We start from the raw sequence: 57,671 nt of genomic DNA on the forward strand, positions 1-57,671 counted from the left end.
AGGGGGTGAAGTTTGGGTTTGTTGTAAACGGATCGCATCGTTGGACAAACTGGTTGCAAGGCGCTTTTAAAAAAGCTGCCGATAATCAAATGATGGTGAATGTACATGACGATTGGCGGCCAACAGGGGAACAACGTACATGGCCTAATCTCATGACATCAGAAGGTATAAGAGGAAATGAAGAAATGCCGGACGCTACCAGCAATACCGTTCTTCCTTTTACGAGGATGATTGCTGGTGCAGGAGACTATACCATTTGCTATTACGACTCCCGGATCAAAACCTCACATGCACATCAGTTAGCATTGGCAGTGGTCTATTATAGCCCTTTGCAAACTTTGTATTGGTATGATACACCTGATAAATACCAGGGAGAGCCCGAAATAGAATTTTTTGACAAGGTGCCTACTACATGGGACGAAACCAAAGTTCTGGGGGGAAGACCAGGAGAGTACGTCAGTACTGCAAGGAGGAATGGAGAGGACTGGTTTTTGGGAACAATCACGAACAATGAGAAAAGAACTGTAAAGGTATCGCTTGATTTCTTGCCAAAAGGAAAGAAATACACGGCCACCATTTACGCTGATGATCCCTCAGTACAGACCAGAACCAAAGTTGGCGTAACCGAAATGAGTGTTACCAATAAGACAGTACTGGATGTGAAATTAGCTGCCTCTGGAGGGCATGCGATGTGGATAAGACTTAAGGAATAATAGAATATACATAGATGAATAACGAGGAAAGTAACATTGTTGTCGCAGGTGCTGATGTTGGTGGTTCGCATATTACAGTCGCTTTAGTAGGCTTAACAGGCAAATGCTTAATAGAAGATACATCGGTAAGAAAGTATGTAAATAGTAAAGGGGACGCCAAAGAGATTTTAGAAAGCTGGCTGTTTGTTCTTAGGGCCGTTCTAGAAAAAGGGGGTGGTATGATAAATAAGCTTGCTTTTTCTATGCCAGGTCCCTTTGATTATGAGAACGGGATCTCCTATATAAAAGGGCTGGACAAATATGAAGCTATTTACGGCCTTAATGTTAGGGAATATTTAGCTGCTCAGCTGAAGCTGGAGCCTGGAAATATTATTTTTAGAAATGATGCAGAGGCCTTCCTGCATGGCGAGGTTTTTTGCGGGGCCGGCAGAAATATGGGTAAAGTTGTAGGCTTGACCTTAGGAACTGGCTTTGGGTCTGCTATAAGTAATAAAGGAGTAACTCAGGATCTTAACTTGGGGAGTGAACCGTTTAAGGATAGCATAGCTGATGATTACTTTACCACCCGCTGGTTTATTAAAAGATTCCATGAACTTAACGGTATTCAGGTTGATAATGTGAAGGAGATGGTGGATCTGATAGAATACGATGGCTTGAATAGCAGCATATTTGACGAGTACTGCAACAACCTGGCTCTTTTTATGGTGCCATTTTTACTCAAGGAACAACCTGAGGCAATCATCCTTGGAGGGAACATTGCAAAGGCTAGCCATCTGTTTTTAGATAAATTAAAAAGCTGTCTGCGAAACTTTGATCTGGAACCTGTATTTAAGATAGCAGAATTAAACGAGGATGCTGCCTTAATTGGTGCGGCAGCTTCTTTTGAGCCCGTTTTATTATAATGTCATTATAACTGTAATTATTTTACGAAATAGAATGGACCACACAGCAAAGTTCACCGAAAGAAAGTTTATCCTTACCTTAATATTCGTTGTTTCTTTATTCGCATTATGGGGATTGGCATTATCCATGAGTGATGTCTTAAACAAGCATTTTCAAAATGTATTAAATATTTCTAAATCCCAATCAGGGCTCATACAATTTTCTGTTTTTGGCGCTTACTTCATTATGAGTATTCCTGCCGGGATGTTTATGAAAAAATTTGGCTATAAAAGTGGAGTACTGCTGGGACTCAGCTTGTTTGCAGCGGGTACATTCTTATTTGTACCGGCAGCTAATACAGAATCATTCGGCTTTTTCAGGATCGCCTTATTCATCTTAGGCTGTGGGATGGCTACCCTCGAAACAGTAGCCCATCCTTTTGTGGCTTCTTTGGGTGATCAGAGAACATCGGATCAAAGGATAAACTTTGCACAATCTTTTAATGCTGTTGGATCCATTATTGGCCCATTATTAGGTTCGTATTTTTTATTAAGAGCAACGCACGGCGGTGCTGATAATAACCTTGATTCTGTAAAGGATCTTTATCTGTGTATCGGTCTGTTTATTGTTGTATTGGCGGTTTCTTTTTCATTTGTTAAAGTCCCGGCATTGATTGACCCCCATGTGGCGCCTACTACAGAAAATCTGGAAGCTGTAAATATTGACGCTGCCCCCGGTAAAAAGCTTTTCGCACATAAGCATTTCGCCTGGGCTGTAGTATCACAGTTTTTCAATGTAGCAGCGCAGGCTGGAACCTGGGCATACTTCATCAATTATGGTGTGGACGTTATGGGTTTTACAGATTCGAAAGCTGCAAATTATCTGGTGCTTTTCATGGTATTCATGATGATTGGGCGGTTTACAGGGACGTTTTTAATGAAATTTATCGCGCCAAATAGGTTACTGGCCATTTTTGCATTAGGCAGTATAATGTCTTGTATTTTTGTTGCCCAGGGCTTAGGATGGTTTTCTTATATTGCACTACTCATGATCAACTTCTTCTTTAGTATCATGTTCCCTACCATTTTTAGTTTAGGATTGAAGAACCTGGGGCACCATACCCAACAAGCTTCTTCATTTATATCTATGGGAGTAGTTGGAGGTGCATTTTTTCCATTGATCATGGGATCTGTTGCCAATCACGATGTTGCTCAGGCATATTATTTACCCATTGTTTGCTACGTAGTGATTTTCCTGTTTGGTGCTAAATTTTATAAAGTGAAGAGGTAAGCGAAGGTTTAATTAACTATTGTCTGAGCATGTGCAAAATGAAGTTACCTGTTTTTCTAACCTTCCTGGTATTGTTGAAGGTTTCAGGAGTAAAGGCTCAAAAGAATAAATACGATTTCTCGCTGCTAGACAAAAAGATACAGGGCTGGGTCGATTCAGGTTATTACAATGGAACATCCGTTATAGTCGCCCACGACAATAGGATCGTCCATGAAAAATATTATGGCTCATATCAGCCGGAAACGGTAGCCTACATAGCATCTGCCGGTAAATGGCTGGCTGCTGCAGCTATAGCTGCGGTAGTGGACGAAGGGAAGTTATCCTGGGATGATAAAGTAAACAAATGGTTACCCGAGTTTGCGGACAGCAAGGGAGAAGCAACCTTACGACAACTTTTTTCACATACTGCAGGGTACCCGGATTATCAACCCAAAGGAGAGAGGCCGGATAACTACCAGTCTTTGGAAGAATCAGTAAAACATATAGTCCGCTTACCGGCCGACACAGTTCCGGGTACGAAATTTAAATACGGCGGTTTGGCCATGCAGGTGGCAGGCCGGATGGCGGAACTGGCAACCGGCAGGAAATGGGATGAATTATTCCATGAAAAGATAGCAAAGCCTTTAGAAATGAGGCATACTGCTTTTACTCCGGTTGATGAAACGCCCGGTCATAATCCCATGCTTGGTGGCGGGGCTAGAACGAGTTTGAAAGACTATTTCAATTTCCTGCAAATGTTTGCCAATAATGGTGTTTTTAAAGGGAAGAAAGTGCTTTCCCGGCGAGCCATTAATGAAATCTCTTCCAATCAGGTGTTAGATGCAAAGATCAATGCGAAGGAATTCCCCGAAGCGGTGAGGGCATCCTATCATCATGGGATATACGGTTTGGGAATGTGGCTGGAAGAAACAGATCAGGCTGGAAATGCGCTCTTGCTAAGTAGTCCAAGCTGGGCAGGTGCTTATCCATGGATAGATAGAACAACTAATAGCTACGGTTTTCTGTTAGCTAGAATCAAAGAAAATAAGAATGGTTTTAATGCATTTTATGCTAGTCCGGTATTGCCGTACCTGGTTAGAGATATCTTAGGTAAGAGTGGACGTAAAAATGTAAAAACAGGCTACGTAGAGGTTGAGAAAGATACCAGGTTATATTATGAAATAAGCGGTAAAGGGGAGCCCTTAATATTACTGCATGGTCATTCCTTCGACCATCAAATGTGGGATCCGCAGATTGAAGCTCTGGCTTCGAAATATCAGGTCATTCGGTACGATTTGCGGGGATACGGGCGCTCGGCTATGCCAAAAGAAGGCAAAGAATTTTTACATGCGGAGGATCTGCGAAAATTGATGGATGCCTTAAAAATAAAAAAAGCACATATTGTCGGACTGTCCTTAGGTGGCTTTGTCGGTACCGATTTTGTGGCACTTTACCAGGACAGAATTCTTTCTGCAACAATGGCTAGCGGCGATATTTTTGAGGTGCCCGGTCCAGACGAGCCCTGGACGGCAGCATCGTTAGCAAAAAGACGTTTAGAAATTAAACAATATCAAAAAGAAGGCATATTCCAGAATAAAAAGAAATGGTATAACGCATTAACCACGCGCAATGGTGAGCCGCTGTATGCTATCAGGAAACCTGTTTGGGAAGCCATTTATAAATGGGACGCCTGGCAGCCACTTCATGTAGAGCCGAGATTGGTTTTGGGCAGAAATGTTAAAGAAAAGCTGAGAAATATAGATGTGCAGGTACCGGTAATGGTCCTAACCGGAGATGCTGACTTAAATCTTAAAAATAAATTACTTGCTTTAATTCCAACAGCTCGCCAGGTAATAATTAAAAATGCGGGGCACATGAGCAATCTGGAGAATCCGGAAGGATTTAATCAAGCCCTGCTACGCTTTCTGAGCGATAAATAATATTTGAACTTAATCGATTGCAATGAGACTAATCTGTTTGCTAATATTCTTTTTTCCTTTATGTACGACCGCACAGGAAGTTTCTATTCCTCTGCCCAAGAATCTGCCATCGGGGCATCCAAGGTTATTAACTGTTCCTGGCCGGAAAACAGTCGTACAAGCACAGATAGAAAAGGAAGACTGGGCAAGGGATGTTTTAAAAGGTATTAAAAACAGGATAGATCCCTATGTAGAGAAGACCCGGGCGCAGCCGGATTGGCTTTATTCCCGTTTGATGATGTACTGGAAAAGTAAAGCCACGCAGGTTTATATCAGGGGTGGAGTTTATTCTCATGCTGATGGGGAAGCTCCGGTCGCTACCGTGCGTTTCGGAAGTTCCAGAGGCCAGGCCAGTGTATATAACCGCCCCAAGTTAGAGGATATAGTGCCGTATATGGACGATACCAAAGGCGTTTATTTTCATAATACCAAAAAAGCAGGTAATCCATTGGAATGGGGCGAACAAGCTAATGCTTCCGGCATAGAAAGCATCAATGAGCAAATTATGGGTCTGGGCAAAGATGCGGCTTTTATGTACTGGTTAACAGATGAGATGAAGTATGCTAAATTTGCTTACGATCTGTTCGATACCTACATGATGGGAATGTACTACCGGACAGAACCTATAGACCTGAACAATAGCCATGCGCAAACGCTGGTAGGACTTTCAACATTTGAAGTTATACAGGAAAGAATTTTGAATGAATTATCCTATCTATACGACTTCCTTTATGGATATATTCGTAAGAATTCTCCAGGCAAGATAGATAAATACGAAGCCACCTTTAAAAAATGGATTGATATCACCATTAAAAACGGTGTGCCGCAAAATAACTGGAATTTACACCAGGCGAAATTTATCTTGAAGGTAGCTATGGTGCTGGAAGATAATAAGCACTATGCTGATGGTAAAGGTCGAGAGTATTATATTGATTATATACTGAACAAGACTTCCGCCCGGCAATGGTCATTAACCAAATTCATGGAGTATGGTTATGATAAAAAAAACGGTATCTGGTCAGAAAGCCCGGGATATGCGCAGGGTGTTACCAAGGATTTAACCAATTTTATCAGGGATTATGACAATACTTTTAACCAAAGTTTACTGCCTTACACGCCTGTAATGAAAAAGGCTGTACAGGTATTACCACAATATTTATTTCCGAATGGCCTGATCACAGCTTTTGGAGACTCACATTACGGTCCTCTTTATACCGAGAGTTTTAGTGATATGATCAGATTGTCGCAAAAGTACAAAGACAGATCTGATGAAGAGCTTTTTACCAAAATGTACCGGGTTTTCGAGCCCGGACTGGAAAAACAAAACGACCAAAAGAAACTGGCTCCACAGATCTATTCTTTCTTTACAACCAAACCTTTGGTTTTAGACAAAAAGATTCCGGCCGGTAATTTAAAAGATTATATCACTCCCACTTTTTATGCACCTAATGTGAGCTGGTTTGTACAGCGTAATCAGTATGAAGATAAAAAGAACGGATTAATGATCTCACAGGTTGCATCCTTAGGGAACCATGCACACGCGAATGGGGTTTCTATAGAGCTATATGGAAAGGGATATGTGCTTGGTGCAGAATCAGGAAGGGGTTCTTCTTATTTTCAACCTCCTTATCTGGAGTATTATTCCCAGTTCCCTGCGCACAATACAGTGATGGTAGACGGTATTTCCAAATACCCGGAAATGTTCAGTAACCATGCTTTCGACCTGTTGAGCAGCTATCCTGAATCCGGGAAAATTAAAGGCTTTTATCCTGAGATTACTTATTCTGATGTTTACTTTTTAGAACCAGAAAGCAGAAGTGATCAAAACCGGTTTCTAAGTATTGTGCAGAATGGCCAGGGCTCTGGCTATTACGTAGATATTTTTCGTTCCAGAAAACAGCGTCAAGGCGATAAGTTCCACGATTATTTTTATCACAATTTAGGGCAGGAACTCTCTTTGAAATACCTGGACGGAAAAGCTTTGGATTTAAAGCCAACTGAAGAAATGGCTTTTGCTGGAGGACATTTGTTTGCGCTGGATTATATGTGGGATAAAAGATCTGTAAAAACCTCTAAAGATTACGAAGCTGTCTGGAAAATGCGGATGCCAACCGGTAACCATGTGTATATGAATATGTGGATGAAAGGTTATCCTGGCAGGGAAATCTTTTCCATCAAGTCTCCGCCTCCAGTTTCTAACTTCAGGGAAAATCATGGCATACCCTATGATGTAGATAAAGAACCATTTTTAACGATAGCAGCCAGACAATACGGAGAGGCCTGGACAAAACCTTTTGTAGCTATCTATGAGCCATCTAAGGAACAAACGGGCAGGACAGTTACATCTATCCGGTCACTTGATATCAGTGGTGCTTCCTCAGACTTCGTAGGCCTGGAAGTTGTAAACAGATCAGGGCGAAAAGACTTCATCTTCTCGTCAGCAAAAGAAGAAACGCTACAATATGAAAACATTAAGGTCAACGCTACTTATGCTGTTGTGAGCAAAGATGGAGATAATTTCAGGTTGTTTCTGGGAAACGGTAAGCTATTAAGTGCTTATGGCTTTACTTTGCAGGCTGAGAAACCTACGAATGTAGTATTGACCTACGAAAAAGGTGAATATTATTTCGTGAGTGAAGCACCTGTACTGGTAAAAACACCTAAAGGTGAAACCTTAAAAATGAATAGATCTGACTACACAAATGTTAAGTTTTAGAAACTATGAAACTAGAACTTAGCATTAGTAAATCAGGGTGTGTGAAGATTACTGTAGTCTTCTTATTGATGTTTTCTACAAGCTTAGCCTATACTCAGGCTGTATGGCAGTGGAGCGTCCCTATGCGGGATGAAAGCGAGAATATCATAAACGAATATGATAATGCATTTTTGTGGATTCCGGAGAAGTGTAAGCGATTGAAGGCGTTGATATTGGTTCAGCATAACATGATAGAAGAAGGGATACTTGAGAACCCCGGCTTTAGGAAACAGATGGCTGAGTTGGGAATCGCCCAGGTTTGGACAAGTAATAACTTTTCTATCAATTATGCCCAGCCGGAACAAGCAAATAAGGCTTTGCAGTATATGCTGGATGAGCTGGCTTCAAAATCAGGGTACGAAGAGTTGAAAAATATTCCTGTTATCCCCATGGGACATTCGGCGATGGCTACCTATCCATGGAATTTTGCTTTAGCCAACCCGGAGCGAACATTGGCGATAATTTCATTGAAAGGAGATGCGCCTTCTACTAACCTTACAGGTTACGGAAAAGCTAACGTAGACTGGAGTAATAAAAATATTGATGGTATTCCGGGGCTTATGGTCATGGGAGAGTATGAATGGATGCTGGATAGAATAACTCCGGGTTATAGGTACGTAGAGCAACACCCTGATTCGCCTATTACCTGGTATGCAGATGCAGGTAAAAGCCATTTCGATTCTTCTGATCAGCTAATAGGCTTGTTGAACTTGTTTATAAAAAAAGCAATGAAACAAAGGCTGCTCAAAGGAGCCTCAACTTTAAAACCCATTGATGTAAAAAAGGGCTGGTTAATGGAAAGCTGGAAAAAGGATAATTCCTCTCCAAAATATTCTGCTGAAAAATTTGAAAGCTTTAAAGGAGAACGTAATACTGCATCCTGGTGCTTTGATAAAGAATTGGTGAAATATATCGAAAGTGTTTACACCAGGCATCGTGGCAAAGAACAACAATATTTAGGGTTTACTCAACAAGATCTTGTAGCAAGTCCCAAAAAAACACATGCCAACTATCATCTGCAATGGCACCCCCTGTCGGATGGAATAACATTCACGATAAAGAGTTTTTTTGCAGATAGCTCGAGGTTAAAATCGGCTATGGGCCATGCTTCGTCTCCCATTAATATCGACCGAATCTGCGGCCCTGTAAGGAAAATAAACGATACTACGTTTCAAGTGTCTCACACGAGGATTGGGTTAAATAATCCTAAACGGTCGAAAGATATCTGGTTGATTGCATCAAACTGTGGAGACGAGCGCTACAAAAGTGTGGTACAACAGGCTCAGTTGACGATCCCGGAAAATAGAAGTGGTAAATCACAAACTATAGCATTTCGTGCTATTGAAGATCAAAGAAAGCATATCTCCAAATTAAGTTTACAGGCTGTTTCGGATGCTGGCTTAAAGGTATCTTTCTATGTAAAAGAAGGTCCCGCTTACGTAGAAAATAGTGAGCTAATATTTACCAGAATACCTCGGTCTGCCAGGTTTCCTGTAAAAGTAACTGTTGTTGCCTGGCAAATGGGCCTAAACAGTACCGACCGCAAAATACAATCGGCAACTCCCGTAGAACAGAGTTTTTATATCTTGAAATAAGCCAGAAGCTAAGACTAACTATTATGCCATTCGATATGAAAAAACTATCAATTTTATGTTTATTAATGTTTGGGTTTACCGTATCTCAAGCCCGTCCTATAAAGATATCCAGTCTGGCTGAATTGAATAAATATGCCCAGGAGGATAATCAGAAAATTGTGCTGAAACCCGGTACTTATCACCTCGAAGATTATCTTAATGCGGATTCTATAACGGCTAAACTGAACAGGAAAGACTTTCAGTATTTCACCTTTAGGGGAAATAATAATTCCTTCACATTAAAAGGTGTAAAACTGGTTATCAATACCCGGTTACGGGAGAAATTAAAATTTCCCATCCATACCAATGAAATCATAGTAAAGGGTGATAATAATGTTTTGGAGGGCTTAGAGATTGTAGAAACAGAGAATGGACTTTCGCCAGGTGGCGCGGTTCTTGAAATTGCCGGCAAAGGCAATACCATTAAGGACTTCAGTATCTTAGTAACAGGCTCTTTTCCTTATGGTTACGGAGATCTTTTTGGCAAGGGAGGACCAGACGTGATAAGGCACAAAAAACAGAGTGGATTTCTGGTAACCGGAAGCTTTACCAGGGTTTACAATGTAACATTGAAAATGAGAGCTTATGGACATGGTTTCTTTATTCAAAAAGATGCAGGCAATGTACATTTTGAGAATTGTTATGTGGAAGGTGAACTGAGAAAGACCGACGATGTATTGAAAGAAACTTCCGGACCTGCTTTCGACGTCCAGTTTAGAACCTGGACGGCTAACAGGGAGGGGAAATACATTGTTACTCCCGGCTATATGAAATCACTATGTGAGGATGGTTTTAGAACCTACGGCCAGAATAAGAATGTCACTTTTAAAAATTGCACAGCTAAAAATACCAGAGGTGGTTTTGAATTGAGAACCAATGGGGGCGTGGTGCTGGAAAACTGTACCACAATCGGCACCGAAAGGGCGTATTGGGTAGGGAATAATGCGGTTATTAGAAAATCGAGAGGAGATGCTAATTACGGGCCTCTATTATTTGTAGAGGGAAGCAATGTAGATGTAGAATTGGAAGTCTTGCCTGATGAATCAGACAGAATTGTACATGCTTTGGCAACTATACAAGGGACTAACAATAATGTAATCTTATTAGCAAAACAAGAACGCAAACAGCAATTGCCAATTTTGGTAGGGTACACACATCCGGAACATGGCGAATCCATGTCGCCTTATGGTCAGGCTCCGGCTGTTAACTTACAGCTTGTTAATGACACTGCTATGCCGGTAGTTATTGGGAAAGCCAGCACTGATAGTCGTATTTTGACAAAAGGAGAAGTAAGGGAAAATCTAGGCACTAAAGTGTCTGTCGCTCAAAAAACACCATGACAATAATTGAAAAGGTATTAGTTGCGATTTTTATCCTTACATTTTTTGGCAAGGTGCAAGCGCAAAACAAAGTGGAATTAACCATTGATGCATCTAAAGTAGAAAAAAAGATAGATAAGAAACTTTATGGTGTTTTGCTGGAACATTTATACCATTCTGTGAGCAATGGGCTATGGGGAGAAACCGTATGGAACAGGAGCTTTGAAGAACTGATGGCTATTGGTGATTGGAGTGTAGATAATAACGGGAAAGTCAGACTAGCTGCATTAGGCAAACAAAGAGGCCGTTTTCATATTGCCAAAGGTAAGAATTATGAGTTGTCATTGGAGTTTAGAAAAACTGCCGGCAATGGAGCTGTCTTGTTAGGGTTAAGAGATCAGTATAGAGACTTAATGCAAACGAATAGCATCTATCTTCATTTCGGTGCCAATAACAATTCTAATCATCTTCTTGAAACCAGCAAAGGCTGGATATGGCATACCCCGAGAGCAATAACAACTATTGAAGACAAAGTTAAGGGCAATCTATCATTAAATAGGTGGAATAGATTAAGGGTACGAGTTTCGGATAAACATTTAGCTGTCTGGCTAAATCAGCAAAAAATATTTGATAAAGAAATAGAAAATCCGCCATTAGATGGAGCGGTGAGGTTAGCAGGAGAGGATACAGATGTAGAGTTCAGGGATATAAAAATTTTAAGTCTGAAGGATCAAAAACCGTTAAAGACTACATTGGCATTGGCCAGGCATTGGACATTAGCGGGTGAAGCCAGGCTTTCACTTATAAATGAGGATGCCCTTAATCACAATGTAGCCGTCAACGTTGTTTCGGAAGTTAAAGGAGGTGGAATGGTGCAATCTGACAACTACAATGTTTTAATCAATGACCTTTTAAGAGGTTCTGTGTTTTTGAAAGGCGAGGTGAAGGCAATTAAAGTACAGCTATTGAATGGGGCGGATGTAATTGCGGAGCAGGTAATTGCCGGTATTAAAAAGGGATGGAATGAATATCCAATTGTTCTGAAGCCAGAAGAAGATTGCGCTTCTGCAAGTTTTAGAATTTTATCAGAGGGCGAAGGCAATTGGTATATTGATCAGATTAGCTTAATGCATCAATCATCAATTGATAACGATGGATTCCGCCGGGACATTTTTGAGGTAAATAAGAGTTTGCAACCTACTTTGGTTCGCTGGCCGGGAGGCAGTTTTGTAGAACTGTACGATTTTGAGAATGGATTGGGTAAACAGCATGAGCGGAAGGGCATTTTGCGATGGGATGACTTTGATCCGCTAAGTTTTGGAACAGATGAGTTTATAAAATATTGCCAGAAGGTAGGTGCAGAGCCTCAGATTGTATTGCCAATTGGTTACCATAATTATGATGGTTACGCCCCGGATAGAAACGGAAAAACCGATTGGTTGAGAAAGGCCCAGGATTGGTTGGAATATTGCAATGGTAGTATTAATACGCCATGGGGAGCAAAAAGGGCTGCGAATGGACATCCAGAGTCGTATAATGTGAAATACTGGGAGATAGATAACGAGGTATGGAAAATGGACCCCAAACTGTATGCAGAGTTGGTGAGACTGTATTCTATGACACTTAAAAGGCAAGACCCTAACGTTAAAATCATTGCTTGTGGAAGCGGTCGCCTGGGGAAGGAGGGCGTGGGATTGGATTCTGTGATTATTCACAAGGTAGCAGAATATGTGGATTACATCAGTCCGCATCATTATATGGATCTGGCAAAATACGGAAATGATGGCGTGGAGGCGTATGGTAAATATTTAGACCAGCTGGCAAAATGGATTGCCAGGTCAAAAAATCCTGAAATGAAAATATATGTATCAGAGTGGAATCTGGATAAAACAGATATGCGGACTGGACTTTTTGCTGGTGGATTTCTAAACAGATTAGAGCGTACAGAAGGTGTAGAGATGGCAGCTCCGGCACTGTTGATGCGGCATACTTCTGCACCTGGCTGGGATAATGCTTTTATTAATTTTGATCATTCATCTTACTTCCTTGCGCCTAATTATTTGGTGATGGAACTTTGGAGAAGCCATTTTGCACCTAATAGAATACAGGTAAGTGGTGATCCCAAAGAACTTAACGTAATAGCAACTAAATCGGAAAATGGAAGGGAACTGTATTTCAAGGTTGTCAATCCAGGTAGCCATGACTACCAGCTGATATTAAATACGACTAACCTAACATACAAGGATGTTCGGTTTAAGGTAGTAACATCAGACAGTTTAACGGCTGGTAACGATATGAAGGTTAGGGACAGAATAAAAGTGAAAGAAGAGAGTGTGCCAGGTTTAAAGAATACCATAAAGTTAACTGTTCCTAAATGGTCTGCTGGAGTTATTGAAATGAAATAGATAGTCACTATTATAACCTGGATATCTTAAGAGTTTACAGAAGCGGGAGCTATCGGGTAAAGAATCATAATTATGCAAAGGCGCGAATTTTTTAAAGGATCTTTGATTGTTTCCGCAGGCGTTATGCTTTCTGCGAAAAGGTCGAATGCTGGTTGGTTTACATCTGGTAAATCGGGAGTGGAGCATCTAGATGAAATAGAAAGAAACTTTGTTACCCCTCCTGGCGAAGCCCGTCCATGGGTTTTCTGGCAATGGATGAACGGTAATATCACTAAAGAAGGTATAACCCTCGATTTGGAAGCAATGGCAAGGATGGGGATTGGTGGAGCAATATCTTTTAATAATGCAACAGGGATACCCAAAGGTCCTGTAGATTATGCGAGTTCTGAATGGGTTGACCTCGTCGAACATGCGGCAAAAGAGACCGAAAGGCTGGGTCTAAAACTAGTGTTGCATAACGGCCCTGGATATTCTGTAACGGGAGGCCCATGGGTCAGTCCGGAAATGAGCATGCAGCAGCTGGTATGGACAGAAACCAGATTACATAGTAAAGGAAAAAAGATAACCATTTCCTTACCAAAACCTTACGCTAAAGAACATTACTACCGGGATGCTTTTGTAATTGCTTATCCTTCTCTGCCCGTAGAAAAGCACTTGATGAAAGATGCTCTGAAAGCTATAAGGGCGAATGATGAATTAATAGATATTAACATCATTACAGATAGAAATCCTGAAACTAAGATCAGGCTGGAGAAAACTGATCAATCGCCGTCAACTTTAGTTTTTGAGTTTAAGCAAGCTTTTGAGGCGAGAGCTGTTAGCCTTTTAAGGAAAGCTGAAATACCAAAAGACCTGTTTGACGGCCCGAGAGATTATCCGCCGGTTTTCAAAATAGAAGTCTCAAACGATGGCATAAACTATCAGCAAATCGCCACATTAAATTGTCCGGCTTTAAGAGAGATGGATGCCCCTGCGGCCCAAAGCTTTAACGCGATTAAAGCAAAATTCTTCAGGTTAAGTACATTTAATCCAACATGGGTCTCTCATGTAGAGTTTCATTCAGGGCCAAGAATTTCACAGTGGCCCGCCAAAACAAATTATAGTGCAACGGCAGGAGCCGAACAAACTACTACTCTGACGGATGATCTAATTATCCGGCCGGAGAATGTAATCGATATCAGTGCTTATGTAAACAAGGAGGGTGTTCTGTCTTGGAAAGCGCCAAAAGGTAATTGGACCATTTTAAGAATTGGCCATACTACAACAGGTGAAGAACCCGCTGCGCATCCCGATTCGGGAAAGGGATTGGAGATTGATAAGTTTAACAGGGAAGCTCTGGATTTACACTTCGATAAGTTCCTTGGAAAAGTTGTGGACAGACTAAAACCTTATTCTTCATTTTCAGGTGTCGCCACAGATAGCTGGGAGGCCGGTAAACAAAACTGGACGGCTAAGCTTCCGGAGGAATTTAAACAGGGCAGAAAGTATGATATTTTGAACTGGATGCCCGCGTTGACTGGCCGGATCGTAAAAAGTCTCGAGGAAACAGAGAGATTTTTATGGGATTTCAGAAGAACGCATGCTGACTTGCTGGCAAAAAATTATACCGCATACTATGCTGAAAGAATGCATGAAAAGGGATTGCAATACTACGCCGAACCCTATGGAGACGGTACATTCGATAGCCTGGAAATTGGTCAGCATCTTGATGTACCGATGTCTGAGTTTTGGACGAGGTATATTTATGGAAGTGACATGACTTCCAAGCAGGCAGCATCTCTGGCACATGTTTATGGAAAGCCTGTTGTTGCTGCCGAGGCTTTTACAGGCATGCCCTTAACCTCTAAATGGGGTGAGTATCCTTACTCTTTAAAGGCAGAAGGCGACTGGTTTTTCACCTTAGGAATAAACAGGCTCACCTTGCATACTTTTGTTCATCAGCCTTATACAACGGGTTTTCCGGGGATGACTATGGGCCCCTTTGGTACACATTTCGATAGAAACAATACATGGACTGAGCAGGCGCATGGCTGGCTAAAATATACTACAAGAGCACAGTATGTACTACAGCAAGGCTTGTCTGTGATCGATGTTTGTTATTACAAAGGCGATAATCCAGCGTCTGGTATCCCGGATGTTTATCCACAGATGCCGAAAGGCTATAAGGCAGACGTAATCGGATCAGATGCCCTTAATCGCTTCAATATAAAAGAAAATAAAATTGTGCTTCCGGATGGAATGCAATACAGGTTGTTGATTTTACCGGCCTTAAATGAAATACTTCCAACCACACTTAAAAGAATTAACGAGCTGGTTGAGGATGGGATGATCTTAATGGTGGAAAACAAGATCAGGAGATCATTTGGGAGGACCTTTACGGATGAAGAAGTTATTGAACAATCTGAGAAACTTCTAGGAAACCTGGATGGTGTTAATGTCAAAGAAAGACAATTAGGGAAGGGAATAATTTATCAGGGGATTGATATTAAAGAGATTTTGCAGAGGCATAAAATTCCGGAAGATTTTTCTTTTACTGCAAATAACCAGGATGCTACTATTCATTACTGTCATAAGATAATAGCACACAGCGATGTTTACTTTGTCAGTAACCACAAAAGGAAGAAAGAAGAAACCTTGTTATCTTTCCGGACTATAAACAAGCAACCCTACATATGGGACGCTGAGACAGGAAAGCAAACAAGAATTAATTTTTATAATCAACAAAATGGAAGAACTACTATTCCTTTCGAGTTTCAGCCAGCAAGTTCGGTCTTTATTGTTTTTAAAGACGAATTAGCTGAAAGGAAGATTGTTTCTATTTTAAAAGACAACAAAGAAATAAAAAGTCTGAAGGCTTATGAGGTTTCAGATATTCAAAAATACCAATCGGTAATCAACAATTTTACGTTGACCTTTTGGGCTAAGCCGGACACCTTCGCACACTCCAATAAAAGTATGGTTTTCCATGCCCCGGAAGGAGAAAAAGTTTTTGGGAAAGGTCATACTGCGGTAGCCATGTCAATTGGGCAGAATATCGTAAGAGTGTATGAAAGAAGCAGTGGAGGGAACAAGGAAGTTTTAGTCTTTGAAACGGCTATTCAAGGTTATACCCACTTTGCATTGGTTTATAAAAACGCCGTTCCTTACCTGTACATTAATGGGACTTTAGTTAAGCAGGGCAGGAAATCCGAGTTTATTGTTCACCCTGGTATAGAAACTCCGCCTAAAGACGAACAGTTTACAAGCTATTTCGAAGGGAACTTGTCCCCAATTCAGCTTGTTGACGCTGTCCGGGATGCCAGTGCTATAAATGAAGATTATAAAGAAGGGTTACCTGCTGTAAACTTAATTGCAGATATTCAAATTCTAGATCACCAGAGGGCTTTATTCAGTTCCAACGGGAAGTACACTATTAATTATACTAATGAGAAACCTAAACATATTGTTATATCTAAGGCAAAGTTTATCGCTATTTCCGACGCTTGGGCTGTTACTTTTCCGCCAGATTCAGGAGTTAAGAAGGAAATAAAACTCCCCCAACTAAAGTCTCTTCATTTACATGATAATTTCGATGTTAAGCACTTTTCGGGAACCTGTGTTTATACCCGTGATATTCAAATAGACAAAGCAGTTTTAAGTCCGGACTTAAGAGTTTTGCTAGATTTAGGAAGGGTTGAAGTTATTGCCAGCATAAAAGTAAATGGCAAGCTAGTGCAGCTTTTGTGGAAAGAGCCCTTTGTTGCTGATCTAACTGAATGCCTCAAATCCGGTAGCAATTCATTATCGGTGGAAGTTACTACCTTGTGGCCAAACAGGTTGGTGGGAGATGAACATTTAGCAGCAGAGAATACTTATAGCGAACACCGTTTCATTTTGAGATTACCTGACTGGTATGTGAATAATAAACCGAAACCCGGCGAAAGAAAAGCATTCTCCGTTTGGAAGAATTTTAGTAAAACAGATCCGCTTCTAGCATCTGGTTTATTAGGACCGGCAAAACTAATTATAGCTGAATTAAAAGATATATAAGATATGACTTTTAAATTAATACTTTCCTTGTTTGGTATTCTTGCAGTTACTTCATGCGCTGTTAACAAGCCTGTGAAAACTGAAGTTTCAGACCAAACCTTTGGCTATCAATCCAAGGTTTGGCTTGCCGATCAGGGTGATGGAACCTATAAAAATCCCATCCTTTATGCAGATTATTCTGATCCTGATGCAATTCGTGTTGGGGATGATTATTACATGACCTCTTCCAGCTTCAACTGCATACCGGGTTTACCGATTCTACATTCCAGAGATCTGGTAAACTGGACTTTAGTCAATCATGCTCTAAAAGTTCAGCCGCCTGAATCTATATACGACTCTCCGCAACATGGAAAAGGCGTTTGGGCGCCCAGTATCATTTATCACAAAGGGGAACTCAGAATTTATTATGCCGACCCCGATTATGGGGTGTACATGGTAAAAACAAAAGATCCCAAGGGAGAATGGGAGAAACCGGTTTTAGTAATGCCTGGAAAGGGAATTATAGATCCCAGCTCATTTTGGGATACTGATGGTAAAGCATATTTAGCCGCAGGCTGGGCCGGAAGCAGGGCAGGTATAAACAGCTTATTGACTGTTTTTCCAATGAATACTGAAGGCACGCGAGTTATCGGAGAGGGTAAACATATTTTCGACGGACACGAGAATCACCATACTGTAGAAGGGCCAAAGTTTTATAAACGTAATGGCTATTACTACATATTTGCACCCGCAGGTGGTGTAGCCACAGGCTGGCAGCTGGTATTACGATCTAGAAATATTTATGGTCCTTATGAGGAAAAGGTAGTGATGGACCAGGGCGGCACAGCCATTAACGGGCCTCACCAGGGTGCGTTAGTGCAAACACAAACTGGAGAAGATTGGTTCCTGCATTTTCAGGATAAGGTGGCTTATGGCAGAATTGTTCATCTTCAGCCTGTAAAGTGGTTAAACAATTGGCCAGTGATTGGCGAGGACAACGATGGTGATGGAAAGGGGGAACCGGTAGCAAGTTTTAAAAAACCTAACGTTGGAGAGATTCATCCCATAAATACCCCGCAGGAAAGTGATGAATTTAATGATGATGAGCTGGGTTTACAATGGCAATGGCATGCAAATAAAAAGATTCAATGGAGTGCACAAATTCCGGGTACTGGCTTCCTGCGTCTATTTTCTTATCCGCTTCCGAAAGATGCAGTAAATCTATGGCCTGTTCCTAACCTTTTATTACAGAAATTACCGGCTCCATCATTTACAACCACAACTAAAGTGAAATATACAGTGGAATGGGATGTTTGGCAAGGAAAAAAAGCAGGGCTTTTGGTTATGGGAAATGACTACGCATACCTCGCTATCGAAAAGGATGAAAAAGGTTATTTTCTGAATCAGGTAATTTGTAATGGAGCTGCAGAGCAAACTAAGGAAAAATCAATTGGAATACACAGATTAAAATCCAATACTGCTTATCTTAGATTAACCGTCAAAGAACCCGGACTAGTTCAATTCAGCTTTAGTGAAGATGGAGACAGTTTTACCGCTATTGGGAATGTTTTTCAAGCTCAACCTGACAAATGGATAGGTGCTAAACTTGGCTTGTTTAGTATCTCCGAATCCGGTATTCGCATTGGCGGGTATGCCGATTTTGACTGGTTTAGGGTTCATAATTAAATAAATTATGAGGTTTTTAAGAAAATAAACTGCAAATTTAGCGTTCCTAAACAGGTTTACTAAAGGTTTATGAAGAAGAAAACCACCATTGGTGATATTGCCCAGCAACTTGGTATTTCGAAAACAACAGTTTCATTTGTTTTAAATGGCAAGGCCAGAGAAAAGCATATAAGCGAAAGCCTGGAAAAGAAGATCCTTGATCATATAACGAAAGTAGGTTATCAACCTAATCAGTTTGCCCAGGGCTTAAGAAGTGGCAAAACCAAGATCATCGGGATGATGGTGGAGGATATTTCGGATCCTTTCTTCTCGTCTGTAGCCCGCCTTATAGAGGAAAATGCCTATAGCAGAGGTTATAAGATAATTTATTGCAGTACAGAAAACGACACTCAAAAAACTAAGGACCTTATTCAAATATATCGTACCCGGCAAGTTGATGGCTATATCATCGCTCCTCCGCCTGGAATAGAAAAAGAAATTAATGATCTGATTGACGATAAATTACCCGTTGTGTTATTTGACAGAACTATTCCCGGAGTAGAAACCAGTAATGTTGTGGTAAATAATTACGAGGCTGCAAACGATGCCATATTGCATTTTATCCAAAATGGTTACAGGAACATCGGAATGGTAACCTTAAATTCAGATCAGGTTCAAATGCAGGAAAGACAGGAAGGGTACATTGATGCGCTTAAAAGAATAAAAGCAGAACCTGTAATCAAAAAAATAATATACCACGACGATAAAGAAAATAGCATAAGGGAAATCCAGAGTTTTCTGACTGAAAATAAACAATTGGATGCCGTGTTTTTCGCAACAAACTATATTGCAGATAATGGACTAGAGTCAATCAGAAACCTTAAATTAATTATTCCTAATGATATCGGGGTTATCGTATTTGATGACCATAATTTGTACCGGTTGTTTACGCCTTCCATTACTGCCATATCACAACCTATCAGGGAAATCTCAGAGAATTCGATTAATTTGATGCTTGAGATGCTGGAAGATGACTATGACTTTTCTTCCGTAAAAAGTGTTCTCCTGAAAAGCTCACTTATTGTAAGGGAATCTTCTCTGGCAAAGGGCTAAGATTCGAACGTTTTCTCTCACGAAATCATAGTTTCCGATCGACAAAACACTTCATTTGTGGATAAAATCCATTCTAAATAATTTAGTTGTTATGAGTGGATTGACTTCAGATTCAATCGCTTTTCATATAGTAGTCCAGAATTCCCTAAACATTAGTGGATTTTAAGACATTCTTCCCATAAATTTCGACATTCATGCCAGTGTTGCCTTATCAACAACAATAGTTTTGATCTGAGTTATTGCTACTACGTTGATAGATGATTAAAAACATGAAAGAAATTTCTTATTTACTTTTTGCAACCGCTTTAATTTTTACATGTTGCGAGTCGAAGGCATTGAATAGAACCGCTGGTTTAAATCCTGTCGATAGCGCCAAGATTTCTGGCCCTGATCTTTTTAAAGGAGCTATTTCAGAACCACTAATACCGGGGATATTTACTGCCGACCCATCAGTTCATGTGTTTGAGGGGAAACTCTTTATATATCCTTCACACGATATAGATGCAGGTACAACTGAGAATGATAATGGAGATCATTTTGCGATGAAAGATTATCATGTCTTTTCCATGGATGAAGTTGGCGGTGTTGTTAAAGATCACGGAATTGCTCTTGATGTCCAAGATATTCCCTGGGCTGGAAGGCAGTTATGGGCTCCGGATGTAGCTTTCAGGAATGGCAAGTACTACTTATATTTCCCGCTAAAAGATAAGAATGACATTTTCAGGATAGGCGTTGCGATAAGCGATAAACCGCAAGGCCCTTTTAAGGCTCAGCCAGAGCCGATAAAAGGAAGCTTTAGTATAGATCCTGCGGCTTTTACCGATAATGACGGTAGTTCATATCTGTATTTTGGCGGAATTTGGGGAGGTCAGCTTCAGCAATGGGAAAATGGAGAATTTAATGCTAAGGGCTCCAAATTTGAAGGACCACAGGATCAGCCCGCTTTAGCTCCTAAAATAGCAAAGCTAAAACCTAACATGCTTCAGTTTGCGGAAGTTCCTAAAGACATAATTATTTTAGACGAAAACGGAAAGATAATCCAAGGTGGCGATCATGACAAACGGTTCTTTGAAGCTGCCTGGGTACATAAATACAAGGATAAATATTATTTTTCTTACTCAACCGGAGATACACACCTCATCTGTTATGCAACCGGCTCCAGTCCATACGGCCCGTTCACTTATCAGGGAATAATATTGAACCCTGTCGTGGGCTGGACCACTCACCACTCCATCGTAGAATTCAAAGAGAAATGGTATCTGTTTTACCATGATACCCAGCTTTCAAACGGAAAAACTCATTTGAGAAATGTAAAAGTTACTGAGCTTAAATATGATAATGAAGGTAAGATCATCACTATTGACCCGTATTCCTCGAAATAGCTGCTCAGGAATGGTTCGGAAAATCTGAAGACAAAGTGAACTAAGCTAATCAAGAAACCAATTAAGCATGAGAAGAATTTTATTGTGGGTTTGTTTGTCCATGTGGGGCATCTCTTATTCAACTGCACAAGAGTTACCGGTGGTCATAGAAGCTGAATACGGAAATGCAGGCAGTGATTGGGAGTTTAAAACGAGTGCCGGACTTACCTCTGTATTTCCTAAAACTGATCGTATAGCGGATAATTACCCGGCAAGTGTTGCTAAAGTGATCACTTTTACGGTTACTTTTCCTAAGGCCGGAACTTACCATCTTTATGCAAAGCTGAGAACTGGTGGAGCAAATGATGATAGCTTTTTTTACGCGAAGAGCTTCGGGTCTAGGAATCCCGGAACTGACAACAACGAATGGGTAACCTGCAATGGGCTCGCCAGTGTCGGTTATATTTACCTGGAGCCTCCTATTGTGGTTGAGGGGGCCGGCAATGGGAGCTCGGAGATATGGAAGTGGATTAACTTATCACGGTTTAATGGCGGCGAGATTCCTGTTTCTTTTACTGTCAATGAAAATAATCTTACACAGACCTTTCAGATCGGTTCCAGGGAGAACGGGTTTGAGATCGACAAAATTGCCTTCGGTTTGTCTGGTAAATACTTTACTGTAGAAAACCTGGATAAGGGACAAGCGGGAGCGGACACTAAACCTGAGCCGGTTATACCAACATCGTCGCCAATAGCAAGCGGAGCATCTAAGTATATAGGGCAGGTTTATAGCGGGTCTGAGTCTCAAACCCCTTACTTCGCCAATTATTGGAACCAGGTTGCGCCGGGAAACGGCGGCAAATGGGGCACTATAGAAAGTACGAGGGATGTTATGAACTGGTCCGAATGTGATAAGGGTCTAAAGCTGGCTACTGATAACGGCTTTCCGTTCAGGTTCCATGTTTTAGTATGGGGCAGACAACAGCCCGCATGGGTCGCCAGCCTTCCCCCGGCAGAGCAACTGGAAGAATTGAAGGAGTGGTTCCAGGCTGTTGCAGCAAGATATCCCAATCTTGAAATGGTCGAGGTTGTGAATGAGCCTACTAACGCGCCCCCGACTACGGGAGGTGCTGATTATGGGAATTATAAAGAAGCTTTGGGTGGCGACGGTGTGACAGGATGGGACTGGGTGTTAAATGCATTCCGTCTAGCCAGGCAATACTTTCCCGCCACAACCAAATTAATGATCAATGAATACCATCTGGAAAATCAAAGTTCTACCCGATCTGAATTTATCAAAATAGTGAATCTGCTAAAGGCCGAAAACCTGGTAGATGCTATTGGAACGCAGGGGCATTCTTTTTCATTACAGGGTTCGGCTGCTTCGATAAAAACAGCATTAGACCAACTGGGAGCAACTGATATTCCTATTTACGTGACGGAGATGGATCTTGACGGCATAAATACTGCTACGGGAGAGTTGGATGATCTGGTGCAACTGAATAACTACAAACGCGTGTTTCCGGTGTATTGGAATCATCCTAAGGTGAAAGGAATAACATTTCATGGCTGGCGCGTTGGCCAATGGCGAACCAATCAGGGGGCATTTTTGATTTATAGTGATAATACCGAAAGACCTGCTCTGCAATGGCTGCGATCGTATGTGGCATCCACTCTGCCTGTAACTCTTGTATCATTTACAGGAAGAGCCGACGTCGGAACTAATACATTAACGTGGCAAACCACTTCAGAATCCATTAGTTCTCATTTTGAAGTCATGAGATCGCATGACGGTTCTAATTTTACTTCACTTGCAAAGCTTGTCACGGGGGGCTCATCCAGGTCACTTAAGAGTTATTATTATGTTGATCGGGAACCGATGCCCGGACCTGTTTATTATCAGCTTAAACAGGTTGATCTTAATGGGAAATCAGTGTTTTTCGGTCCAGTGGTTATAAAAAACTCCACTTTCTACAATGACGTAAAAATAGTTCCTTCTGATGAAGCACTTTCTGTTAGGTATAGTTCCGGCAAATCTCAGCAAGCTTCGTTTGTTATTAATGATGTTTCGGGAAGAAAGATCGCTCAAATTAAGTGTCTTTTAAACATCGGAAGTAATGAAATATCCATTCCTTTGTCTCTTGCACCCGGTATTTACCTTCTTGGCATTTCAACTGATGAATACAGTTTATCGAAGAAGTTTATTAAATAATTCGCAAGTTTTATTGAAGTCAATTAATTAATATTACCAAACATATCAGTAAGCCAATATGCATAGCTTTTTTGCCTGGATCATTTCATTTGGAATGATCTGTAACATAGCCACAGCACAAATACTGTTAAAAAATCCTGTTCTCCCCGGCTTTTATCCCGATCCAAGTATTTGCAAGGCAGGTGAAGATTATTACCTGGTAAATTCTACTTTCTCTTATTTTCCCGGGATCCCTGTCTTTCATAGTAAAGATCTTAAAAATTGGAAGCAGATCGGAAATGTGATAGAGCGTAGCTCCCAAATGGATTTTATGGGTGAACGGATCACTCGCGGCTTGTTTGCCCCCTCTATAAGTTTTCACAATGGAACTTATTATGTTGCATGTACCGATATAGATAACGGTGGTAATTTTATTGTAACTGCTAAAAACCCGGCCGGACCATGGAGCAATCCGGTTTACCTTAAGGAAGTACGGGGGATTGACCCCTCCTTGTTTTTTGATGGAGGTAAAGCCTATATTGTTTACAACAGTGAAGCACCGGCAAGGAAGCCCTTATATGAAGGGCACAGAACTGTCAGGGTATACGAACTGGATATGCTTAATTTAAAAGTGAGAGGTGAGGAAACGATACTCGTTAATGGTGGTGCGGACATTAGCAAAAAGCCGGTTTGGATTGAGGGCCCGCATTTGTATAAAAGAAAGAATTTTTATTACCTGATGGCGGCCGAAGGTGGTACAGGTGTAAACCATTCGGAAGTTATTTTCAGAAGTAAAGATATAAGAGGCCCGTTTATGCCTTACGATAAAAATCCTATACTCACTCAAAGACATCTTGATCCGAAAAGGAAAGATCCGATAACTTCTGTTGGTCATGCCGATCTGATAGAAGGCCCTGATGGAAGTACCTTCGCTGTTTTTTTAGGAGCTCGCCCATATGATGGAGACTTTTATAACACAGGCAGGGAAACGTTTATTGCGCCAGTGGCTTGGCTGGATGACTGGCCTGTGATCAATTATGGAAATGAAGAGGTTCAGTACTCGTACAAAGCTGGCTGGAAAGAATTTCCAAATAAAGACATAAATCCCCTGAGTGGTAATTTCAGCACAACTTACCATTTTGAGAGTTATCTTGATCCTCAGTTCTTATTTCTACGTACCCGGGATACTTCCTGGTACAGTTTCGAAAAGGAAAACGGAGGTCTGACGATTAAACTTCTTCCTGAAACAGTAATGGGATTGGGGAATCCTGCTTTTATTGGAAGAAGGCAGCAGCATTTAACATCTTCGGGTTCTGTAGAAATGGAATTTGCGACAAAAATGGAGAACGAAAAATCTGGTTTGATCATTCTTCAAAGTGAGGAGCATTTCTATTACCTCTGCAAGTCGTTTAAGCAGGGGAAAGATGTTGTCCAACTTTTTAAGAGCACGCCAAAATCAAAGGAAATGGAATTGATAAGTGAACGGGAGCTAGGTAAGAAAGATGCTAAAATATACCTGAAGATCGCTGCCAGCAAAGACTCTTATTCATTCTGGTATAGTTTGAAAAGAAATAAATGGACCTTATTGAAAGAGGGACTCGACGCCAGGTTCTTAAGTACGAAAACAGCGGGTGGTTTTGTTGGCTCTTTGTTTGGTATGTATGTCACTTCAAGTGCTAAGCCTTCTGGTAACTCCGCGGTTTATAAGTGGTTTTCGTATAGCGGCAGTGATGAAACGTACCAGGTTTTGGGCTCGAAGAGATGAGCAGCGATCTTTCAAATATTCATATTCTAATCATTCTGCTCATAAAATCCACCTTGATCGACATTTGTTCCATGATACGCAACATCAATCGCATTCATAAAGTAGGGCGAACTCTACTTTTGATCAATCAATTTTAATCTGAAACTTCAATACAGACAGAAAGCCAGTTGAATGATGAATAAAAGGCTTTAATCTTTTTTCGGAAATTGTTTCAAGATCCGGTATTGCTGTTTCGTGGAGTAGAGAAATAATATAAACCATCAAAAAACCAATTATGCAAAAAATCAGACGATTTAAATTGTTGGGTGGTCTTCTGTTTCTGATTCTTTTTCCGTTTGTTGTTAGTGCACAGAGCATTATCACCGGAAAAGTAGTCGATGAGAGAGGAGAACCATTGCCCGGGGTAGGGCTTGTAGTGAAAAGTACCGGACGAGGCCTTTCTACAGATGTCAATGGAAACTTTAATGCAACAATTTCAGGCAGCCAGGATGCTATAACTGTTTCCTTCCTCGGTTATCTAACTAAACAAGTCAGGGTAAACGATAAAACGAAGAATCTGGTGATCGCTCTAAGCCCGGATGTTACCGCTTTACAGGAGGTAGTGGTGATTGGTTACGGCACCAGTAAAAAGACGGATATAACCGGTGCGATAAGCTCGGTGGGAGCGAAAACCATAGAGGAATCGGGGGTAGTTTCTATTGAACAGGTTTTACAGGGGCGTGTTGCCGGTGTGCAGATGACGAGCAATACAGGTATGCCAGGAGGGGGATCTTCTATTCAAATCCGGGGCCTTAGTTCTATCAATTCAAACAGGGAGCCTATTTATGTAATAGACGGTGTTATTATCGAATCCGGTACGGGACAGTATACCCAAAATGCATTTTCATTTATCAACCCGTCCGATATTGAAAGCATGGAGGTACTAAAAGATGCTTCGGCCACAGCAATCTATGGAGCTCAGGCGGCTAATGGTGTCATATTAATTACGACAAAGAAGGGTAAAAAAGGGGCGCCAAGAATCCAGTTAGATGCCCGATACGGAACTCAAAGTGTACAAAAATATCTTGAGCTGACCAATTTACGCGAATACGCTCAGCATTCGAACGACTGGAACATCCTTAGGGGCAATGAAATCAATGATAATTACGCAAATCCCTCCCTGCTCTCTACAGGCACAGACTGGCAAAGAGAAATATTCAGACCCGCGCAAATGAGCAACTATGACCTGTCTGTTTCGGGTGGTTCGGATGTTATGAACTACAGATTGTCTGGAAGTTATTTAAAACAAGAAGGTGCTGCAGCAGGATCAGGTTTCGACCGGTTTACTTTTTCGACTGGTTTGGATGCGAAGGTCAAATCCTGGGTGAAGTTAGGAGGGAAGTTAACTCTTAACCGCACTAGTCAGGAAACCGGTATTGCTGACTGGAACATTATCAACAGTGCCGTCAGGCAGTCGCCATCTGTTCCTGTACGAAATCTTGACGGTACTTTTGGGGGGCCGGAAGATATTAATGATCAGTTATCAAATCCCCTTGCAATGGCGGAGCTTCTGGACAGGGGAAATAAAAATCTAGGAATCTTAGGAAATGTTTACGCGGATTTTACTCCTTTAAAATGGTTGTCAATGAAAACCGAGTTTTCAACCAATCTTTCCAATGAAAGAGGACGACGTTTTATACCTACCTACCAGTTGGGGAATCGCATTAGTGAATTGATTGAAAATGAGCAGACTCAGAAATATTCCAGCAACTGGACCTGGCGAAATCTGGCTACTATGAAGCATACATTTGCAAAAATTCATGACATCAATGCCGTTTTGGGTTATGAGATTACCGACCGTTTCTCGAATAATCTTTTAGGTATGCGTTATGGCGGAAGTAACCAGTTAAGGGATATTGATGCCGGGGATATACTGAATGCTGTTGCTGAAGGCGGGACATCTCGATCAGCGTTTAATTCAGTATTCGGCAGGCTTAACTATACCCTTAAAAATAAATATATTTTCACAGGTACTCTTCGTTATGACGGCTCTTCTAATTTTTCTGAGGGGAATCGCTGGGGACTTTTCCCTTCAGCAGCGTTCGCCTGGAGAGTTTCTGAAGAATCCTTCCTGAAGGATATTGACGCGATAAATAATTTAAAACTCCGTTTGGGTTATGGAAAAGTAGGTAACTCTAATGTACGGCAGTTTGTACATACCTCCATGCTAAGGAATGTTCCTACGATCTGGGGAACCGGGCAGCTGATAGACAATGTTCCTAATCCCGATGTTACATGGGAATCCACTTCATCTTATAACCTTGGATTAGATCTGGGCCTGATGAAAAATAGGATCGAATTCGTTGCTGATCTTTATTACAAGAAAACGGAAGACCTTTTATTACTCCTGGCCCTTCCGGCAATCACCGGAACATCCGGGCAGGGTGGTGCAGAAGCTCCCTGGGATAATGTAGGTTCTTTGTCTAATAAGGGTATAGAACTGGCTCTGAATACCGTGAACATCAACTCAAAAAGCTTCAGATGGAGTTCGAACTTTGTGTTTACGCTTAATAAAAACAAAGTGTTAAAACTAAATTCTGAAAGCGCGATCATTAACAAAACGTATCAGGTTTCGGGTAACGATCTGGTGGTTACGCGTACGGAAGCAGGGCGTAGTATTGGTGAATTTTATGGATATAAAGTTATAGGCCGGGTAAATTCAGCTGCTGATCTATATGATAACGAAGGTAAACCGATTGCAATTCGCGAAAACCAGATAATCGATCAAAATAATGGTATTGGAGTCGGTGATCTGATCTGGGATGATTTTAATAAAGACGGGGAGATAAATGAGGAAGATCGTCAGTATATCGGTAGTCCGTTACCAAAGTTTACTTATGGGTTTGGTAATACGTTTAGCTACAAGAATTTTGATCTGAATGTTTTCTTCCAGGGATCGTATGGCAACAAAGTAATGAACTTTCTGAATATGTCTATCGATGATCCCAATTTGCAGAGAGGAAATATGACAAGACGAGCTGGAGTTGACTATGCTCGGGTAACTGTGATTGATCCCTCGGGATCAGTTTCGGATGTTAATAACCTGATCGTCTCAGGTGGAGATCCTGCTATGCCGCGCATGTCTAAGAATGATATTAACGCTAATAATAGCTTGTCTTCCCGCTTCATTGAAGACGGTTCTTATCTGCGTCTGCAAAACCTTACCCTTGGTTACCGTTTACCGGACAAGCTTGCAACAAAAGCCAGGCTGAACAGTGTAAAGCTTAATGTAACCGTTCAAAACCTGTTTACGATAAGTAAATACAGCGGATATGACCCCGAAGTTGGTATGGCCCGCGATCAGTATTCGAATTATGCACAAAGTGCGCTTCTGAATGGAATAGACGTAGGGCGGTATCCAATGCCTCGTAACTTAACTTTTGGTGTCTCTGTTGGATTATAAATAAAAGATATGAAAAAGATATTAAAACTTTTGCTGTTGTTACTGCTGATCACTATTGGAAGCGGTTGCCGGAAGGATTTTCTGGATGTGGATTCGAAAACTAATCTTACGCTGGATAATTATTTCACCTCTTATGAGGAATGCAGAAATGCTACTGCTCCTCTTTATAATATCGTCTGGTATGAATTTTCGACAAGATTTTACTTCAACCTGGGAGATGGCCGTGGAAATAATCTTTTCACTCCGTATTCCTCTGATGAATCATTTATCAGGTTAACCGAGACAGGTGAAACCCCGATGTTAAATGAAGCTTTCGAGTCTTTGTATATTGTAGTAACACAGGCAGATTATGTGGTTAACAATATTGATAAAGCACTTGAACACAATGTTACTGTTAAGCATGTGAACGCCTGCAAGGGTGAAGCGCGGTTTATGAGAGGGTTAGCATACTGGTATCTGGGATCGATCTGGAGGGATGTACCTATCATAGAAGACCCGGCTGCAACTGCTAAGAATTTCCAGATAAGACCTAATTTTTTTGAAGATGTACTGCAATATGCCATTCGTGACCTGGAATTTGCAGCAGAGTGGCTTCCGGGCACTGATGTTCCAGGCAGAGTAACAAAGAGCAGTGCTAATGCTGCTCTCGCCCGGTTATATATTACAGCTGCCTGCTATGCAAGGGGGAATAAGTTTACCAGCCGCTGGCCTACAACTGCCTCAGAGTACTATACTAAAGCCAGGGTTGCCGCAAAGAAGGTGATAGATGATCCTCAATACAAACTAATGGAGGACTATGAGGAATTATTTCGGATGCAGAACAACAATAATTCTGAATCATTATTTGCACTTCAATTTGTACCAGGATCGTCAGTGTATGGTACTGGAAACAGAAATCAGGAATACCTAGGGTCAAGTACTTTACTTACCGGAGGCCTCAACGCCTGGGGGGGATCAACCTTTGCTTCAGGGGAATTAGTAGAGTTGATGCACAATCGTACGGAAACTAAACGTAAAAAAGCTACTTTCTTTTACCCGGGCGCTACTTACGAATATTTGGGAGGCAACACACCAGAGGGGAGATGGGTAGTAAAGCAGGCTGATTACAGGTATCCAAATATAAAGAAGCATATTGTTGGAGGTCCGGCAGACACCGACGGGATGGCAATTAATGATAATTCGGGATTGGCCACTCCCATGATTCGTCTGGCAGAAGTATATTTATTGTATGCAGAAGCCATATTAGGGTTAGATGCATCAACAATGGATACAGAAGCCTTAAAATATTTTAATATGGTAAGAGAGCGAGCTGTTATGGATCCTGTTGATGAGATTACGCTCGCCGATCTATGGCATGAACGTCGAGTGGAACTGGCCCTGGAAGGACAATTTTGGTACGATATGGTTCGAAGAGCTTATTGGGATGAGCAGTGGGTGATTACCTATATGAACAATCAAAACAGGTCTCGTTACTACTATTATATGAGCAACTCGGTTCCTAATGGTTTTACCTGGCGTGACCAGACTGATGAAAAGGAAAGTAACCTGGCAACACCTCAGCGGCTGCGGCTGCCATATCCGGCCACGGAGCTTATAATCAATCCTTTATTGAAAGAGTCTCCGGTCCAGTTTGATTTTGGTAACTAAGCTTTTGATACATTTAAAGAATTTAAATATGAAAAAAAATAAATATATCAATATCAAAGTTCTGTTTTTGCTTGCAATCTTTTTCACTGTGATAAGTGCCTGCAAGAAGGAAGGGGCCGAGCAATCGAAGCAGATCCTGATTGAAAGAGTGTCACTTCACAACAAATCCGTTTCAGATTCGACAGTGGTACAAGCCCGGCTGGGAGCCAATGTGCGATTGGACGGTGCTGGTTTCGCTACAACCCGGGAAATTTACGTGAATGGTGTAAAAGTAAGTGTGAACCCGGGATATGTGACGGAGAATCATATTATCTTTAAAATCCCTTCAGACCTTCCCTTCGGAAAAGATATTCAGGATATCTCAGTAAGGAACACAATCCGTGTAGTTACAAAATATGATGACATCACTCACAAGTTTATGATTCAAGGCGCTATGCCTGTAATTAGCTCCGTTTCACATAGTTTACCAAGAGAGGGAGAGACGATAGAGATCTATGGGACTGGGTTAAGGGATCTTACCAAAATTACTTTCCCTGGAGATATTTCTCTTTCGTCGGATAACTTTACTGTGAATGAAGAATATACGATAATCACAGCTGTAGTGCCTGCGGGCGCGACCAACACTGCGGGAGCTATTAGGGTTGAAGGAGATAACGGGGCTGCGAATTCGCACAATTATATGAATAAAAGAGATGGAATTTTTATTCAGAAGTTTTCAAACGATGCTAATGTAAGCACAGGCGAAGCTGTCTGTCAGCAACGGGCTTATAATTTTGGGTCAACTAATTTAATTTCCAGTAATCAAAGTGTTGTTCTACCGGTGTCTGGAATCGGGCCAAAGAATCCGGATACTTATAGGAGTGTGCCAATAAACCAATCCGCAATAGCCACAGGCTTTAGTGCAGGCTTTGATTTCAGGACCTGTGCGGCTTTGAATTCAGTTCTGGCAAGCTCAAATGGTTCGATCACCGGGAGCACCCCAATTACTAGCCTCGCCTTCCAATTTGACTATTTTGTATCAACAGCTTGGTCTTCAGGTTTCATAAGATTTGAATTAGTAAGTGGAAGTGCCGACTGGCGATTTGACTTCGCTCCCTGGGCCACTGGTGGCGGAGAGGTCTCTCCTATAGTAATGGATGGCTGGCGCACTGTCACGATCCCTATCAGTCCTTTTAAGGGCATTGCGAAAGAAAAGATTGCGACCTTCGCACAGCTGGTGACGTTTATGACGGGTAAAGGGGGAATAATGAAATTCAATAATTCATCATACACCGATGCGGGAAGCACCGTTTATCCGGCCAGTGCGATTCCGGATTTTCATTTTTCCTTTGGGAACTTCAGAGTTGTACCCTTTGTCAAGCCGTCTGTGAATTAGATGATTACCTGGTAGCGATTTTTATATTTTTCATAATAGAAAAGCTTCGGAAGTAGATTTCCGAAGCTTTTCTATTATATCTATATCATTGGGTGATAGTCTATGTTTACTGTTTTATAAATTTTTTAGCACCTGAAAATCCTTCACAAGTGACATTTAGGATATAGATGCCCGGTTGTAAAATAACGGGGATAGTGACTTCATTGGTACCAGCATGTAATGGCGTTTTAAGTGTGGTAACTTTACTTCCGTATGTATTGGTGACCGTAAAAGAACCGCTTTGATTCCGGTCAGATTCAAATAATACCCTTAGCTGATTTTCTGCAAGCGTAACAGTTAAAGTATTTACAGTTGGGCCTGGAGCTGATCTGATAAAAACAGGTCCATAGAACTCGGATTGTCCGTCAAAATCAACCTGTTTTAGCTGATAGTAATTATTTTCAGACAGAGCCGAGTTATCAGTAAAATTATACTCTTTCCCTATGTCGGAATGCCCGGCAGCACTTACTGTTCCAATCGACCGGAAACTTGCATTGTCATTTGAGCGCAGGATCTCAAAATGAGAACTGTTTCTCTCCAAAGAAGTCTTCCAGTTTAACAGATTACCGCGAGCCGCGGTTCTTCCGGTGAAGGCTGCTATAGAAACAGGAAGTGTGCCCTCTGTGATATTATCTAAGTTCGAAACAGTGTATATATTATCTGCTAAACCAAAAGCTATCTTATCAATGTCAAGTCCATTCTCCCTTGACCCAATCTGAAAGGTCTGCGTGAGAGCGCCATTAGGAACTGTAAAGTTTATGGGAGTTTCGCCTGTATATTTATTCTGTGAGAGATTAACCCATTTCCAGACTGAGGCTCCGACTCCTGTTGTTCCTGAGCCGTTAACTGCGTCATCAGCAGCATTAAATCCAGCTATGTTCAATCCGTTGACAGTAATCCAGTCGTTGCCGCTTGCAGCAGCTTTTGTTCCAAAGCCATTTCCATAATAAAAGCTGTCATCACTGGCTCCTCCATTGCTTGTACTTGCCACTCTGATTCGGATGTACAGCCTGTATTCACCTGGGGCAGGGAAGGTAATTGAGTAGGTAGCAACTTTCTGGTCGATCCCCGGATAGGAGTTATTATTAACATCCGTGGCAGCGGTGATATAAGTAACCGGAGATATTGTGGCAGTGGTCCAATCACTTCCGAGAGTAGCTGATTCTGCCTCTATAACTACGGGCTTACTCTGGGCTCTGGCTACCAAAACCGGTAAGGTTAAAATGAATGTAATGAGTAGGGATTTTCTCATGTCTGTTTAGTTTGATTTAATTGTTGTTATTAATTGGTGTTTATTAATGGTCTTCTTAATGGTTTCAGTAAGAATAATTGCCACTAAGCATGTATCGAGCTTATTCTTAAATGTTGAGTTTGACTAATAATGTACTTTAAAAGTGGGAAGTCTACTGAAGATCAGATAGTTCAATTGAATAAGTTTATGCTTTAAATGTTCAATAGTACCGCGTGGCAGTGCCGTTTTCCGGTAGAGTTATCATAGCCTAGCATCAAGGAACGGGTTTGGCTTATCAATCAGTAAGTGTGCCCGATACCGATAAAGTACCAGAACTCTTATTTATGGGGCTTGGTTGTGCTAATTAAACATTTGTTCTATATTTTATCACAAACAGCGCATTCTCATTTTTAAGGAGCAGTTACCTTTAGCATTTCCAAACAGGGAGTTTTGAACGACAAAATCTTAAAGCCGGGTATTTAACAAATCGAACAAAAATCAATTATCTGATATTATAAAAATGCACATCCACACACTTAGAAACTTCTGGATCAGTTTTGCGCTCCTCGGATTAATAACTTCATGTAAGATCAGTCAGCAGTCAGAGAACAAAAAAGAAAAGGGTCTTAAAGACTATTATGAAGAATATTTTCCTATTGGAGTTGCCGTTAATACCAAAACATTAAATGGTGACGAAGGCAGACTTTTACTTAGGGAATTTAACAGCATTACCCCTGAAAATGCTATGAAGATGGGGCCTATTCACCCTAAAGAAAATGTTTACAATTGGTGGGAGGCTGATTCAATGGTGAACTTTGCTCAAAAGCACGGGCTAAAAGTTCGCGGGCATAATCTATGCTGGCATGAACAAACCCCCGCCTGGATCTTTAAGGATGATCAGGACAGGCTGGTTTCAAAAGAAATTCTTTTGAAGCGGTTAAAAGATCATATCGCCACGGTGGTTAGCCGGTATAAGGGTAGAATCTATGCCTGGGACGTGGTGAACGAAGCGATAGACGATAATGACAGTAGCTTTTTGCGCAATTCTTTGTGGTATCAAATCTGCGGAGAGGAATTTATCGCCAAAGCCTTCGAATATGCTCACCAGGCCGATCCGGATGCGCTCCTCTTTTACAATGACTACAACACAGAAAGACCCGGCAAAAGAGATAAAATCTATAAGCTCTTAAAAAAACTTGTGGATGCAAAAGTCCCTGTCCATGGTGTAGGGTTACAGGCCCACTGGTCAATATTTGAACCGACTGAAAAAGAATTAAGAGACGAGATAGAACTATTTTCTTCACTAGGCCTTCAGATTCATTTTACCGAAGTTGACATGTCAATATATCCCTGGGAAAAAGAGCGGAGGCCCAAGAAAATTGGCGAAAGTGATGTATTCAGTCCGGAACTGGAGCAGAAGCAACTGGAGCAATATTCAAAAGTCTTTAAAATATTGAGAGAATATTCAGAGAGCATTACCAGTGTAACCTTCTGGAATCTGTCCGATAGGTACAGTTGGCTGGACCATTATCCTGTTGAAGGCAGAAAAAATTATCCCTTACTGTTTGATGCTGATCTTCAACGAAAAAAAGCCTATTGGGAAGTAGTGAACTTTAAAAAATAGAGAAATGTTAAGTTTTAAAACAATATACAAGATTTTCACGGGGTTTTCTGTTTTGATCGTAACTGTTATAAATGTAAAGGCTAATACAGACTTTAAATATGTTTTTCCCCAACAAATCAAAGGAGGATTCGGATTGTCGGTAAAGGGGAAGTCGGTTCCATTATTATATGATCAGAACGATTTTCCAGGAGTTATCCGGGCCATAAACAATTTGCGGTCGGACATAAAGTTAGTGACGGGAAATGAGCCCGACCTTCTAACTGACAAGATTTTACCGGCTAAAGAAATTGTTATCATTGGAACTTTAGGACGAAACGCCTTGATCGACCTCCTGGTTAAGGAAAAAAAAATTGATGTTTCCGCTACCAGTGATAAATGGGAAGCCTCTTTACTCCAGGTGGTTCTAAATCCCATGCCTGGAGTAGATAAGGCATTGGTAATAGCTGGTAGCGATAAGCGCGGTACTATTTTCGGTATTTATGATCTTTCTGCACAGATTGGAATTTCGCCCTGGCACTGGTGGGCAGATGTTCCAGTTAGCAAGCAAGCTAATTTATTTGTGCAGCCGGGCCCTTACATCAACGCGCCCGCCGTTAAATATCGGGGGATTTTTCTCAATGATGAGGCTCCCGCTCTAAGCGGTTGGGCAAAAGAGAAATTTGGCGGATTTAACAGTAAATTCTATGAAAAAGTATTTGAATTAATTTTGCGGCTAAAAGGTAACTATTTGTGGCCGGCCATGTGGGGGAGCGCTTTCAATTTTGATGACCGCCGGAACCCGGTTTTGGCTGATGAAATGGGCGTGGTTATGGGTACTTCCCATCATGAACCCATGTTGCGCGCTCAGGAAGAATGGAAAAAGTTCGGCAAAGGTGAATGGGACTATACCTATAATGAAGCGACCTTGAAGGAATTTTGGAAGCAAGGTGTTAAAAATATGGGAACCCATGAAAGCATTGTGACTATAGGTATGCGAGGTGATGGTGATGAGCCCATGACCGAAGGAAGTAATATTGAACTTCTTGAAAAAATTGTAACTGATCAGCGAATGATCATAGAGGATGTAACTGGTAAACCTGCGTCTGAGACTCCTCAGATATGGGCGTTATATAAAGAGGTGCAGGATTATTACGATAAAGGTATGCGTGTTCCTGAGGATGTTACTCTCCTGCTATGTGATGATAATTGGGGGAATATCAGAAAATTACCGGGGTTGCGAGACAAGCCAAGGAGAGGAGGCTATGGCATTTATTATCATTTTGACTATGTAGGTGGACCAAGAAATTACAAATGGCTCAACACAAATCCGATCGCAAAGGTATGGGAACAAATGCACTTAGCCAGGCAGTATGGCGCGGATAGATTGTGGCTGGTGAATGTCGGTGACCTTAAACCGATGGAATTTCCAATTGAGTTTTTCCTTGATTATGCCTGGAACCCTGAAAAGTGGCCTGCCACCAGATTGCAGGAATATACTGTTTTATGGGCGGAAAAGCAGTTTGGGGATGAATATGCTGTGGAGATTGCAGATATCATTTCGAAATACACAAAGTATAATGGAAGGGTTAAGCCTGAACTCCTGAATGAAAATACCTATAGTGTTACTAACTATCGTGAATTTGAAAGAGTTGTAGAGGAGTATAATGAACTTGCCATAAGAGCTCAGAAAATCAACGATGAGCTTCCTGCTCATTATCGAGATGCATACTTTCAACTGGTTTTACATCCTGTTAAAGCATGTGCCAATCTTAACGAAATGTACTATGCAGTAGCTTTGAATAAATTATACGCCGGGCAGGGAAGAATTGCGACTAATGATTTCGCTGCCAGGGTTAAAGAACTTTTTGCTAAGGATGCCGAAATAACCCGCCAGTATAACAACCAAATTTCAGGTGGAAAATGGAACCATATGATGGATCAAACTCATATTGGTTATACCAGTTGGCAGCAGCCGTCGCAAAATATTATGCCTGCTGTTGAAGAGCTATCTTTCCCTGATAAAGGAAGTTTAGGCGTCGCTATCGAGCAGAGCCAAAAATCGTGGCCTGCTGCAAAAGGAGAAGCAATACTGCCGCAATTTAACCCATGGTCAACATCATCTTATTATATCGAAGTATTTAACCGTGGCAAAAAGCCGGTTCCTTACAGCGTTGATACGGATGTGCCTTTTATAAAACTAAGCTCCTCCGGAGGCAAACTAAATAAGCAGGAACGAATTTGGGTAAGTATTGATTGGGAGAATGTTCCCGAAGGCGTTCATAAACTGCCGGTAAGAATTAAATCGGAAAGGCAAACAATTTTGGTTTATGCTAATGTTTCAAAACCGGCATCTGCTGACCCGAAAGGTTACGTAGAAAATAATGGACACGTAGCGATAGAAGCGGCTAACTATACACGTGGCCTAGAAAAAGATTCGGTAAAATGGACCGTTCTGCCAGATCATGGCAAAACAGGGTCAGCTGTTACCATCTTTCCGGTAACAGCCGACCCTGTCTCAAAACTGTCAGATTCGCCGCGTCTGGAGTATGATATTTATTTGTTTAACAAAGGGGAGGTCAATCTAAAGACTTACGTTTCGCCGACCCTCAATTTTAATAGTTCAAAGGGGCTGCGATTTGCAGTTGCAATTGATGATGAAAATCCTCAGATTGTTAACATTCATGAAGATGCTTCCGAAAGAGGATGGGCAAAGTCGGTCGCTGAAAACATCAAGATTCTCACAACAAAGCATCAGGTGAAGAAAGAAGGCAGGCACATCATAAAGTTATGGATGGTGGATCCGGCGGTGGTGCTCCAGAAGATTGTGGTGGATGCGGGAAGCCTTAAACCTTCCTACCTCGGACCGCCTGAAAGCACGAGGAAATAGGCATCCATACTAATATTACATATTTTACACACCTCAAGAGCTGGATTTTATCCGGCTCTTGCTTTTGCCAACCAGGATTAAGGCTATCGGACGGTATGCCGTTTATAACCCGCCATGGATTTTTTTGATCATTTATTGCACTTTTTTAATCATTTGTTCTATTACCTACTCTGCTTTTCTGAATATATTTGCTGTATAACCAACCCCCTATTTGATTATCAGAACTCTGTAGTAAATTGCCTGAACAAATGGATAATTATACTATTGAATACCCTGGGCGAAATTGATCACTTATGTTGAACCACTTCATCTTTAAAACAGGCTTTCTTCTGTACTTCTTTTGGTTTTGGGTTGGATTTGGGGTCGATGCACAGGAACAGACAATAGCTTTTACATCCCTTAGCAGTAAAAACGGTCTTTCCTCCAATACTATTAACGCTATTTTGAAAGACCATTATGGTTTTATCTGGTTTGCTACGGATGATGGATTAAATAAGTTCGACGGGACTACATTTACGGTTTATCGTCATGATCCAGGTGATTCTGCAAGCATTGAATCAAACCAGATAACTTCTCTTTACGAGGATAAATCGGGAAACCTCTGGATAGGAACCAATGGAGGATCTTTAAGCATCTACAACCGGAAAAAAGACAATTTCGCCAATCTAAAATTCAATTCAGGCGATAGGCGGTTAAACAGCACAATTAATGCCATCGTATCCGATGCTTATGGGAAAGTTTGGGTAGCACATTATGGCGGTTTAAGTATAATAGATCCTAAGAGAAGCAGCCTTTTTACCTTTCCGATTGACCCTGGAAATAACGACAAATTACCAACCAAGGTGATCCTTTCGCTTTTTGAAGACAGGCAGCGACAGATGTGGATAGGGACTAATAAAGGCCTGCTACGCTTCGACAGGAAAACCCGAAAGTTCATTCGTTATAATCACGATTCCGAAAATTCATTCAGCCTGGGAGGAGATGGAGTTAAAGCTATAACCCAGGATGCAAGCGGAACTTTATGGGTGGGCACAACAAAAGGATTAAATATGATACTGCCCAGCGGCAAGGACTTTAAGAGCTTAATCCAGACTAGCGGTTTGCCTAGTGCGTTGAGCAATAAGAATATATTTGCATTAGCTTTTGATAATGAAGGCAGGCTATGGATAGGAACTGAAAAGGGCTTATACCTTCTGAATCGAAAATCCGGGGAGGTGACTGAGCTTGTCCCAAATAAAAGAAATAAGCACAGTTTGACCAGCCAATCAATTCGTTGCATTTACCTGGATACTGTGTCTGGTATTTATTGGCTGGGAACTTACCAGGGCGGAATAAATAAACATGATAGAAATCTTTCCTTATTTCATTCCAAAAGTAGCGACCCCTTTGATGCGAGAGGACTGCCCGCGGCCATAGTGACTTCTTTTGCAGAGAAGAACAATAATGAGACTTATATTGGAACTGATGGTGGGGGCCTAAGCCTTTTTGACCGGAGAACGGGTTTATTCAATCATATTCCTATTCCTATGAGCGACAAGTCATCAAAAGATCTGTCTGTTCATGCTTTGGAAATGACCAGAGGCAAAAAACTGTGGATAGGTACTTATGGCGATGGATTGTTTTTATACAACACGGTTTCAAGTAAGTTTACTCAATTTAAAATGAGCTCAGGACCAGCCTCGCTTAATCATAATGAAGTTTTTTGTATTAAGGAGGATAGAAGTGGGAATGTCTGGGTTGGAACCAACGGAGGTGGCCTCAATGTTTACAACCCAGAGGCAAATGCTTTTGTGAAATATCACGGTGATTTTAAAAAAGAATCTCCATTTTATCTTCCCATAAACGGATATATTAGGGCGATTACCGAGGATAAAGCCGGAAACATTTGGATAGGATCACATGGTGCAGGAATTGCAATGTATGATCGGCTCAGTAAGAAATTCACCCATTATGTTAGTTACAACAGTAAACTAACCAACAATATTGCCTTGTCTCTATTGAGCGACAAGAATAACAATATATGGGTGGGAACGAATGGCGGAGGGCTCTGTCTTTTTAATAAAAAAACAAAACAGTTTATCGCGTTTACAGAGAAGGACGGTCTTTCGAATAGTGTGGTTCACAAAATAATTGAGGATGGTGAGAACAAACTTTGGTTAAGCACAAATACGGGTATCAGTAGTTTTGATCTGCTAACCAGGAAGTTTACTAACTATAGCTATTACAATGGAGTACAGAATAGCAATTTTGTACGGGGGGCAGGCCTCCGTTTGGCCGATGGGGAAATCTTTTTTGGCGGTTTGGAGGGGTTCAATTATTTCAAACCATCAGATCTTAGAAAGAATAAGAACATTCCCCCAGTGCTTTTTACGGATTTAAAGGTAGCAAACAGATCAATTACCCCATTAGACAGTAGTGTCCTGGAAAGCCATATTTCAGTAGCTAGTGAAATTAACCTGGACTATAAGCAAAACTTTTCATTGAGTTTTATTGGACTCAGTTATACTGCGCCTCAGCAAAATCAGTATTCTTACAAGCTTGAAGGTTTTGATAAGGATTGGAGTTATCCAAGCACTTACCGAACGGCATCTTATACCAATCTTGACCCAGGGGAGTACGTTTTTCGGGTGAAAGCAAGTAATAATAACGGTATCTGGAATAACGAAGGTGCTTCTATTAAGATCATTGTTAAACCCCCTTTTTGGCGAACTATTTACGCATACTTATTTTACTTTATCTCAATTATTGGATTACTATCTTACTTCCGATACAGAACCCTGAAGAAACTGGAAACGAGGTTTGCGCTGGAGCAGGAAAGAACCTTAGCAAAACAGGAGCTTGAACAGGAACGCAAAGAGGCAGACCGCATTCATGAACTGGATAATCTTAAAATAAAATTCCTCACAAACTTAAGTCACGAATTTAGAACGCCCATTTCTTTAATTATGGGGCCTGTTGATAATCTTCTTTCTACTGAAAATAATGAGAAGAGGGTGAGCCAGCTTCATATGGTTAAGCGGAATGCAAGAAGGTTGTTAAACCTTGTTAACCAATTGTTAGACTTCAGAAAAATGGAAGAACATGAGTTAAGGCTCAATTTAGTTGAAGGAGATGTGGTTTCATTTATTAAAGAAGTTGCGGATTCATTTAGAGATCTATCGGAAAGAAAGAAGATCAGCTTTTCTATTTCAAGTAAGGTACAATGTTTATTTACAAAGTTCGATCATGATAAGATCGAAAGGATCTTGTTCAATTTGCTTTCGAATGCTTTCAAGTTTACTATGGAGAATGGGGAGATAAGCCTTGAAGTAGATAAATTTGAAAAAGCCGATGATGTAGCTAACACCTGGGTCACTATTAAAGTAACAGATACAGGTATAGGTATTTCTGAAGACAAAAAGGAGAAGATCTTTGAACGATTTTTTCAAAATAGCACCACTGTATCCATATTAAATCAAGGTACAGGAATAGGTCTTGCTATTACAAAAGAGTTTGTAAAAATGCATGGGGGAACAATTGAGGTAGAAAGCGAACCGGAGAAAGGGGCTTCTTTTACTATAACCCTGCCATTTGTTCCGGTGGATGTTTTGAAAGAGGTTACAGTGGGAGGAAGCGAATCATCGAAAGAATCTGAATGGACTTTTGAAACGGAAATCGAGCCACTAGCTGAAGCTTCAAATGATTATGAATACTACTCCTCCGGAAGTATTGTCACAAATCGAATGGATGTGCCTTCAATATTATTGGTGGAGGATAATGATGATTTCAGATTTTACCTGAAAGACAACTTAAAGTTCTATTATAAGGTTTATGAAGCTGCAAACGGTAAAGAAGGCTGGCAGAAAGCTCTGGCAAATCATCCTCAGCTCATCGTTAGCGATATTAATATGCCTGTCATGGACGGAATTCAGTTAGCGAGGAAAATTAAATTTGATAAGAGAACTAGTCATATTCCAGTTATTCTCCTAACGGCGTTGACGGCAGAGGAAGAACAGCTTAAAGGACTAGAAACAGGGGCAAATGATTATATGACTAAACCTTTCAATTTTGAAATCCTCAATGCTAAAATTAAAAATCTGCTGGTTTTAAATCGTACGCTGAAAGACACTTACACGAGGCAAATCAAGGCATTTGTCCCAGAGATTGAAGTGGAGTCTGAGGATGCAAAACTCTTGAACAAAGTATTGTTATATATCGAAAAAAACATAAATGACCCTAAGCTTTCTGTTGAGGATTTAAGTAAACATGTAGGGATGAGCCGTAGCTCACTTTATAATAAAATCATGGAAGTTACCGGACAGTCACCGGTTGAATATATACGCAATGTGAAATTAGATAAAGCTGCGATACTGTTGGAAAAAAGCGATATGAATGTAGCACAAGTGGGATATGTAGTTGGTTTCGCTACGCCGAATTATTTTGCTAAGTCTTTCAAGGCTAAATTTAATATGTTACCGTCAGAATTTGTGCAACTTAAGCGGAAAGGCAGTCAATTCAAAGGATAAGTTCGGTGCTGGAGCGGAAAATCTATTAGTGGAACGCACAGGGCCCACCGCAAGTAGAATTTCGCTGCCGATTTACAGTCAACCTTTTTACATACTATCCCTCTACAGCGAAGTCTGATATTTCAAAAAAAGTCTTGAAGCGGGGCCTCTCCAAGCGTCATAAAGAGTAAATGGAAGCCTGTTATATTGATTGTGCTAATATTCGAGTTATGGTACTGATCATAAATTGTTAGATAGAATAGCCCCAGTCAACGTAAACATATGGGCAGGAAATGAGTAAATAAGATTGAATCCTAAGATCTAATACGCCCAGAGCAAAAAGAGCAAAATTAAACTGCGGGGCGGGCAGAAGGGTAGACGTGGCAATTTTGCACCAGCATCACTTCAAAGAGCCGTTAAATGCGCGGGCATGTACCGGCTCTTTAGGAACCGTCTTTATCCAATCTCCATCATAAAACCTATATTTATGCCCTCAACCATTGAACGCTCAATAATGACGAAAAAAAAAATTACAAAAAGACCGGGATGGTTACCTTCAATTTCTGTTTTCACCTTCCTGCTTTTTTATTTTTTTGTTTTTCAAAATACAGTTTTTGCACAGTCAGACCCAAGTCCTGAAGAGCTTAAAATGCTCAGTATAGAGGAGTTGCTGAATATCCAGGTTACTTCTGTTTCAAAAGTTCCGCAAAAGCTTACAGAAGTTGCTTCTGCCATACAGGTAATTACACAAAGCGATATTCTGCGTTCGGCTGCCACCAATATTCCTGAAGCACTGCGTTTAGTACCCAACTTGCAGGTATCGCAGGTATCGGCCCGACACTGGATCATTAGTTCAAGAGGCTTTAATTCGATTTATTCAAATAAACTTCTGGTGATGATTGATGGACGGAACGTTTATTCGCCACTATTTGCTGGTGTTTTTTGGGACGCGCAAAATGTGCTGCTAGAAGATGTTGACCGGATTGAAGTGATCAGCGGGCCCGGGGGAACGCAATGGGGTGGTAATGCAGTAAATGGCGTGATTAATATTATCACTAAGAAGACGAGAGAAACAAAAGGATTGTTTGTGTCAGAAACGGTGGGATCTTTTGTAAAAGGAGGTTTGGAAGCAAGATATGGTGGAAAGATAAATGATAAGATCTTCTATAAAGTTTATGCTCAGCATCTGAGCCGGAACAATACTCATCGTGTTGATGGCACCGGGAACACAGATGACTGGGCATTAAACCAGGGCGGATTGAGCTTAGACGTGATGCTGTCTGAGAAAGATGAATTGAATTTCTCTGGAAATTTTTATGCAGGGCAGGAACAGGATGCAAAGGTTTCTTCTATTGACGGACAAAATGTAATGGGCACCTGGACTCATACTTTCTCTGAAAGATCAAATCTTGTGGTTCATGGGTATGCAGACAGAACATGGAGAAGAGATATAACCAGCACAATTAACGACCAGCTTTCTACATTTGATGTAGATTTAGTGCATAATTTAAGTGCTGGGAAAAAGCATAAATTGGTATGGGGACTAGGATATAGATTCATGGCGGATGATGTCACAAATCTGACAGAAATTGTGGGCCTTGTTCCCGAAAACCGGAATATGTTTGTAGTAAGCAGCTTTATTGAGGATGAGATAAATATAATTAAGGATAAACTGAAGTTCATTGTAGGAACTAAGCTGCAACGCAATAATTTTTCAGGGAACGAACTGCAACCAACAGCACGTGTATCCTTTACACCTGTACAGCACCACCTGGTATGGGCTGCGGTATCGAGAGCCGTGAGAACCCCGAGCCGGAATGAGGTAGATTACCATCTTCCAATTTATCCTGTTCCGCCATCACAACCAAGCGTAGCCGGAGGTCCAAACTTTAGGTCAGAAAAGCTTGTGGCTTTTGAATTTGGTTACAGAACGCAATTTTTTGAAGGCTTATCCCTTTCATTGGCCACTTTCTATAATAAATATGATGACTTGTACAGCGTTGAGCCATTGCCGGGGACTTTAACTTACCAGATTCAAAATGGTGTGAAAGGAACAACTTACGGGTATGAGCTGGCTGGTAATTTTATAGCTACCAGTTATTGGCAGTTGCGTGGAGGATATACTTATTTTCATAAAAAGCTTGAGAACAAACCAGGAAACCTTAGCGATCTATCTGCTCTGCAAAATCTGGGTAGTGATGCTAATAATCGTGCTTTCCTGCAGTCGATGCTAAATCTGTCTAAAAAGTTGAAGGTGGATATAAGCCTGCGATACGTTGATTATTTGCCTCCTTCGCCATTCAACGCCAGAATTCCTGCTTATACAGATATGGATGGAAAAATATCTTTTACACCTGATAACCACTTCGAGTTCTCTTTTGCAGGTCAGAATCTTTTGCATAAAAGAAAAGTTGAGGCTTTGGGAATGGTAGAAATTCCAAGAGGAATATACGGTAAACTGACCTTCAGATATTAATTGCTTTATTAAACCATTAAACCCGGTATTAATGCGGGGATTCCTGTATTTTGAGGTAAAAGAAGAATGTTGATCCCTTTTCTTCCTCACTCTCAAGCCTGATTTCGCTATCGTGGTACTTCAAAATTTCGGAAACCAGATACAGACCGATACCAAATCCGGAGATATGTTTGATCTTTTCATTATCAACTCTATAAAATCTTTTGAATAAGTGTTTCTGATCTTCTGGGCTAATACCCACACCCTCATCTTTCACAAACACTTTTAAATGATCGGCCTCTCTGATACATCCTGCGACGATCTTTTTGCCCGCAGGCGAATATTTCATGGCATTACTTAATAAATTGATAAGCACCTGGCCAATTTTATCCCGGTCTGCCAGTACTAATCCTCTATCAGAATGCGCTACCTCGATAGAATGACTTGAGCTAAGCAAGTTGGCTTCGGCGACAGTGTCTTGAAGCAGATCACAAAGGGCAAATTCGCCTTTTACAATGTTGATCTTGCCTTCCTCTAATTTTGCAAGCTGCAGGAAGTCTTTTATCATGGAAGTCATCTTATTCGTTTGAGCGTCTGTACGTGACAGAGCATTAATAGCGAACTCATCGGCAGCTATTTTTGCTTTGCTTAACAGGATCTGGACGAAAGACTTCATGGTGGTTAAAGGCGTTTTCAGTTCATGGCTGACAATAGCAATGAAGTCGTTTTTTCGAATCTCTTCTTTCTTTTTTTCACTGATATCAAGCACTGCTCCAATAAAGCGAAGAGGCTTTCCGTATTCATCAAAAAATACCTTTCCCATCGCTCTTACCCAACGAACCTTTCCGGCTGGGCTCACTGTCCGGTATTCTATATCATAGTCTCCGTTGTTAAACCTGTTATAAAGCAGGTTATCTATCACTTTCAGTACCCTATCGCGATCATCTTCGTGCAGGTGCTTTGCAAAGGTGTTATCATAGTCAACTTCGTCTTGATCCTCAACTCCAAAGAGTTCTTTACAACGCTTGTCCCAAACAAGCCTGGCAGTCCGCACATCGAGGTCGAATGTTCCTAATTCAGCTGCCTGTGTAGCAAGCCGCAAATGTTCTTCGTTTTCGGCCAAAATACGTTCGTTTTGCTTTTGTATGCTGATATCGCGGGCTATCAGGGAAAAGCCAACGAGCACACCATGCGAATTTTTTACAGGAGATAGCGTTAAAGAAATATCGGGATTATTGCCGCCCTTTCTTACCAGTATTGTTTCAACGGGCTTGCGTCCCCCGCTTGCGTCAAGGTCCTTTATCATCGTTTTAAACAATGATGCTTCGCTTGAAGGGACAAGGAACTCGACTTTTTGTCCGATAGCCTCTTCGGCGGGATATCTTAATATTCTTTCTGCCGATTGGTTCCAGGTGATAATTTCTCCTTCCAGGTTACAACCTATAATAGCGTCTCCGGACGATTCAACGATAGCAGCTAGTTTCAAGCTCTCTTCATTAGCCGCATGAATTTCCAGGTTTTTGGAATCAAGCTGATCGAGCATCATATTAAATGATCGTGTTAGAGTACCAATTTCATCGCCAGACCGCTGAACAGCTCTTACTGAAAGGTCTCCTTTTTCTGATATGAATCTGGCCGTTTTTTCAAGCTCCAGTATTGGCCGCGAAATATATTTCTGCAAGAAGCGTGAAAGCAGAAAGGCAAGAATCAAGACTGCTGCAATAAGAAATAAGCTGGTAGTTGCGGTCAGCACAATTTGTTGCTGCATTCTCGTGAGATCTGCTCTCAGGTAAAGTTTTCCTAAATAAAGGTTCTTTTGCCTGATAGATTGGAATCCCTCAAGATACTCATCTTTAAACTGGTAACCATCCTCAGAAATGGTTTTTGGGAGCGAGTTGGTGTTAAGATCATCAGGGTATCTTGCGAACAATTTACCCTCGGCGGTATAAAGGGCAGCAGCCGTAATATATTTATTCGCACGTAAAGCAGCTAATATCTCTGCTCCATCATGGGGACTGTCGAAGGCTATAGCAGCTGAGCTATTGGAGGCAATGATGAGTCCAACAGTTTGCAGGTTGCTCTTCTCAGATTTTTTAAAGGAATAATACTCAAGAAGTATATAGGATAAGGCTATAACCACTAAGACCAGTGAACTGGTAAGAAGTGTAATGCCCATTATTTTTTGTTTAACTGGTACGTCTTTAAACCCCATATCTAATTCATCAATAAATTTTTGCCAGGTTTAGTAATTTAGAGCTGATTTCCAGGCCTTCTGCTTTTGCCGCATCTACATTAATTTTGAGCCGCACTTTATTTTCTTCTATAAAAAATTCTACGGCACCGCCTCGTTTGACAAAGTTTGGAGAATCCGCAACGGTTAAAGTCCCCCGCTTTTTGACCTTTTTAAGTGCTTGCCTGATTTTTTCAGCCTCGGAAAACCCTATAAACAGAATAGAACAGTTGCCAATGTTGCTAACATCATCATATCTGCGAATAACAATTGAACGCCCATCCACTCGTTCTCCCTTCACAATTTCATCAATATAACCTTCAAAAGGATCACGGCCTACAATTCCAATTACAAATTGAGTTTCACCAGAAGGGTTTGCTGATGTCCAGTTAACAAAGCGGGTAAAGTTGTACAAGAAGGCTGCCTCCAGTTGATATACCTTAGCAATCTTGCTTTGACCAATACAAACTGGTTCAGAGAAAAAGAATATTAAAAGAAGCAGCAAAAAACTTTTGCTGTGTAGAAATATAGAAAGTAAGTATTCACGTGATACTTTTCTTTTCAAAGCAGAGATGGTTGGCTGTTCATTAGCTTGCAAAAAGCAAATTTACTAAAATTTCCTGGTAGTGTGATTAGACTAATGCCGATGGTTAGACGTGGAGATGGCGTCAATATCGGCTGGGAAGATAACAGGCTTTATAGTGATACAATAAGTGAGGTGCAGTTCTTAAACTATGTCAACCGATATGATAATCATGAGAGAAAAAAATGTAAATATTCATGAAGGTTATACCAAAGGATTGCTTTATTTTGTGGGCAACTATCCAGCCATTCCTGATTCATTAGAAAAGAAATGCAGAAATGGGTTATCCTAAAGACGAATATTTGGAAACTAACCATTGGTCACCTCAATTATATCTCCGGGAAGCCGGCAGGCTTGTCGCTGATACAGTAATGACGCAGCATCATGGAATGGTGAAAAAAGTCGGAGATTTTTCACCCTTTCCCATATCTTACAGGTCTATAATTCCTAAAAGAAAAGAGCAATCTTTTGGTGCCTGTGTCTCTATCTCCGTCGCTTGTGGCTTTGGGATCGTCAATGCTATATTATTGGTGCCAGACAATTGAATTTTTATTGAATAATTTAACATGGAGTTTTTGAACGGCGTTAATGCCCTGACTTTAGTTTTTGTAGCGATACTGGTTTTTGCCATTGCCTACAGGTTTTACGGAATTTTTCTAGCAAATAAGGTATTGCGCTTAAACGGCAATAATCTTACACCTGCTGTAGAGTTCTCTGATGGCAAAGACTATGTCGTCACCAACAAGAATGTACTTTTTGGTCACCACTTTGCAGCAATTGCTGCCGCCGGGCCGCTGGTTGGTCCGGTACTGGCAGCGCAGTTTGGCTACCTTCCCGGCGCTTTGTGGATCCTGATCGGCTGCGTGCTGGGAGGAGGTGTTCACGACATGGTAGTGCTCTTTGCCTCGGTAAGGCATAAAGGTCAGAGTTTGGCTACCATAGCGAGTAAGGAAGTAGGAAAGGGCACGGGTGTCATTGCCGGTTTGGCCATACTTTTTATTCTGATCCTAACACTCGCCGGACTTTCACTCGCTTGTATTAGCGCAATGCATGAAGCTTCCTGGTCTTTGTTTACTGTGATAATTACGATGCCTATTGCGGTTATCATGGGTTTGATTATGCGCTATGGAAAAGATAAAATCACCTTTGCAAGTATTTTGGGAGGGGTGTTGCTCATTGCAGGTATCATCGGAGGTAACGAGCTGATGAAGATCAAAGAGGTCAGCGACATGTTTAACTGGAACATAAAAACCATTTCCGTAGCTATTACAGCATATGGGTTTCTGGCCTCTGTGCTGCCCGTATGGCTGCTGCTGGTTCCAAGGGATTATCTTTCTACTTATCTGAAGATCGGTACCATATTGATGCTGGCGGTGGGAGTGATTTTTGTTCACCCTACCTTGCAGATGCCTGCGATTACTCAGTTCATCAACGGCGGAGGACCTGTAATTGGCGGCGCTGTTCTACCGTTCATTTTTATTGTTATCGCCTGCGGGGCTATTTCGGGTTTTCACGCGGTAATCGCCACCGGAACAACACCTAAAATGCTTGGCAACGAAAAAGAGATCCTTTTCGTAGGTTACGGGGCCATGCTGGTTGAAGGCTTTGTAGCTTTGATGGCCTTAATTGCAGCTTGTACTTTAGTGCCAGGTGATTATTTTGCCATCAATACACCAAAAGAAATGTATGATGCATTCCTTGCTCAGCATCCTGAACTTGCAGCTGTAGACCTGCAGCATTTCAGTGAAAGGATTGGCGTTGATCTTCATGGCAGAACCGGAGGGGCAGTATCCTTAGCGGTTGGTATGGCGCATATCTTCAATAAAATTCCTTTCATGGACGATGTAATGGCCTACTGGTACAACTTTGCTATTATGTTCGAAGCGGTGTTTATCCTAACCGCCATTGATGCCGGAACCAGGGTAGGGCGTTTCTTCCTTCAGGAAATGCTGGGTAATGTTTATCCTAAGTTTAACGATAAGAACTGGATGCCGGGAGTGATCATTTGCAGTCTACTCTTTACGTTCTCCTGGGGATACCTGGTGTATACCGGTAATGTGAGCAGTATCTGGCCGTTATTTGGTATCAGTAACCAATTGCTGGCTGCCTGCGGACTGATAGTTTGTACCACGATGCTTATTCGTCTCAACCGTAAGAAATATGCTCTTACCTCCGCCATTCCTGGAGTGTTTATGGCGATTATTACATTCTGGGCAGGTTATGAGCAGATCAAAAATATTTATTTACCGAAGGGTCAGTATCTATTATCGTTTCTGGCTTTTCTTGCCATGGTGTTAATGTTAATCGTGTTTGTAAATACGTTTAAAAAGTGGAGTAAGCTTCTGAAAGTAGAAGAAGAGAAAGTTGATTTTTATGGGGATAAGGTAAAGGAGCTGGTGGAGAGGTAGGAATTGTCATGATTATTCCATTAAATTTCCGATAATGCAAATACACTTCTTTTTTTATAAAAGAGTGTTACTTTTGCTAACGCTGTTAGGTTTTTATTATGGGAATAGTTGAACGGAGAATAAGAGAGAAGGAAGAAGTAAAAACGAAGATAATTTGTACCGCCTGGGACTTAGTAAAAAAGGAGGGTTGGCAAGCTTTGTCTATACGGAAAATCGCAGAGAGGATCGAATATAGTTCGCCTGTGATTTACGACCATTTTAAAAATAAAGAGGCTATCCTTCTGGAATTTAGTAAAAAGGGATTTGCTTTATTAACCTCATCTCTGACCGAACAAATAAAGGAAGGTCAGGAGCCTGAGGATCAGATAAGGGGCATGGCTGAGGCCTACTGGAATTTTGCCTTTGAGAACAGTGAATTGTATCAGATGATGTTTGGCATCGGAACAATTGGTTGTGATATAAATGAAGCATCGCCGGGGCGTGAAAAATTCCGGGGAATAGTGACTGAGGTTATAGAAGCTTTAAAGAAAAAGACGGGGCGTACAGATATAAGTTCCTGCCTGAAGTTTCATACCTTATTTTCTGTGATGCACGGTTTGATTTCTATCAAGCTTGTCAATACATGTACTACCATTGACGCTGAATTAAATAAGATGGTATTGGACGATGCGATCGAAGGATATATAAAAAGTTTTACTTAAAAAACGCTATTAGCTTTTTTTTTTGGAACAAGTTTCTAACAGTGTTAGGATATATTCACCTGTAAGAGCAAGGGGCTCTTAAAAGAAAAACGTTGCAAAATAGCAATATGGAAGCGTATTCGCTTTTTTTTTAACTAGTTAGTTAACAGTGTTAGCAAAAAAATCATTGTTATAAGTTGCCGACTGGAGCGGCGGAAAAAGATTAAAAACTCAAAAAATAAAAATAATATGTTATGAAAGCTATACAAAAATTAACAATCCCTCTAGTAAGCGCTGCAGCACTAAGCGCCGCCTTCTTCCTGCAAAGCTGCAGCTCCTCTTCGGCGGAAAGTGCCGGGGCTGCACCACCTCCTCCGGAGCTTCCGGTCATTGCCCTGAACGCTGAACCCGTGACAATTTTCTCTGAGTATAACGCTTCAGTTACAGGAAAACGTGACATTGAAATCAGACCAAAAGTAGATGGATATCTGGAAGAAATCTTCGTGGACGAGGGCGCATTTGCGAGAAAGGGACAACCCTTATTTAGAATTGACTCAAGAAACTACCGCACGCAATTGAGCACTGCCCTGGCACAGTTAGAATCAGCAAAGGCAGCCCTTGAAAATGCATCGATTGATGTGGCCAAGGTGGCTCCACTGGTCCAGAACAATGTGGTGTCGGAGGTTAAGCTACGTTCGGCAAAAGCCGCTTACAATGTGGCGAAGGGCAGTGTGGCTCAGGCACAAGCTCAGGTTCAGGAAGCCAGGAACAATTTGAATTACACTACCATCACAGCTCCTGCAGATGGATATATCGGCAGTATTCCCTTTAAGACGGGCAGTCTGATCAGTTCGGCGAGTGTGCAGCCGTTGACGGTATTGTCTGAAACCAGGGAGGTGCATGCACATTTCACGATGAGTGAGGTAGATTTCATCGACTTTAAAAATCAGGCAACGGGCGTAACCTTAGCTGAAAAACTGAAGCGCTTACCGGAAATTGAATTGGTTCTTCCTGATAACACCATATACCCCACCAAAGGCAGAGTAGAACTGGTAGAAGGGCAATTCGGAAAAACAACCGGCACCATCAACTTCCGGGCATCCTTCCCAAATCCTGATGGTTTGTTAAGATCAGGAAGTACTGGCAAGATCCGGATTCCAAAAATAATCAATAATGCTATACTGGTGCCCCAGGAAGCCACCTTTGAGCTTCAGGATAAGGTGTTTGTTTATGCAGTGGGAGATAGTAGCAAAGTTGCAGGTAAGGCACTTACCATTATGGGAACAAAAGGGGATTTTTACCTCGTTTCCAAGGGAGTATCCCCGGGTGACAAGATCGTATTCAGCGGAATAGACCGTCTGACTGAGGGTACGGTGATCAAGTCAAAAGTAATTCCCGCCAGCAAACTGTCCGCGCAGATAGAATAAATTTTGAATCGTTATCCTTTACCTGGATAACAAAAATATCAAATTATGTTTAGAAAGTTTATAGAGAGACCGGTTCTGTCTACAGTGGTCTCTATTATCCTAACCTTACTGGGAGCGCTGTCATTATATTCGCTGCCCATTACGCTGTTCCCGGATATAGCTCCTCCAACGGTGCAGGTGACAGCAGCCTATCCGGGGGCGAACGCAGAAGTTGTTGCCAGGGCTGTTGCCACACCTATTGAAGAGGCCGTTAATGGCGTGGAGAACATGACCTACATGACCTCTACCGCCAGTAATGACGGTGCTCTTACGCTGAATGTGTATTTTAAGCTTGGGACAGACCCCGACCAGGCAGCTGTAAATGTTCAGAACCGTGTCGCAAAAGCGGTCAGTCAGCTGCCTCAGGAAGTTGTTCAGGCGGGGATATCTACCCAGAAGCAGCAGAACAGCATGATCTATGTGCCTCTGATGTACAGCACTGACAGCACATACGATGAAACGTTTTTGCAGAATTATGCCAAGATCAATATCATACCCGAGATTCAACGGGTGCCGGGTGTCGGCCAGGCGATGATATTTGGTGCACGGGATTACTCTATGCGGATCTGGCTGAAACCCGACCGGCTGGTCGCCTCAAATCTTTCTGCACAGGAGGTGATCTCGGCTATCAGGGAACAAAACATCGAAGCAGCTCCGGGACGGTTCGGACAAAGCAGTAAGCAGGCCTTTGAATATGTGTTGAAATACAAAGGTAAGTACACGCAGAACAGGGAATATGAAGAAATTGTACTGAAAGCCAACCCTGATGGTTCGGTGATCAGGTTAAAAGATGTTGCCAGGGTAGAACTGGGATCATTTACTTATAGTGCCAACACCATGATCGCTGGAAAAAATGGTACCGGGCTGGCTGTTTTTCAAACGGCAGGTTCCAACGCCAATGAAATCCTGACTGAGGTTGACAAGGTAATGAAGAAAGCCTCTAAAAACTTCCCTAAGGGGATTGGCTATTTCACGATGTATAGTTCGAAAGAGTTTCTGGACGCTTCGATCAGCCAGGTGCAGCACACTTTACTGGAAGCTTTTATCCTGGTTTTCATCGTGGTGTATATTTTCCTCCAGGATTTTCGTTCCACCTTAATTCCGGCAATCGCTGTTCCTGTAGCTATTATTGGCACGTTCTTCTTCATGAAACTTTTTGGTTTTTCCATCAACCTTCTTACACTTTTCGCCATGGTGCTTGCCATCGGAATTGTGGTGGATGATGCCATTGTAGTGGTAGAAGCGGTACACGCAAAAATGGAAAACACCCGTTTGTCGGCTAAAAAGGCGACCATTCAATCGATGAGTGAAATATCAGGTGCCATAGTGTCCATTACCTTGGTGATGGTGGCTGTGTTTGTTCCCGTTGCGTTTTTAGAAGGGCCGGTTGGGGTGTTCTACAAACAGTTTGCGTTCACTCTAGGAATCGCTATCCTGATCTCTGCCGTCAATGCATTGACATTAAGTCCTGTGTTATGTGCTATCTTTTTGAGAAGGGAGCACCACGGACCAGGCCTGGACCAAGCTAAGAAAAGTTCTTTTAAACAACGTTTTTTTAACGCCTTTAACGTTGGTTTCAACCGGACCACCGATAAGTATGTGAAGGGACTTCGATTTCTTATTGCCCGCAAGTGGCTGGCTTCTGGCTTACTTCTTTTAGTTACTGTCATAACTGTTGTTCTGATGAAGCGAACTCCTTCCGGATTTATTCCCACAGAAGATCAGGGTTTCGTGGTCTATTCTGTGAATCTTCCTCCGGGCGCCTCCCTCGACAGAACGCAAAAGGTAATGAACAAAATTGATCAGATTCTTAAGAAGGAGCCTGCTATAGAACGTGTTGGGGCAGTAACAGGTTTAAATATTGTTGCTAATGCCAACAGCTCGAATTATGCAGTGGGATTTATACGCATGAAGCCTTTTGGGGAAAGAGGCGAAGTAAACGATCTGGATAAAATCATCGGGGTTTTGAACCAGAAGTTTACGGCGATAAAGGAAGCCAGTGTCTTTGTGTTCGTCTATCCTACGGTACAGGGCTTTGGAAATACAACGGGTTTTGAGCTGATATTGCAGGACCGGTCAAGTGGTCGTTTAGACAAGATGAACGCTACTGCAAACGGCTTTATCGGTGAATTAATGAAGCGTAAAGAAATTATGTACGCTTTCACCACTTTCAATACCAATAACCCTCAATACAGCTTAGACATTGACCAGAAAAAAGCCAAACAGCTTGGAGTATCGATTTCGGATCTGATGCAGACTTTACAGGTCTTTTATGGCAGCACATTTGCGTCTGATTTTAACCGGTTCGGAAAATTTTATCGCGTGATTGTTCAGGCTGATGCTACTTACCGGGCTGAGCCTGCTTCATTAAATGGCGTTTATATTAAGAATAACCTGGGCCAAATGGTTCCTGCGAATGTACTGGTTAAATTAAAACGTGTTTTCGGTCCGGAAACTGTTACCAGAAATAACCTGTTCAACGCAGTTGCTATCAATGGTATTCCTAAGCCCGGATATACATCAGGAGATGCGATAAAAGCCGTACAGGAGGTGGCCGAGCAATATCTGCCCAGGAACTACTCATATGAGTGGACCGGGATGACCCGGGAAGAACAAAGTTCGGGATCTCAATTGGTATGGATATTCGTTTTGAGCCTTTTGTTTGTTTACTTTCTCCTTGCTGCCCAGTATGAAAGTTACATACTCCCTTTCGCGGTTATACTTTCAGTACCGACCGGAATCTTCGGAGTTTTTGTTTCAATTGGATTAACGGGGATTGAAAATAATATTTATGTGCAGGTTGGTCTGATTATGCTTGTAGGACTGTTGGCGAAAAATGCAATCCTTATCATTGAATACGCGCTTCAGCGCCGGAAAGATGGAATGGATCTTGTAGATGCCGCGCTCGAGGCATCAAGGTTAAGATTGCGGCCAATTCTCATGACTTCTTTTGCCTTTATCGTCGGCCTGCTGCCTTTAGTTACAGCTACCGGAGCCTCCGCCATGGGAAACCGCTCTATTGGAACCGGCGCAGTAGGAGGAATGCTGACGGGAGTTGTTCTCGGGATATTTATCATTCCGGTGCTTTTTGTCATCTTCCAGTATTTACATGAAAGGATAGCAGGGCGCATGGGTAGTGAAGAAGAGGAAGAAATAGACGAATTGGAAGAAGAATTAGTAAACACTGAAATTTAGTATTATGAGCCTTATCAAAATTTTTAACTATATCCTAATTATATCTGTGCTTTTAGGAAGCGGATGTAAGGTTGGACAAAATTACCAAAGGCCATCTGTTCAGGTTCCTGTTGGTTTTGATTCGACCTCTCATTCGGATACCAGCAGCATTGCCAGTATAAAATGGAACAGCTTTTTTAAGGACACCGCCCTGGTGACCTTAATTGATAGCGGGCTGCAGTATAACAATGATTTGCAAGTGGCTGTTAAACGAATAGATATTGCAGAACAACAGCTTAAACAGGCCCGGCTTTCGCTGCTTCCTCAGCTAAACCTCCAGGTAGCGGCTTCCTATACCAAACTTTCGGAAAATAGTTTGAATGGTTTAAGTGCGGGACAGTTTGGTATCACAGATATTGAAAATTATACCGGAAGTCTGAACCTTTCCTGGGAGCTGGATATTTGGGGAAAGATCCGCAGGCAGAAAGAATCGGCTCTGGCGCAATATTTTCAAACTTATGAAGCCACAAAAGCCGTGCAAACGCAGTTGGTAGCAAATATCGCTCAGGGCTACTATAATCTCTTAATGCTGGATAAGCAATTGACTATTGCCAGAAGAAACCTCTCTCTGAACGATAGTACTTTAGTGCTGACCCGTTTGCTAAAAGCTTCGGGAGATGTGACAGACCTCGCTATACAGCAATCGGAGGCACAACGACAGGCAACAGCTTTGCTAATTCCACAATTAGAACAGGCAATAACACTTCAGGAGAACGCCCTTCAGCTGCTGGCTGGCAGACTGCCCGGTCGGATTAAGCGGGTAGATACGGATCAGGGAGAGGAGCTTAATCCGGGTGTGAAGACAGGTCTGCCTGCTGCAATTGTCAGTCGCAGGCCCGACATCAGGGCGAATGAAATGGCGCTGAAGTCAGCAAACGCTGCAGTGGGCGTGGCACAAGCGAGCATGTATCCTTCATTAACTTTATTTGCTGGCGGAGGTATTGAAAGCTTAAGCTTCGACAAGTGGTTCAATGTGCCTGCTTCTTTGTTTGGATTGGCCTCAGGAGCCCTGGTTCAACCAGTGTTTAATGGGAGGGCATTAAAAACACAATACGAGACGGCGAAGCTCAGGCGTGAGCAGGCAGTACTGCAGTTCAGGCAATCGGTATTAGTAGCCATGTCGGAAGTGTCGAATGCCTTAGTTCAAACTAAGAAATTAAGTGAACAAAGGACTTTGGCCCAGCAACAGGTTGAAACTCTTCAAAAAGCTACTCGTAATGCTAATCTTCTTTTCCAGAGCGATATGGCTAATTACCTGGAGGTTATCACTGCACAACGCAGTGCCTTACAGGCCGAACTAAACCTTGTAGCGATACAAAGACAACAAAAGGGTGCTGTTGTAGAATTGTACCGGGCTTTAGGAGGAGGGTGGTAGTTAGAAAATATTAAACACACTGGAGAGGCCTGTTTGTAGCAAATCAGGCCTTTTCCTTTTATTGGAAAATTTGGATTGACTGCGTTTATGGAGCAAATCAGTCGATCAATTGATCCAGAGTTGTAAATATTTCTTCTGTATGCAGGATATACATACCTAAGCGTTCCTCTGATATACCGTGTTTTATTTTATAAGAAAACACAGGTTTTTCGTTAACGAAATTACACTCAAAGTACTGAAATGCTATCCCATCGAGCTTCTTTAATTCATCTGTGATCTCTGTGAAGTGGCTGGAGATCATGAATTTAGAGCGGTGGATCATTGATAGTTTTGAAGTGATTAGCAGGGTAGCTTCAAATGCGTCTTTCAGGTTTGTGCCTCGGAAGAGTTCGTCAAATATTACGAAGACCTCTCCATGCTCTGCAAGCTTGGTAATCGTCTTTTTAATTCTTTTAACTTCACTATAAAAATGGCTTAATCCCTCATGAAGGTTATCTGGCAAGTTGATGGTTGTTATCAAACCTTTAAATACCGGAAGCCTGATTTTCTCGGCGGGTACTGGAAAACCCAAATGGGACAAGTATACAGCGATACCAACAGCTTTCAGAAACGACGATTTACCAGCCATGTTGGGTCCGGTTAGGAATATTACGTTGGTTTTTTCATCAATATAAGAATCGTTGCTTACAGGTTCACTTATTCCAGGATGAATAAGTTTTTCAAATGAAATATCCTGGCTCTTATCCTGATGAAATTTTGGGTAACACCAACCCTGCTTGTCAGACAGAGCGGCAAGCGATCCAAGCACATCGATCTCGTAAACAAATTCTAAAAATTCTTTTATACGATCCTTTTTTTGTTTCCTAAAAAGGTTGTCCAGGTAGTTTATTTGGAAACAGCGTAAGGGTTTGTCGGATGGGATTAGCTTTTTCAAAACATCATCTTGCAGGATCTCTTTTACATGCTCAATCTGTTTTCCAAAACGATCCGGAAGATCCGGTTCCTTTACCTTATTAAAAAGTATTGAAAAAGATTTTAGTAACACCAGGAGGTTTTCGATCCCGGTAATGATCTGGTAGTGGTCCTGGCTTGGATTGATTTTGTAGTTATAATGATCGTATAGGGCGTCAATAGGATTATTTGACAAACATTTTTTATTGAAAGACAGGTAGTAGTCAATTGAATCAAGCTGATGATAATTGAGTTCGATGTTAAAATTTTTGTTCCTACAAAATTTTATAGATCTTACTCTTTCCTCAAGCACGATTTTGTTACTTAAGGGCTCCTGCATCATTCTATACAGTAATTTTGCACCACCTGCCGTCTGAGTTTTATCATAAATTGAATAGATGCTATCTCCTGTATCATTATGGAAGATCCCCAGATCCCTGTATGTTTCGTTGTCTATCTCAAAACTCATAAATAAACATAAACAAAAAAAAGGAAAGATGTAAGATCGGTTGAGATCCGGAA

The 57,671-nt window shown here is 41.5% G+C and carries 31 protein-coding genes (1 of these 31 running past the window's edge); 27 read left to right on the forward strand and 4 right to left on the reverse strand.

Annotation, left to right across the window (positions count from 1 at the left end; translation table 11 throughout):
* The 17 genes from J3P37_RS13785 to J3P37_RS13865 all read left to right on the forward strand — a co-directional run.
* A protein-coding gene (locus J3P37_RS13785) for a glycoside hydrolase family 97 protein (RefSeq protein WP_256011862.1) crosses the window boundary here: on the forward strand, positions 1-713 show its end. 1,168 nt of this gene lie to the left of the window's left edge; only the last 713 of its 1,881 coding nucleotides appear in the window; its start codon lies beyond the left edge, outside the window; the stop codon is at positions 711-713.
* 14 nt (positions 714-727) lie between these two features.
* Positions 728-1,615 (forward strand): ROK family protein, encoded by an 888-nt coding sequence (locus J3P37_RS13790; protein ID WP_256011863.1) that lies wholly within the window; start codon positions 728-730, stop codon positions 1,613-1,615.
* Between the two features lie 34 nt (positions 1,616-1,649).
* Entirely contained in the window at positions 1,650-2,885 is a 1,236-nt protein-coding gene (fucP, locus tag J3P37_RS13795) for an L-fucose:H+ symporter permease (RefSeq protein ID WP_256011864.1), read from the forward strand.
* Positions 2,886-2,923: 38 nt separating this feature from the next.
* Entirely contained in the window at positions 2,924-4,804 is a 1,881-nt protein-coding gene (locus tag J3P37_RS13800; protein ID WP_256011865.1) for an alpha/beta fold hydrolase, read from the forward strand.
* 22 nt (positions 4,805-4,826) lie between these two features.
* Positions 4,827-7,559: an endo-acting ulvan lysase-like protein gene (locus tag J3P37_RS13805; protein WP_256011866.1), complete on the forward strand. Its 2,733-nt coding sequence runs from the start codon at positions 4,827-4,829 to the stop codon at positions 7,557-7,559.
* A gap of 5 nt (positions 7,560-7,564) precedes the next feature.
* Positions 7,565-9,193, forward strand: coding sequence for a hypothetical protein (locus J3P37_RS13810; protein WP_256011868.1), 1,629 nt, complete (start codon positions 7,565-7,567; stop codon positions 9,191-9,193).
* Positions 9,194-9,228: 35 nt separating this feature from the next.
* Complete coding sequence (locus tag J3P37_RS13815; RefSeq protein ID WP_256011870.1) at positions 9,229-10,572, forward strand: right-handed parallel beta-helix repeat-containing protein; 1,344 nt, start codon at positions 9,229-9,231, stop codon at positions 10,570-10,572.
* Positions 10,569-12,956 (forward strand): alpha-L-arabinofuranosidase family protein, encoded by a 2,388-nt coding sequence (locus J3P37_RS13820; protein WP_256011872.1) that lies wholly within the window; start codon positions 10,569-10,571, stop codon positions 12,954-12,956. The genes J3P37_RS13815 and J3P37_RS13820 overlap by 4 nt, the downstream gene beginning before the upstream one ends.
* 72 nt (positions 12,957-13,028) lie before the next feature.
* Positions 13,029-16,985, forward strand: coding sequence for a glycosyl hydrolase (locus J3P37_RS13825; RefSeq protein ID WP_256011873.1), 3,957 nt, complete (start codon positions 13,029-13,031; stop codon positions 16,983-16,985).
* Between the two features lie 3 nt (positions 16,986-16,988).
* Positions 16,989-18,650, forward strand: a complete 1,662-nt coding sequence (locus J3P37_RS13830) for a glycoside hydrolase family 43 protein (RefSeq protein ID WP_256011875.1) — start codon at positions 16,989-16,991, stop codon at positions 18,648-18,650.
* Positions 18,651-18,719: 69 nt separating this feature from the next.
* Positions 18,720-19,742, forward strand: a complete 1,023-nt coding sequence (locus J3P37_RS13835; RefSeq protein ID WP_256011877.1) for a LacI family DNA-binding transcriptional regulator — start codon at positions 18,720-18,722, stop codon at positions 19,740-19,742.
* A 269-nt stretch (positions 19,743-20,011) separates the two neighbouring features.
* On the forward strand, positions 20,012-21,124 hold the full coding sequence (locus J3P37_RS13840) for a glycoside hydrolase family 43 protein (protein WP_256011878.1): 1,113 nt from the start codon (positions 20,012-20,014) through the stop codon (positions 21,122-21,124).
* Positions 21,125-21,191: 67 nt separating this feature from the next.
* Positions 21,192-23,315 (forward strand): endo-1,4-beta-xylanase, encoded by a 2,124-nt coding sequence (locus tag J3P37_RS13845; protein ID WP_256011879.1) that lies wholly within the window; start codon positions 21,192-21,194, stop codon positions 23,313-23,315.
* A gap of 58 nt (positions 23,316-23,373) precedes the next feature.
* Positions 23,374-25,059 (forward strand): glycoside hydrolase family 43 protein, encoded by a 1,686-nt coding sequence (locus tag J3P37_RS13850; RefSeq protein WP_256011880.1) that lies wholly within the window; start codon positions 23,374-23,376, stop codon positions 25,057-25,059.
* 274 nt (positions 25,060-25,333) lie between these two features.
* Positions 25,334-28,501, forward strand: coding sequence for a SusC/RagA family TonB-linked outer membrane protein (locus J3P37_RS13855; RefSeq protein WP_256011881.1), 3,168 nt, complete (start codon positions 25,334-25,336; stop codon positions 28,499-28,501).
* Between the two features lie 9 nt (positions 28,502-28,510).
* The gene (locus J3P37_RS13860) at positions 28,511-30,148 is read left to right on the forward strand and encodes a RagB/SusD family nutrient uptake outer membrane protein (protein WP_256011883.1); all 1,638 of its coding nucleotides are present in this window, start codon (positions 28,511-28,513) and stop codon (positions 30,146-30,148) included.
* A 28-nt stretch (positions 30,149-30,176) separates the two neighbouring features.
* A complete protein-coding gene (locus J3P37_RS13865; protein ID WP_256011884.1) occupies positions 30,177-31,523 on the forward strand; it encodes a glycan-binding surface protein in 1,347 nt (448 codons plus the stop codon).
* 106 nt (positions 31,524-31,629) lie between these two features.
* On the opposite strand, the gene J3P37_RS13870 is transcribed toward J3P37_RS13865, so the two are convergent.
* A complete protein-coding gene (locus tag J3P37_RS13870; protein WP_256011887.1) occupies positions 31,630-32,814 on the reverse strand; it encodes a T9SS type A sorting domain-containing protein in 1,185 nt (394 codons plus the stop codon).
* 499 nt (positions 32,815-33,313) lie between these two features.
* Between J3P37_RS13870 and J3P37_RS13875 the strand changes: the two genes are divergently transcribed.
* From J3P37_RS13875 to J3P37_RS13890, 4 genes are all read left to right on the forward strand, one after another.
* Positions 33,314-34,417 (forward strand): endo-1,4-beta-xylanase, encoded by a 1,104-nt coding sequence (locus J3P37_RS13875; RefSeq protein WP_256011889.1) that lies wholly within the window; start codon positions 33,314-33,316, stop codon positions 34,415-34,417.
* Between the two features lie 4 nt (positions 34,418-34,421).
* Positions 34,422-37,283, forward strand: a complete 2,862-nt coding sequence (locus tag J3P37_RS13880; protein WP_256011890.1) for a glycosyl hydrolase 115 family protein — start codon at positions 34,422-34,424, stop codon at positions 37,281-37,283.
* 293 nt (positions 37,284-37,576) lie between these two features.
* A complete protein-coding gene (locus tag J3P37_RS13885; RefSeq protein WP_256011893.1) occupies positions 37,577-41,788 on the forward strand; it encodes a hybrid sensor histidine kinase/response regulator transcription factor in 4,212 nt (1,403 codons plus the stop codon).
* Positions 41,789-42,281: 493 nt separating this feature from the next.
* Positions 42,282-44,243: a TOL_0244 family TonB-dependent receptor gene (locus J3P37_RS13890; RefSeq protein ID WP_256011894.1), complete on the forward strand. Its 1,962-nt coding sequence runs from the start codon at positions 42,282-42,284 to the stop codon at positions 44,241-44,243.
* Between the two features lie 28 nt (positions 44,244-44,271).
* On the opposite strand, the gene J3P37_RS13895 is transcribed toward J3P37_RS13890, so the two are convergent.
* Positions 44,272-46,434 (reverse strand): sensor histidine kinase, YfiR-like protein-associated, encoded by a 2,163-nt coding sequence (locus J3P37_RS13895; RefSeq protein ID WP_500793326.1) that lies wholly within the window; start codon positions 46,432-46,434, stop codon positions 44,272-44,274.
* A 10-nt stretch (positions 46,435-46,444) separates the two neighbouring features.
* Entirely contained in the window at positions 46,445-47,050 is a 606-nt protein-coding gene (locus J3P37_RS13900; RefSeq protein WP_256011899.1) for a TOL_0243 family YfiR-like periplasmic protein, read from the reverse strand.
* A gap of 263 nt (positions 47,051-47,313) precedes the next feature.
* On the opposite strand from J3P37_RS13900, the gene J3P37_RS13905 reads away from it, so the two are divergent.
* The 6 genes from J3P37_RS13905 to J3P37_RS13930 all read left to right on the forward strand — a co-directional run bounded on the left by J3P37_RS13905 (position 47,314) and on the right by J3P37_RS13930 (position 56,198).
* Positions 47,314-47,580, forward strand: coding sequence for an FAD-dependent oxidoreductase (locus J3P37_RS13905; RefSeq protein ID WP_256011901.1), 267 nt, complete (start codon positions 47,314-47,316; stop codon positions 47,578-47,580).
* Between the two features lie 21 nt (positions 47,581-47,601).
* Positions 47,602-49,443: a carbon starvation CstA family protein gene (locus J3P37_RS13910; RefSeq protein WP_256011903.1), complete on the forward strand. Its 1,842-nt coding sequence runs from the start codon at positions 47,602-47,604 to the stop codon at positions 49,441-49,443.
* Positions 49,444-49,541: 98 nt separating this feature from the next.
* Entirely contained in the window at positions 49,542-50,144 is a 603-nt protein-coding gene (locus J3P37_RS13915; RefSeq protein ID WP_256011905.1) for a TetR/AcrR family transcriptional regulator, read from the forward strand.
* Positions 50,145-50,377: 233 nt separating this feature from the next.
* Positions 50,378-51,550, forward strand: a complete 1,173-nt coding sequence (locus J3P37_RS13920; RefSeq protein ID WP_256011907.1) for an efflux RND transporter periplasmic adaptor subunit — start codon at positions 50,378-50,380, stop codon at positions 51,548-51,550.
* A 45-nt stretch (positions 51,551-51,595) separates the two neighbouring features.
* Complete coding sequence (locus J3P37_RS13925) at positions 51,596-54,784, forward strand: efflux RND transporter permease subunit (protein WP_256011908.1); 3,189 nt, start codon at positions 51,596-51,598, stop codon at positions 54,782-54,784.
* 4 nt (positions 54,785-54,788) lie between these two features.
* Complete coding sequence (locus tag J3P37_RS13930; RefSeq protein WP_256011910.1) at positions 54,789-56,198, forward strand: efflux transporter outer membrane subunit; 1,410 nt, start codon at positions 54,789-54,791, stop codon at positions 56,196-56,198.
* Positions 56,199-56,295: 97 nt separating this feature from the next.
* Here the strand turns inward: J3P37_RS13930 and J3P37_RS13935 are convergent, their stop codons facing one another.
* A complete protein-coding gene (locus J3P37_RS13935) occupies positions 56,296-57,618 on the reverse strand; it encodes a MutS-related protein (protein ID WP_256011912.1) in 1,323 nt (440 codons plus the stop codon).
* Between the last annotated feature and the right edge of the window lie 53 nt (positions 57,619-57,671).

The sequence above is a fragment of the Desertivirga xinjiangensis genome, from assembly GCF_024436435.1.
GTDB lineage: Bacteria > Bacteroidota > Bacteroidia > Sphingobacteriales > Sphingobacteriaceae > Desertivirga > Desertivirga xinjiangensis.

Excerpts from the sequence above, each read along its gene's own strand:
- J3P37_RS13880 (WP_256011890.1), top strand. The coding sequence starts at position 34,422 with ATGTTAAGTTTTAAAACAATATACAAGATTTTCACGGGGTTTTCTGTT.
- J3P37_RS13925 (WP_256011908.1), top strand. The coding sequence starts at position 51,596 with ATGTTTAGAAAGTTTATAGAGAGACCGGTTCTGTCTACAGTGGTCTCT.
- J3P37_RS13890 (WP_256011894.1), top strand. The coding sequence starts at position 42,282 with ATGACGAAAAAAAAAATTACAAAAAGACCGGGATGGTTACCTTCAATT.
- J3P37_RS13885 (WP_256011893.1), top strand. The coding sequence starts at position 37,577 with ATGTTGAACCACTTCATCTTTAAAACAGGCTTTCTTCTGTACTTCTTT.
- J3P37_RS13825 (WP_256011873.1), top strand. The coding sequence starts at position 13,029 with ATGCAAAGGCGCGAATTTTTTAAAGGATCTTTGATTGTTTCCGCAGGC.
- J3P37_RS13860 (WP_256011883.1), top strand. The coding sequence starts at position 28,511 with ATGAAAAAGATATTAAAACTTTTGCTGTTGTTACTGCTGATCACTATT.
- J3P37_RS13910 (WP_256011903.1), top strand. The coding sequence starts at position 47,602 with ATGGAGTTTTTGAACGGCGTTAATGCCCTGACTTTAGTTTTTGTAGCG.
- J3P37_RS13815 (WP_256011870.1), top strand. The coding sequence starts at position 9,229 with ATGAAAAAACTATCAATTTTATGTTTATTAATGTTTGGGTTTACCGTA.
- J3P37_RS13895 (WP_500793326.1), bottom strand. The coding sequence starts at position 46,434 with ATGGGGTTTAAAGACGTACCAGTTAAACAAAAAATAATGGGCATTACA.
- J3P37_RS13805 (WP_256011866.1), top strand. The coding sequence starts at position 4,827 with ATGAGACTAATCTGTTTGCTAATATTCTTTTTTCCTTTATGTACGACC.
- J3P37_RS13935 (WP_256011912.1), bottom strand. The coding sequence starts at position 57,618 with ATGAGTTTTGAGATAGACAACGAAACATACAGGGATCTGGGGATCTTC.
- J3P37_RS13915 (WP_256011905.1), top strand. The coding sequence starts at position 49,542 with ATGGGAATAGTTGAACGGAGAATAAGAGAGAAGGAAGAAGTAAAAACG.
- J3P37_RS13875 (WP_256011889.1), top strand. The coding sequence starts at position 33,314 with ATGCACATCCACACACTTAGAAACTTCTGGATCAGTTTTGCGCTCCTC.
- J3P37_RS13855 (WP_256011881.1), top strand. The coding sequence starts at position 25,334 with ATGCAAAAAATCAGACGATTTAAATTGTTGGGTGGTCTTCTGTTTCTG.
- J3P37_RS13930 (WP_256011910.1), top strand. The coding sequence starts at position 54,789 with ATGAGCCTTATCAAAATTTTTAACTATATCCTAATTATATCTGTGCTT.
- J3P37_RS13870 (WP_256011887.1), bottom strand. The coding sequence starts at position 32,814 with ATGAGAAAATCCCTACTCATTACATTCATTTTAACCTTACCGGTTTTG.
- J3P37_RS13840 (WP_256011878.1), top strand. The coding sequence starts at position 20,012 with ATGAAAGAAATTTCTTATTTACTTTTTGCAACCGCTTTAATTTTTACA.
- J3P37_RS13920 (WP_256011907.1), top strand. The coding sequence starts at position 50,378 with ATGAAAGCTATACAAAAATTAACAATCCCTCTAGTAAGCGCTGCAGCA.
- J3P37_RS13790 (WP_256011863.1), top strand. The coding sequence starts at position 728 with ATGAATAACGAGGAAAGTAACATTGTTGTCGCAGGTGCTGATGTTGGT.
- J3P37_RS13830 (WP_256011875.1), top strand. The coding sequence starts at position 16,989 with ATGACTTTTAAATTAATACTTTCCTTGTTTGGTATTCTTGCAGTTACT.
- fucP (WP_256011864.1), top strand. The coding sequence starts at position 1,650 with ATGGACCACACAGCAAAGTTCACCGAAAGAAAGTTTATCCTTACCTTA.
- J3P37_RS13835 (WP_256011877.1), top strand. The coding sequence starts at position 18,720 with ATGAAGAAGAAAACCACCATTGGTGATATTGCCCAGCAACTTGGTATT.
- J3P37_RS13850 (WP_256011880.1), top strand. The coding sequence starts at position 23,374 with ATGCATAGCTTTTTTGCCTGGATCATTTCATTTGGAATGATCTGTAAC.
- J3P37_RS13845 (WP_256011879.1), top strand. The coding sequence starts at position 21,192 with ATGAGAAGAATTTTATTGTGGGTTTGTTTGTCCATGTGGGGCATCTCT.
- J3P37_RS13820 (WP_256011872.1), top strand. The coding sequence starts at position 10,569 with ATGACAATAATTGAAAAGGTATTAGTTGCGATTTTTATCCTTACATTT.
- J3P37_RS13865 (WP_256011884.1), top strand. The coding sequence starts at position 30,177 with ATGAAAAAAAATAAATATATCAATATCAAAGTTCTGTTTTTGCTTGCA.
- J3P37_RS13810 (WP_256011868.1), top strand. The coding sequence starts at position 7,565 with ATGAAACTAGAACTTAGCATTAGTAAATCAGGGTGTGTGAAGATTACT.
- J3P37_RS13905 (WP_256011901.1), top strand. The coding sequence starts at position 47,314 with ATGGGTTATCCTAAAGACGAATATTTGGAAACTAACCATTGGTCACCT.
- J3P37_RS13800 (WP_256011865.1), top strand. The coding sequence starts at position 2,924 with ATGAAGTTACCTGTTTTTCTAACCTTCCTGGTATTGTTGAAGGTTTCA.